The following is a 57,226-nucleotide window of genomic DNA, read 5'->3' on the forward strand; positions in this document are numbered from 1 at the left end:
GTCTCCGACAGCGCTGGCACCGACACCATCACTTCGACCATCACCAGATCGCTCGCGTCCTATACGACGATCGACAACCTCACCCTGCTCGGCTCCGGCAACATCAACGGTACAGGCAATACGCTCGCCAATGTCATCACCGGCAATGCTGGCAACAATGTCCTCGACGGCGGAACTGGCAAGGATACGCTGAACGGCGGCGCCGGCAACGACACATATGTGCTCGGCGCCGAGAGCGACACTGTCTCCGACAGCGCTGGCACCGACACCATCACTTCGACCATCACCAGATCGCTCGCGTCCTATACGACGATCGAAAACCTCACCCTGCTCCGCTCCGGCAACATCAACGGTACAGGCAATACGCTCGCCAACGTCATCACTGGCAATGCCGCATCCAACACAATATCGAGCGGTTCCGGTGACGATAAACTGTATGGTGGCTTCGGCAATGACTTTCTTATAGGCGGCACCGGCCGGGATACGTTCGTCTTTGATAGCAAACTTAGTTCGAAGAATATCGACACGATCGACGATTTTACCGTGAAGAACGATACGATCCGGCTGGACGCGACTTTGTTTTCGGGAATTGGCAAGGCCGGCGGATTATCGCCAGACGCGTTCTACGCTGGCGCCAAATCTCACGACGCATCTGACCGGATCATCTACGACACAATGACGGGTAAGCTGTGGTACGATGCCGACGGCATGGGGCAAGGAGCGGCTCTGCATTTCGCAGTGCTCGGGAAAGGCTTGGCGATCACGTCAGGGAACTTCGACGTCATTGCCTAAGTCGGCGGTAACCCATCAGAATGATTTGGCGGGCGCCGACCCGCCGCAATCGTCGCGGTTCCGAACCGTTGTTGTCGAACTGGCCCGTTCAGTGCCATCGAGCCGCTACGTCAAATCAAAAATGATGACATGTGCTCCGTACCTATTACCTAGCGGCAGCTCCAGTTCGTCGACGCGGCGTTGCACATCTTGCTCCACGTTGATCCAGATTGGCTCGTGCTTGGCACGGGTTACATGCCCCTCCGGATATCCCTGACCGGTCCCAATCGCAGGCTTCGATCTTCGACGCCGCTCACCACCTCAACGATTTCCGCGTCACAATCGGTAATTGATGAAGGGGTTGCTGCAGCAGGCCGCAAGTTGCCCCCTAGGTCGGCAAGTAGGTCACGCAAAAGACAATCGGGCAAAACGACGAGTCGACGGCTATTGACTGCTGAAGCGGCCAGTTGCGTTCTGCGATGTTTGTAAACAGAGCCGAGACCTCATTGCACAGTCGCCAAAGTCGGGTGGCCTTTGTTGCAACTACGATTTACGCGGAACCTACCAAAGACGGCTTCCTAGGACGCATCAACCAAACGCATAACGCCGCTTGGGAAGTCCATCTAGAGCCGAAAAGGTTACTATTACAGTCCACTTGTTAATGCATTGCTGTAATGCTAATCCATAGGAATATTTTAATGGTGGGTATATGCGATGTACATGATCTCCCGCATTTTAAAGCCTATAGCAGTCGCATTAATCATGTTTCTCTCATTGCATTATCTGGGGCTGTCAGTCGTCCACTCCATGTTGATGTGTTTAATTCCATTGGCTCTTGGATGGCTGAACATACTGACTGAATTGGGTTACTTGCTGGCAGCGATCTGCATGATTGCGGCAATCGGTTGGGCCGTCGTTCCCACGGGTATAAAATCGGCAGTTAGCCAAAATATTCAGGTTGTCATTGACGATTTCAATAATCGTGATGCCGCCACCCCAACGGAAGGAACCTGAATTGTTTGGTCGCGTCCTGGTCAGACAGCCCTGCTTCAGCCCGTACAAGGATTTTGACTCGGAACGGCGAAAGCAATGTTGATCGCTCTGGCGATGACAGCCGAACGGAAGCGCAGCTAAACTCGCTGCTCGACGCCTCAACAGGCCTGCTACCTAGCGGGCGTATTGGACCCACGATTTGTGCCGGGTGCAAGAGGATCCAGGGATCAGGTCAAGACGGATCCTGTCGCCGCAATTGACGATCAAAACAATTGATTTTCCCTCTCTTAGCCGACAGCCGTATTTCCGCCCTTTTTTGTGCGTTGCAATATAACTTCTTTCAAATGTGCTCACTTGGCAATTTCCGGGTTGAGCGATTGTTCGGCGGAGAGGGGTCTTGCGCATGCATAGAGATGATCTAGACGATGAGGAACGGTTCCTCATCGTGACGAAGTACGGCCCTTCCCTTGTCATATTCGGGTGCCTCTTTGCTTTGGGCGTGCCGATGGCCGTCTCAATTGCTGTCGCCCTGTTTTTTGCTCTGCTTGGGTACTTCGCTTTGTTCAAGCATTTGCGAGCGACGATTGCCGCACTGGTAGTCGTTGCCACGATCGCTTGGTTCGTCGCACCTAGTGACCTCAAGCAACTTATCAGAACTCCGTACGGCGAAGCACATCATCAGGCGGAACTTACGCCAAAAGATCTAAGCTAAGCTTCTAAGTGACATCAACCGACCTGGACACTCTGTCGTCCGGCGTACCATTTTCCTTTGGTAGCCAGTTCTATTGAGAACCTCTGGATGGCCGCCCGCTCGGTTGCCACTCGACTGCGTCTGAGGGCCGGCAACGAGCCCGCGCAACGTCACTATCGATCGACTTCCGCGCTACCTGTTGACATTGGATCGAGCGGTTTAAGCCCCGTGTCCGGTTAGCAGCCGTCCATAGCGGCTGTCTTTCCTGGTACGTCTGCTTCGGCTGAACGACGGCGCCGGTCCCGCCCCGTCCCGCAGCGAGCAATTGGCTTTACTCAGTATTACTACTTGGCCCGCAACCCCAATTCCACAGGGCGACGCTACCGATCCCCCAAGGCAGGAGGTGGCAGATGACTCGGGGTAAATCGGATAAGATCATTGCCATTGAAACGAGTGGCAAGACGACAAGATGCGTATCAACAGCACGAAGGCGGCCGCGACCACCTTGATTCCCGCATGGCCAGGATCTCGCGACGCTGCATACAGATAGGCAGTCGTTACCCGCACTAGGGCCCCTCGGCGCGATCTAACGGACGCCTCGTCGCTACGCGTCAGTCGGACCCGTTTTCCGCTCAGCAGTTGCTGGATGCGGAGCCTACAACACATCTGAACGCAACGTTTGCGCTTATCCATGACGTTCAGAACGAGACTTCCGACATTGAGCAACCTTACCTTCAGATAAAGTCCGATCTCCAGCAACGTGGAGTCTTATCATGATCTGTGGAACGTGTATTATGTCGCCGTTTCCCGAATTGAAATTACAACGCAACACTGCACTGATTTACACCTTACACCAAAAGCTGCAGGGCACCAGATTTAGCATTCATCAAGTTACTCTTCGATTCATAGAAACCAGACGTAGATAATATACTATCGCAATACAACAGCTTACATTGATTAAGACTACATTCATCAAAACATGGTAATATTCGAATAATCTTTCGTTACTTTATTTTCTAACGTCCTAGGAGGTAGAGAGATCATGTTTGGAGACGATTTCGAGGATGAAGTTCGAGTCAACTACCGAAAATTTGCACCATCTATCGTGATATTGGCATGCCTTCTCATCATTGAGGCTCCAATCCTCATCACGATTGCAGTGCCTGTCTTTTTCGGCGTGTTGGGCTGGTTTTATATTGCTGACTCCTGGCGGATGAAGATTTCGTATCTTCTGATCATAGCCACCATAGTCTGGTCAGTACTGCCGTCAGATCTGAAACAGTCGCTCATATCCCGGCACGGCGTAGCCGTTTCTGCGGAGAATGTCCCGCAATCCTAGACACATAGGTTTTGGGCAAGACTGCGCAGAGACGCTTTCCGCATCTTTCGAAAAAGGCTGATCGCGAGAAGTGGTTGTACGGCACCGTCTTGCCTGCAAGCTGTCTAGCCGGGTAGTGCCAGTAGACCGGCCATACCGAGTAAAACCGCGGCCTCGAACTTTGCAATGTCGGCATTCAGTCCAAGACAGTCGAAAGACTGTTCTGGTCAACGTTGCTTTTGTGATGAGAACCGATATTTCCCGCTGGGAAAGCTCCGAGACACCCCAACCTCCCACTCTACATCGAGAGGGGGCCTCTTGAGGAATGTCCAATTTTTTTGCATTTTGACCAAATCTCGTTTTGTCGCTGCCGAGGCGGGATAAAACTTGATTCAAACACACCATCCTAGGACCGGCTCGGCTAAACTGGGCGCGTCCAGCTTCGCCGCTAGACAAGCCATCTGAACGACTGCAATCGAAGGACTGCATAACGGTCGGAGATGCGACGCATTTTCGTCGGTCGCAGCTTTTCGGGTTGACGAGCTATTGGATGGCTCCCCCATGCTACATTGCATCGACTGCCCCAAGCCGATGCCAGCCCCATTGCGGTCCATGATGGTACATCATCAGTCGTGAGAAGTTCGAAGGTTTGACCGCTGTTTCGAGCTCGCCCCATAACCAGATCATTCGTCTCTGGTCGTGTTTCCATGTGGCCTAGAACCAAATCTTCGTCAGGGACTGGGGTGGTCGACTGGAGCTCAACAGTCTCAGACCACGGCAACGTCAAATTGCTCAGGCAAAGGTTGGTTCTTCCAACTGATCGATCTCGGAGAATCGCATAGGTTGTATTTTGCATCTGGCGATGGCGAAATTTTCATGCAACAACTCTTGCGACTGTATCTGGGGAGGCAAATATGAATGAGGCACTATCATCGATCGAGGATGTAAAAATCATTTTCGACGTCGGGGCAAACGTAGGAACTACCGTAAAGCGCTGGCGGGTCGCATTCCCCGCAGCAAAGATATTCGCTTTCGAACCGATCTCGACGACATTCCGCATGCTGCGTGAAAAGACACGGACCATGGCGGGGGTTCGGTGCTTTCGAGTCGCCCTGAGCGATACCGGCGGCGAAGGCATAATGCGTGCCGTGCCAGGCGGCGTTTGCAATCGCCTGCTTACTGACACTGACGCTCGGCCGTCGCATGTGCAAAATGTGCTCATTACGACGGGAGATGCATTCTGCTCAGAGAACCACATCGAGCAGATCGATTTTCTAAAAATTGACGCTGAAGGCAATGACCTTAAAGTGCTGCATGGCTTCCGAAACATGCTGACGGAGCGCCGGGTACGGTTTGTTCAGGTGGAAACCGGTGTGAATTTCGACAATCATACGCATGTCAATCTGGTCGAGTTTCTGAAGTTCTTTCATGAAATGGGATATGGACTCGTTGAGCTTTACGACCCCGTCCGACGCAACCCACCAAAGAAGATGAGGCAGCGGGGAATGTACTTTGCCAACGCACTTTTTGCGGCAGAAGATCTCAGCGATAGAGAACAGAAGCTTGCGAACAAGGAGGCTCGGCTCGTGCGACGGGCGGCCAGGGCTGAAGTCGTGAACGCCCGTCAATTAGTAGGACCACGTTGGGCTCAAACGTGGTTCACCAGGTTGCTTTCGGGTATCCAGGAGATCTTTCGGACCTCACCCATTCGGGCAAAATCCCGAAATGCTCTGCACTAACAAGAACGAGCACGACTATAAAAACGATAACAATAACGTAGACCCTCTGCCTCGACGGCCGTCGCCTAACCATGAGCGCCATACGTATGAGAAGACGTGTAAAGCTTTCCATGCGATAAGATAGCGCGGCGCTTATCCAATCTCAACTGACGGGTTTGGTGCCTATCCGATCGTTCTTTGGCGGGTCGCAATGGCCTGATTTCGAAAAACTCCTTTCGGGCATGCTGCCACTCTTCCCAGCACTTTTCCGGATAGATGCGGTTTCAGGTGACGTCCCGACGTGAGTTCGAGCGGCTGGCACGAACCGACCCATCGACCCTGACCGATCTGGACCGCGCAGCGCGCTTCCTCTACCTGCAACGTCTCGCGTTTGGCGGAAAGGTCTCCGGGCAGAGCTTCGGCGTCACGATGCTTGGTGGGCGATTCAACCTTCTTAAGCTCGCACCACAGTTGGAGGATATCCACGAGCGCATGGCAGGCGTCGTTATCGAGAACTTGTCCTGGCAGAAGCTCATCACGCGTTACGATCGGCCAGGCACTCTGTTTTATCTCGACCCGCCGTACTGGGGCAATGAGGATGACTATGGAAAGGCGGTGTTCAGCCGGGAACAGTTCGCTGAAATGGCCACCGTGCTGACCTCGATTAAAGGTCGCTTCATATTGTCTTTAAACGCAGTTCAAGAGGTCTTCGAGACCTTCTCCATGTTCAAGATCGAGCAGGTAGACTGCAGCTACTCGGTAGGCGGTGGCAGTAAGGCCAAGGCGGTGAAGGAGGTGATCATTCATTCCGTTGATTGACCAGGCCTGTAGTGGGGACAGTGTCGCCCGCAATCATTGGTAATCCTCCCACGGAAGCGTAGTTTCTCCCCCACTTAGTTCCCGCACCGCTTCCCGAACACGCTCCGCCGGCACCGCCGCAAAAAAAGGGGCATTCGGTACCTCATTTTTTCCCACTTGAGCTTCGAGTCTTTGGGTAACGATACCGACAATGTGTCCTTCTGGAGTTAATAGGGGACCGCCGCTGTTGCCGGGTCTGGCAACAGCGGTGAATAAATCTACCTTGACGTTCGAACACGTAGGAACGCTCAGCGCTGCTATTTCACCTCGGTGATAAGTCGCCCGAGCTTCTGCTGCATAGGGTATCGGTGGAAACCCACAGATGAGAACATCCTCCAATAGTCGCGCCGGACGAAATGCCATATCGGCAAGTGGTGGAGGCGCCGGCGCTGCTAAATAGATGATAGCGACGTCTTCGCTAGGATGTGGAACGGTCTTTTGGACACGCGTTTCGTGACCGTTAACGGTCAACACTTCATCTACTTGCATGTCTTCAACGACATGCGCGCAGGTCAAAATCTCGGTGGTTGAGATCTGGATACCGGTGCCGCCAAGCTTTCTATCATCAGCGCCCGTTCCAACAACGTGGACCAGAATGCGTTGGGCTTGGTCAGCGATGAAAGGGAGACCCAAAGCACGGCCCAGAAATAAGGTCCCCAACCTCTGTTTGTTTGTTAATTCAAACCGGTTGGAGTAAATTGCGTAATAATCTGACCCACCTACCCGTTCCAGGAAACCCGCTAGCTCGAGCTGCTTCGCGAGCAGACATATGCAATTCGATAAGTGAAGCGCAGGTGTGCCGTCGGTCCCGATCGTTTTTAGGAAATCGAGGATACTCAGCGGCGTAACCACACCAGGTGTCTCAGGCAGCCCTAGTGCCTCTCGATGCTCTGCATTGAACATCGGGCCAAAAAAATTCAGCATCGCGATCGAATAAACGCGTTGTTCGGCAGGAGTGAACGGCGTTAAACGGCTGTATCTGCTCATAGAGGCCTCGGGTGAGTGTGGTCACGAAATCGTTTGGGTATTAGACACTCTCCTACAAGTGTCCTAAATCGAATTCGAGGAGGCTTCTCAACGTCGTCAGAGCTTCCTGAAAATTCCGGAACCTCGTGTCAAAATTCCGGAATTTCGCGTCCGGCTACAAACTTGTTGTCTGTCACCGGTATCCGGAATATGTGGGAATCTCCGGTATTAGCTGGGAATGAATGGTAACGCATTGGTATCGCTTGTTTTAACCGCTATCAGTCAAACATGAAACCAGTGCAGCCCTTGACAGGTAGGAACGGGAATTTTGCCGCGAACAGGCGCACAACGAGAATTTCGATCACCGTCTTCAAAGACCCTTCGAAACACTCCGCAAACTATCGTCGAATCCTTTGAAACCCGCAAACGCAGTGTGTTCCAAGGTCGGCGGCCGGAGCCTGTGCGCTACACCGTTACGGACCTCAAACCCAAAAACCAAAATAGATTCCCACATCAAGGTGGAAATCTCATAATCAGGCGCAAAGCCTTATTAAACTTCACTTTCCACACTATTCACGTGGCGAGGGATTCCCACACCTATATCGTAGTCAACGGCTTAAGTAGGCGGTAAATTCATAAATGCGGTTTGCGCGAGAGTAGTGCCGAGAACGGTCGGGGCGGCTCGACAATTGCGCGCACATCCGAGATCGGATCGGGTCTTAGCATATGCCTACGTCGGCCTCAGTACGGCTAACGTCAATCAAAACCGTATCCTGAACAAGCCTTCCATAAGAAACCAAAACGTTACGGCAATAAAAAACACTCCCTTCGAGACATCGAAAGAGTAGTCCCCTGGAAACACGCCGGAAAGTGGGAACGAGTTCCCCCACATAATCACAAGTGGAGCAATTACCAGGAGCCACTTTGTCTCTGTACGGGACTCTTCTTCATTCATATTTTTTTTGATTGGACGAACCTCCACCTTTACCAACTTGAGATGGAAATAGCCGACCATAGCAACCGACAGCAGGCCGAAAGCGGCAAACGCAGCGCCGAAGCCAAGAACGCGAGAGCATAGCATCAATGCCTCTAACGTTAGCATTGTCGCAAGAAATCGATTCTTTAGTCCTGGTATAAACACTTAACTTCCAAAACGTTCCAGTTTACCAGTATCGAGAGCGAAGGACGGTCCATTGCGCAATACGGAAGGCTATCCTTGTCATCGCAATGCGAACGAAAGAGACGTGCTAAACTCTGAATAGTTCGATGGACAGTCATTGTGGCACTATCATCGACAGGACGAATAACGGCAATAGGACCTTTGCTTGAGACATCTCGCTTTCACTGAGTGAAGCCCGAGATCATTCGGGTTTGACTATATGCCGACGCGGCTTCAGCAGACTGACGCCTTTTAGAATTGAAGTACGTACGTACTCCGCAACTAAACCAAGCCCTGCCCTAGTTAACGGGTTCAAAAAGACTGCTCGAGCCCGATTAAGTCCTACTTGGACGGCCGCTGGGAGGATTACAGCCTGCGACGTAAAATCGTCTCGCAAAAGTGAATCGCGGATCTTCAAGTATCAGTTTTAAGTAATTCAGTTGAACACTATCGCACTTTAGGACCCCACCACGAGCCGCAATCTGCTCAGCGCAAGCCTCGCAGCCTGCCACGATAGCATGATAGAGTGGGCTTGCGCCAGAATCCAAGCCATTTGGATCGACGCCTGCATCAAGAAGACTGAAAACTATATCTGGTCGCATCGCATGTATTGCAACTGCTATAGCTGTGTCGCTATCTTTGCTGGAACATGAAGGCTTAGATGCTTCTGTTATAACTTCGCTCGGAATGTATCTTTCTCCGAGTGTAAGAGCCTGAAAAAAAGATTGACACTCCGGCGCGCCCGACAAGGCATGCGCTGACGCAGTCATTGACTGAAAAAGAAAATACATAAACATATCAGTTTCTGTGACCTGCAAAGTTGAGAGCTCGTGCGCAGTCATATTACATCGATTCTTCGAGGAGCGGCGGCTTGGAGTGCAGCTGCTAGCATAGATGTCATGCCGCGATATCAGCGATCTCTCCGAACTGACAGAGCACGCGAGGGCTGCTCATGTCACCGCTCTCCATGTCCACCAACACGGAGTATGCTGCGACACCGACAAACCGAGACGACATGGCTGCGGCGATCCGCTCCGCAGCTGCTGAATTTGACGCTTGCCGCATTTCGCCTGGTGCGAGATTTCCCCTTACTTTTTTGAACGGCAAGACGATGAACTTCTCGGAAAGTGACATTCGCAACTCCTATGGTCAGCTACAATGTTCCTATTTTGTTCTAAGTTGCGGAGGAGTCAATCAGCATTTGGGATCAAGTTGCTGGCAATTGTCTAGATGTCCGTTTCCGGCAGTACAGCACGGGTCTACACGCAGTTTTAACTGTGGATAGCATGTGGGTCACGGGGCTCGAATAAGCTTAATTTCTTGCCACGGTATGAACGTGGCGCGCGTGTCCTGGTCGATGAAAACGAATACTCCCCCGCTTGAGCGGAGGATGATAGACGCTATTTGGGCACGTTGTGGGACAGCAAACTCAATCTCAACCTTCCCAAGCACATCGGGTAGATTTTGCACCCACGCAACACCAGCTAAAAACCCTCCCGCAAGCGACGAAAAACTGATGACAGTTGCAAGTAGTTTCGGTTTTCGCACGGAAATGACGAATGCGACAAGGGACAAAATCAAAGCCATTAGAAAGCAGTATGTGACACCACTTCGAGGACCGAAGTAAAAGGATACAAACAAATTAGACAACAATATGATGAAACAAAGTAAAAGAGCTTTACCTCGGTTAGCCTCCAAAGCAGTTTTTGCTTTGAGAAACAATCCAATCACGGTCATCCCTTTTCTATTCTCCCTTGGAAATAGTTCGTAATGAGATAGTGACAGGAACGACAACCAAAGCAGACGTAGAATGATGCCGATACATGAAGCGAATAAAAGAGTTGGTCCTACTATCTCCTTAGCATCAAGAAGCGCGATAAACTCCCAGCCTAATTTTTTCGTGAAGCCGGCAACAAAGGCAACCCCCACGAGAGAAAAGGTGATTACCACCCGGAGCCAAGGCCAAAGGTTGGTCGCTTCGGATACAACTGTCGAGCTGAGGATACGGCCTTCTTGGGGTTCTTGCACCATCTAGCTACCGAAGTGGCATTGGGGCATGCCCCGTAAACATAATTCGACCACCGACACGAAGCTCGTCAATGCGATCAGCCGTGAATTCCTCAGAGGGATATCCCGCCGCGATGTTGTCCGAGGTGAGGTAAAGCTTGCCGTCCATCGACCATCGAGCGCGCTTAACCAGCGCACGATCCATGACGTTGAAGTGATATATCCGACCGTCGTCGACCTCGGTTTTCGAAGCATCCGCGATCAGCAGAGCGCCATCAGGGATTGTCGGCCACATCGAGTCGCCGCGCGCCTCGACGATGTAGCAATATTCGGGGTTAGCTCCGAGGTTTCGAAGAAAGTCCCGCCCGAATGCCACCTCACCGATTGGCATCTCATTCACTGGCACCAAGCCTCGCCCTGCTGACGCTCGCGCGTCGAAGCGAGGCAGGCGAACGATATTCTCGTGGTCTAACAGCAGATTTCCGGTAGCGACGATTTCCTCCTCCTCACCCATCAACCAACCGACTGAGACACCCGTAGCGCGGGCAATCTCTATCAGCGTCGACGCCTTCGGCTCGCTCTTCGCCGCCACATAATCAGACAGGGTCCGGCGACTAACTCCAGTCAGCGCAGGCTCCAGCTTGTCTAGTCCGCCAATGAAGCCAGCGGCTTCACGTATCCTTGCACCAAGGTCAGTCATAAGTTTAAGCAGATTTCTGCCTCGCTAGCAGATTTCTGCTTGCGACATGGCAGAATACTGCTATTCTCTCCATAAATACGGACCAAATCACCAATGAAAAGGGAGACCGGCCAGGGCCTCCCTCCTCACACTCAGGATCCACTATGCACCGGCCCCAGCAGGCGGACAAGAAGACCCGTAACCCGATCGACAAGATTAGCGAAATGGCGACCGTTAAGAGCAAACTGCTCGTTGCCGGCCTTACGCTTCTTGATATCGACCGCTCCTATCAGTTGCCGCGCGGGACCGCCGGAACGACGCTCCGCGAGCCCAACGCGGCGGGGGAAAGGGCGATTGCTGCAGCTCTCGGTACAAAGCCACATCTGCTGTGGCGCTCGCGTTACCACGGCTCCGGTCTGCGGAAATCTCCTCAACCCCGCGAGAACTATGAGCGGCCCGCAACGATGGCACAACGCCAAAACGGAGCGGCAGCATAGACATGCGCAACCCATTCATCCCATCCCAATCTCGCGTCTGCGACATGGCAAATCTCGTCATGGTTTTTGCAGTCGTCGTCGCCGGCCTCGTCGCTGCAAGCGCGAGCCTCATCATGCAGGTGATGCAATGATCGACCGCTTTGACCTCAAGGCGCTCTACGAAGCGCACCTCCATGCCTGCGTTGCTGCGGTCCGCGAAGGTTTCCCCCATCTCGCCATTCGCGAGATCCTCGACCCGCCGCATGAATGGTTCGACGCGGCTCTCGCCCGTCAGGTCGCCATGCACCTGATGATCGTCGAACTGAAATGGCCGAAACGCCGTGTCGTTGAGACAGAAGACCGCTCACGCGAGGCGATCAACCGCGCGCTGCGCACCATCAACACCCGCATGGAAAGCCCGAGATTTGAAGCCCACTACCGCGCGATGGCGCGGCGTGCGCACGCGCTCATCTCCTTCCAGACCACAGCAGAAGAAGCAGTCGCCTAATGGCCGAGTTCAAACGCATTCTTATTTCCGAAATCGTCATCCCCGAACGCCTACGTGCGGTCGAGGAAGAGCAGGCTTTGGCGATTGCGCAAAGCATCGTCGAACACGGTTTGATTAATCCCATCACCGTTCGAGCAACGCCAAATGCCAAGGGCGGAAAGTTCACTTTGGTCGCAGGTGCGCACCGCATGCGAGCTGAACAGATCAACGACGAGAGCGAGATCGACGCCATGATCGTCGTAGGCGACAAGGCCGAGGCGCTACTCATTGAGATCACCGAGAACCTCTTCAGGAACGACCTGTCGGTTCTCGACAGGGCCGTCTTCGTCCAGACCTATCGCGAGGTTTGGGAGAAAGAGCACGGCACGATCGGCGCAGGCCGGCCGGGAAATCGCGCAAACCTTGCGCAATTGTTTGCTGACGAGTCCGACGCCGGAAGCTTCTCGAAGCATGTAGCAGATCGCATGGGTCTGTCGCGCCGCGCCGTTGAGTATCTCAACAAGATTGCGACGAACTTGCACCCTGATGTTCGCTCAGCAGTCCGCGGCACCGCTGTCGCCGACAACCAGTCTGCCCTTCTAAAAATCGCCAAGATGGAGCCTCTGAAACAGCGCCAGACGGCAGTTGCTTTCCGTACGGAGCCGGATCTCAAGAAGGCGCTGGCCTTGGTTGATCCACCGGCACAGCTCTCCAAGAAGCAGATCGAGCAAGCGACCCTCCTCTCCCGGCTCGTCACTGCCTGGGAAGACGCCAGCGAAGAAACGCGCTCGCAGTTCCTTGAGCACATCGGCCTGACAGAAGAAACAGACCCGCTGATGGCGGAGATCAAGAGCGAGGCGAACGATGAGTAATCATCCGAGCCAGCTCGATCTCTTCCTTGAACCCCTCTTCCCGGTGCGCCAAGCCGCCGTGTCCATCGACATCGAGCGTTTCCGTTCCAAGCTCAAGCGCGCCATGGCCAAGGCCATCCGCGAGTGCCCGCATAGTCGCGAAGTCATCGCCGCTCGCATGGCGCAGTACCTTGGTCTGCCCAACCTCTCGAAAATGACGATCGACGCCTACACGGCCGAGAGCAAAGCAACGCACGACATCAGCCTTGTGCGTTTCAAGGCTTTTGTCCGCGCGACCGGAGCGGTCTGGCTTTGGGATTTCGTCGTCTCCGAGGATGGCCTGATCATGCTCGAAGGCGACGAGGCACGCCTCGCCGAAATCGCCCGGCTTCAGCAGGAACAGCGTGCCCTCGCCAAAGACCTGAAGACGCTCCTCTCGGTTCCGATCAACATCAAACGACGCGGACGCTAGCGTGAAGCAGTTCTACTCCATTGCCGAACTGGCCTCCGCGAACCTTCCGGATTTGCCGCGCACGGAAAAGAGCCTGGACAACCTTGCTCGCAGCTCCTGGCGTGCGGATCCGAACATGGCTCGTCGCGTACCGACCTCGAACGTGCGGCAAGGTTCCTCTACCTCCAGCGGTTGGCCTTCGGAGGGAAAGTGGCCGGACAGAACTTCGGCGTGACGATGCAGGGAGGCCGGTTCAACCTCATGAAGCTTGGTCCGCAGCTCGAAGACATCCACGAGCGCATGGCGGGCGTGGTAATCGAAAACTTGCCCTGGCAGAAGCTCATCGCGCGTTATGATCGGCCGGGCACGCTGTTCTATCTCGATCCGCCTTACTGGGGGAACGAAGATGACTACGGGAGGGCTGTTTTCAGCCGCGAGCAGTTCGAACAGATGGCCGCGGTTCTCGGCTCGATGAAAGGGCGGTTCATTTTGTCTTTGAACGCGGTTCAAGGCGTCTTCGAAACGTTCTCGAAATTTCAGTTCGAAGAGGTGGACTGTACGTACACAGTCGCCGGATGTGGCCATAGTAAAGGAGCCAAAGAGGTGCTTATATTCTCAGGACTAAGAGGGGTCGCCGATGAAAAAAGAAGTGCATGAAATTCTGAGACTAGGGCAGAGCGGCGCGGAACTTACGCTAGCTCCAGGAGATACCTTTGTTGTCACTGGTCCCAACGGTGTTGGGAAGTCCGCCTTCCTAGCGCACGTACCAAGCGACTTTAGCGTCGAGCGCTTTTTCGGTAGTCGCGCGATCTCGTTCACGAGTGATGAAACCTCTGAGGTGGGGCAAACCGTTCAAACGCTAATGGCCAACATTGCCGGCTCAACTAACAGGTACTTGAACCACTGGGGCGAGCAACATCTCAAATCCGTTGTCAAACGGCTGATGCAGAAAGAGTCGCAAGCTGCACAAGATATCGTCAAAAAGTTGAATGGTGGCGCGACGTATCTGGAGGTTAGGGAGAAAGTCCTGCTTCCTTTAAATCAACTCAATTCGGTATTTGAAGCTGGCCGGCTTCCGGTTCATCTGTACGTGGACGAAAGTGGCGAGTTGTGCGCAAAGCGTGGCAACGCTTCGTTCGGTATAAACCGCATGTCCGACGGAGAACGAGCAGCGCTTCTTGTGGTAGCAGCAATCCTTGTTAGGCCGAAAAACTCTTTCATCCTGATTGATGAACCGGAGCGTCATCTGAACCCTAGCATTTCTGGGCCCCTAATAGCAGCCGCTGTTCGGGCTAGGCCCGACGTGGGTTTCCTTTTTGCTACGCACGACCTGTCGTTAATCGAATGGCTCAAGCCGGAAAAGATAATTCACATTCAGGACAGCGAAATGATGTTCGGAAGCGTGAACGATCAACGGCGGTATACGTACGCGATCCTAGGTCAAGGAGAGGATCTTCCTGAGACACTTCGGTATGCGCTTTTGGGCAGCAGGAAAGCCCTACTCATAGTGGAGGGAACTGCTTCGTCAGAAGACCGAGCGTTATACTCGCACGTCTATCCCAACTGGAACGTCATTCCCAGAGAGGGATCAGGTTCTGTTCAGGCAGGCGTTGCAGCCCTCCGTGAGAACGGAGATTACCATTGGCTTCGCGTAGCGGGATTGATCGATGGGGACGGACGAAGCCTCGATGAACGACAAGTCTTGGAGCGTAAACAGGTCTTCAGTTTGCCGGTTCCTACGATAGAGAACATCTTCTTCATGAAGGAGATCCTCTTCGAAATGGCAAGCGCCGTGCAGGAGTTATTTGGCTTACCCACTGCTCAAGAGAGATTGGATTTAGTTGAGAAGGAGCTGCGAAACCTTCTACTGGAAGAAAAAGACGAGATGATCGCACGGCGAGTTGCCTGGGCCGCCAATCGAGCGTTGGAAAGTAAGAAAGTCTCAGTTGACGAAATCAGAGCGAATAAAAAGACGATTGACCCGATTGATCTCCTGGAGCTCAAATCAACAATTAAATCTGAATATGATTTGGCAACACTGAAGGGAGATGTGTACGAAGCCCTTGGCATCATGCCGATCAAAAACACAAAAATTCCTGGAAGGCTTGCGAAGTCGATGGGCTACGGGAGCGCTAAAAGTTACTACCAGGCGATACTAACGCAGATACAGAACAAAACTGAGCGAGGTGCTCGCATCATCACGCTCATACAAGCTAGCCTACCGCCGCTGCCAGCTATTTCATTTTGAAAGACAGCGACCGAATCGCTCGGATTCTGAACCCAAAGCCAAAACTGAATTTCCGGAACCTTGTGACAAAATTCCGGAAATTCGCGTCCGGCTACAGCGGCCGACAAAAACAATGGTGGGCCCGGAGAGACTCGAACTCCCAACCAAGCGGTTATGAGCCGCCGGCTCTAACCATTGAGCTACAGGCCCTGCCCTTTGAAGGCATGACGACTGGCGCAATGGTTCGCCGGTCGCAAGGGTCCGTCTAGCTCAAATTGTGAACGCTCACAAGGCCTCGCCGCAATAGGTTCACAATCACACGTCACCTAGAGGGTGTTCGGCTTTCAACTCAAGCATTTGGCCGGGATCGTCGAGGTCGGACAATCAGTATCAAAGGAGACACAATGCGCCGTTTGCCCACCGCCCCTTCTCTCGCGCCGGCTTTCCTAGCCCTTGCCCTCGGCACGGCCTTCCTCCCGCTGTCGCCGTTTTCGGCAACGGTCGCCTCTGCGCAGGAAGCCCGCACGCCGCGCGAACCGATCATCAGCGTGTCCGGTGAGGGCAAGGCCGCGGTCGCGCCCGATATGGCGATCCTGTCGCTTGCCGTCGTGAGGCAGGCAAAGACCGCCGATGCGGCCGTCTCCGCCAACAACACGGCAATGAGCGAAGTGCTCGCCGCCATCAAGGCTGAAGGCATTGCCGATCGCGACGTCCAGACCAGCAGCTTTGCGATCTACCCGCAATATCGCCAGGTAGCCCCGAAGGACGGCATCGAGCCGCCGCAGGAAATCATCGGTTACGAAGTGTCCAACACGCTGACGCTTAAGGTGCGCGATCTCGAAAAGCTCGGCGGTCTGATCGACAAGACGGTCAAGCTCGGTGTCAACCAGGGCGGACAGATCGAGTTCACGAATACCAATACCGACGAAGTGATGACGCAGGCGCGCAAGGCAGCCGTTGCCGAAGCGCTCGCCAAGGCAAAGACTCTGACGGAAGCTGCCGGCGTCAAGCTTGGCCGCATCATGGAGATCAGCGAGAATTCGGCACCGCCCATGGCCCCGCCGATGATGCGCATGACAATGGCAAAGGATTCCGGCAACGGCGTCCCGGTGGCGGCCGGCGAGACCAGCTACACGGTCAACGTCAACGTCGTGTTCTCCATCGATCCCTGATCGGATCGCTTCAACGACAGAACCCCGCCCGGCGAATGCCGGACGGGGCTGAAGATAGACTGGGACGCTTGAGATCCGTTAGCGACGGATGAGCGGGCAGCCCCGCACATTGGCAAACACGACCCGGTCGCGTCCGCGGCGGTCGACGCCGACGACGGTCACGCTGCGGCGGGAGATGTCGACGACGCGGGTCCGGCGCAGACCCATCGCTTCGGCGCGACGTTCAGCCAGGCGCGGCGAGCAGCCGACGGGACGCATGTGGCGCGGGCGCTCATAGCGCGGCGGGTGATGCGGACGCCAGTCGCGCTCACGGTACTGTACGAATTCCGGGCCGGCGGCGGCGGCGATTGGCGCGGACGCCGAAATCCCTGTCAGGGCGATCAAGGCTGCAAGGCCGGCCTTCGCCATCAGGCGTGTGATTGTAGTCATCTTCTGCTTCTCCTGAACCTGTCACCGGTTGTCCGGCTGTCTCGCGCCGGCCTTTCGGGCCAACGGTCGATGCAACTCTATCCAACCCAGCTGAATGCCTGCAAAACCGATCATTCAGTATGTGTTCATTTGCAAAACAACGATCATCACGACGAAAGATGCAGGACGATTTCGCGCCGGTGCGGGCTGTTCCGGTGTTCGAAGAGATAGATCCCTTGCCAGGTGCCGAGCGCCAGCCTGCCGCCGGTTATCGGAATGCCGATCGAGACTGCCGTCAGTGCCGCCTTGATATGTGCCGGCATGTCATCTGGTCCTTCCATCGTATGGCTGACCCAGCCCATCGAAGGATCGTCCGAGGGGGGAACGAGGCGGGAAAAGAACGCATTCAGATCGCGCTTCACGTCCGGATCGGCATTTTCCTGAATGATCAGCGAACAGGACGTGTGGCGAACAAAGACAGTCAGCAGGCCCTCGTCGCGCCCGGCCTGGCGCACGAAGCGTTCGGCTTCATCCGTGAACTCGTATAGCCCTTGGCCTCTGGTCGAAATCTGGATCGCGGTCTGCGGCATCGAAATTCTCTTGTCTGCTTGAAGATCAAAACTCGGGAAAACCGCGCTTGCGCCATTCCGAGCGCGGCACGAGGCCACCCACATTCATCGAAAACGAAATTATTTTCGTGGCATCGGCATCGACTTCGCAGCGGAAGCTGACATCATGCCAATGCCCTTTGGCGCGAAAGCCGATATTGCGCGCCTCGAGAACCGTCCCATTGGGCAGCTTCGGTGCGGGCAAGACATCGGGATTGTAGGCGGGCGAGCCGTTCTGCAATTGCGCACTGAGTTCGGACGAGCACAGCTGTCCTGCCCGAACGCCGCGCGGAATACCGGACATCGCGACGGTCGCCAGCGTCTCGCCGGTATCGCGCGCGGAAAACAACGTTCTGACGGGCTTGAGATCGCCGGCCGCATCGGATGGTTTCGGCGGCGCCGGCTTTTGCGTCGGCACGGGTGCGGAGGAAGGCGGCCCTGTAAAGAGCCCGGCCGTCATCGCATCAGGAGACGCACCGCCGGCAGGTCCGGGCATTCCCGACGGATCGGAGCCTGGAACACTGAGCTGCGGTGGCGTCATATTGCTCGGTACCGGTGTCTCTTGTGGCGCGCCCTCGCCCTGTCCGTCGGTACCCGCCGTCTGTGCAGGCTCCTCAGGCGCTGGCGGATCGGCATCGGTCGCAGCGGGCGCTGGCGTATCCTCCGCAGCATTGCCGTCAAGCGCCTGGCGCGGACCGCTATCCTTTTCGCCAAACTGGAACACAGGCCGCAGTGCGGACATCGGCGGCGCTGACGCCTGCTTCTCCTCCTCGGCCGGTGTCGGGCTTGCAGGCGGCGGCGGCGGTGCCGGCTGCTCGGCCTTCTGCGGTGCCTCGGGCTCTTTCGCTTCTTCCGGCGCCTTTTCTTCGGGCGGCTTTTCTTGAGGCTGGGGCTCTTCGGGCTTTGGTTCTTCCGGCTTGGTAGGTTGAGGGTCCGGCGGCTTCGTCTCCTCCGGCTTTTCGTCCTGCGCAGGGGAAGGCGGCGGAGCAGCCTCGGGTGCCGAAGCCTTGCTCGCCGAAATCACGGGGTCCTCGAGCGGATCTTCCTGAGGCTTCTGCTCGGGCGGCTTTTCCGGTGGCGGCTCTTCGGCCTTCGCCTCTTCCTTGAGGTTCAGCTCGTCGGGCTTCTTGGCCTCTTCGGCTGGCTCCTGCTTTTCCTCTTCCGGCGGCGGAACAATCTCCACCTGAACGGTCTCCTCCTCGGGAACCGCGTCGGTCGGCAGCGGCAATTGGACGAGAAGCGCGCCCGCGATGATCAGATGCAGAGCGACTGACGCACCCAGCGCCGTTGCGATCACCTTCTTATGCGGGGCGGGAGACATATCCGGCATGGCTCCCATGTAGGATGGTTCGCGGGCATGATCGAGTCCGGCCCGATCACAACATCAATAAAAAAGCCCGGCACGTCATAACGGCCGGGCTTTTGATGGGTCTGGTCCAGCGATCAGCTGTCGAGGAACGAGCGAAGCTTGCGGCTCCGGCTCGGGTGCTTCAGCTTGCGCAGCGCCTTCGCCTCGATCTGGCGGATACGTTCGCGGGTAACCGAGAACTGCTGGCCGACTTCTTCGAGCGTGTGGTCGGTGTTCATGCCGATGCCGAAGCGCATGCGAAGAACACGTTCTTCACGCGGCGTCAGCGATGCGAGAACCCGCGTCGTCGTTTCACGAAGGTTCGCCTGGATGGCGGCATCGATCGGCAACAGCGCATTCTTGTCCTCGATGAAGTCACCCAGATGCGAATCCTCTTCGTCACCCACAGGGGTTTCGAGCGAGATCGGCTCCTTGGCAATCTTCAGGACCTTGCGGACCTTTTCGAGCGGCATGGCCAGCTTTTCGGCCAGCTCTTCCGGGGTCGGCTCGCGGCCGATCTCGTGCAGCATCTGGCGCGATGTCCGGACGATCTTGTTGATCGTCTCGATCATGTGCACCGGAATACGGATCGTGCGGGCCTGGTCGGCGATCGAGCGGGTGATCGCCTGCCTGATCCACCAGGTCGCATAGGTCGAGAACTTGTAACCGCGACGGTATTCGAACTTGTCGACGGCCTTCATCAGGCCGATATTGCCTTCCTGGATAAGATCCAGGAACTGCAGGCCGCGGTTGGTGTATTTCTTGGCGATCGAAATCACGAGACGAAGGTTCGCCTCGACCATTTCCTTCTTGGCGATCCGCGCTTCGCGCTCGCCCTTCTGCACCATCGACACGATCCGGCGGAATTCGGTGATCGAAATACCGGTTTCGGTCGCGAGACTCTGGATCTCCTGACGGATATCGCGAATGGCGTTGAACTCCGCCTTGGCAAAATCCTTCCAGCCGCGTGCCGACAGATTGGCGATCGACTTCATCCAGTTCGGATCAAGCTCGGCACCCTGATACTGTTCCAGGAACGAGTCCCGCTTGACGCCGTAGGATTCAGCCAGACGAAGAAGACGACCTTCGTTCTGCATCAGGCGCTTCGAAATGTCGTAGAGCTGTTCGACAAGGCTTTCGACGCGGTTCTGGTTCAGCGACAGCGACTTCACTGCCGTGATCAGTTCGTCTTTCAGTTCCTTGTAGCGGCGCTCCTGAGCGGAAGACAGCGTGCCGGAGGCGGCAAGCCGCTGCTCGACCTGCTGGTCCTGAAGCTTGCGCAGCTTCTTGTAGGTATCCGCAATCGTGTCGAGCGTTTCCATGACCTGCGGGCGCAGTTCCGCTTCCATGGCGGCAAGCGAAAGGTTCGACTCGTCGTCGTCCTCTTCCTCTTCTTCCAAGCCCTGGTCACCGCCGACAGCGGTGATGTCGTCATCGTTGGCAGCAGAGAAACGAGCCTTGCGGGTCTTTTCCTTTTCCTCGGCAGCCTTGCGGTCCGCCTCGATCTTTTCCGGGCTCTGGAACTGTGGCGCAGCCTTCGCCTCGGGACCCGAATAGGTCGTCTCGAGATCGATGATCTCGCGCAGCAGCGTCGTGCCTTCGTTCAGTTCGTCGCGCCAGATGATCAGCGCCTGGAACGTCAGCGGGCTTTCGCACAGACCGGCGATCATCGTCTCGCGGCCAGCCTCGATGCGCTTGGCGATCGCGATTTCGCCTTCACGCGACAGAAGCTCGACCGAGCCCATTTCGCGCAGATACATGCGGACCGGATCGTCGGTACGATCGGTGGGTTCTTTCTTCTTCGCCGTGGCAAGAGCGGTGCTGGACGTCGGGGCAAGTTCGCCGCCTTCGCTCTCTTCGCTCTCGTTGGAGTCCTCCTCCTCGGTGGTGGCCTCCTCGGCTTCTTCATCTTCAACGACGTTGATGCCCATGTCGGACAACATCGCCATCGTGTCTTCGATCTGTTCTGAAGTGACCTCTTCGGACGGAAGGACCGAGTTGAGCTCGTCCATCGTCACGTAGCCGCGCTTCTTCGCGGCTTTGATCATCTTCTTGACCGCGTCGTCAGAAAGATCGAGAAGCGGACCGTCGACCGAGCCTTCGCGCTCGGTATCGGCTTCTTCGTTTTCTTTGACTTTAGTTGCCATGTATGTCGTCGCTTTCCCTGAACGCCACTGCGCAGCGCTTCGTGGCCTGCGGCGGAGGGCAAAAGCCACACCAGCCGCGAATCAATATCCAACTCGTAACGGAATGACCTTTAACTCCCGATTACCATCGGCGACCGCTACTCGCGGGGACCGCCAGAACGAAGATGCCGAACATCGCCGCGGCGCTAGACCCACTCCACCAATATTGCCCGAAATGGTGATTCCCACAAAATAACGCTTCGTCAAGTTCTTCCAAAGCTTGTGCCCAGGAAAAGTGGAAATTACCTTACGACCATGTCCCCGTTGGCGGTACTCCCGTCATATTGAAGCCATATGTAAGCGGTGCACAATGAAAGACAAGAGCCCGCCGCCCGGTAAAAACCCTTGGCTCTACCCGAAATGCGCGGGATTGACGCCATTTTCCGATGCGTCGCAACAATACAGTGATCAATCAAGAGCTGTATAGACCACTCCACTCGCGCAGTTAATCCATCAGGCGACCAATTCAACACGGTTTAGTATCTGCGCAGCTCTCCTTCATCCGTGACTGACGGCAGCGCCCTTGACGCGTCCTGACAGGACACCGAAGCCGTCGATGATCGCTTCCTGGTTTTCAAGCCTGGAAATTTCATTCTGTACCTCCAGAAGTGCACGCAGCAGGATCTCGGCACGCTCGGCCTCGTCCTCGGTCATCTCCGCGAGTTCACGCTCCAGCTCGATCTTCTGCCAGCGGAGCTCCTTGTTTCTGGAATGCAGTGCCCGGGTCTGACGGTAGGCTTGCAGCGAATCCTGCGGATCGGCCTCTTCCGTCGCCGTCCACAGTCGCGCATTGCGGATCTGCTGGTTCATCGACTTCAACAGTTCCTCAAAGCCATTCTCGCCGAGTTCCCGTTTCAGGTCCTGCACCGTCAAACCGGCACCGGCCTGCCCGACAATGGTCAGCACGCAAGACCACATCCGCTTCAGATCGCGGTTCTCGAATTCGATCGAGGCGATCTCGTCATACTCGTTGAGCAGAAGCTGCGGATGATGGACGATGGTCAGCGCCAGCACGCTTTCGCGCAGGGCCGGAAGGTCGAGATGTCCTCGCACCAGCCCCGATCGCGTCAGGCGGTCGGAAATGCCCATTCCGCGACCCTGCTGCTGGAAAGACGATCCACCCCTTCCGCCGGCTGCACCGCCTCTGCCGGCCCCGCCGCCTTCGCGCTGCTGGTAGCTTTGACGACGATCGCCACCGCCGCCATTGCGCTGCGGCTGGAACAAGCCGTTGAGACGATCGCGCACATTCTGCTGGTAGTGCCGGCGCACGCTTTCGTCGGCAATCACGGAAACGATCTGCTTGAGGCGCGCCTCGAGCTCCGCCCGCTTTTCCGGGGTCTCGAAGGCGGCACCATTGGTTTCCCGCTGCCAGACCATCTCCGCCAGCGGACGCGCCTGCGCGATCACGCCATCGAACGGCGCTCTTCCCTCGTGCTTGACGAGATCGTCCGGATCCTTGCCGTCTGGAAGCAGCGCGAACCGGACCGAGCGGCCGGGCTTGATGGAGGGAAGCGCCAGATCCGCAGCACGGTTCGCGGCACGGATACCGGCACCATCGCCATCAAAGCACAGGACCGGTTCCGGCGTCATCCGCCAGAGCAGCTCCAGCTGGTTTTCGGTCAATGCCGTACCGAGCGGCGCAACGGCATTTTCGACGCCCACCTGGCTGAGCGCGATCACATCCATATAGCCTTCCACGGCAATGATCGTGCCCGGCTCCTTGGATCCCGTCCCTGGCTGCGCTGCCCGCCTGGCGCGGGTGAAATTGTAGAGCACCTGGCCCTTGTGGAAGAGTTCGGTATCCGGCGAGTTCATGTATTTCGCCGGCGCATCCGGCGCCATCGCGCGTCCACCAAAGGCAATCACCTTGTCGCGCGACGACAGGATCGGGAACATGATGCGGTCGCGGAAATAGTCGTAGGATACGGCAATCCCCTCGCCGTGACGCACCAGCCCGCAGGCCTCGATCTGCTCCTTGGCCACACCCTTGCCGGCCAGGAACTCCTTGAGCGCATTGCGGCTGTCCAGCGCATAGCCGAGCCGGAAATTCTCGATCGTGCGAGCCGTCAGTCCGCGGTCGCGAAGATAGGCGCGTGCCTTGGCGCCGGTTGGGCTCTGCAACTGGTCCTGAAAGAAGCGCGTCGCCATTTCCATGACGTCGAGAAGCGACATCCGCTCCCGTTCACGCTTTTCCGCCTGCGGATCGGGTTGCGGCATGGCGATACCAGCCATATCGGCAACCTGCTGGACGGCTTCTGGAAAGTTCAGCCCCTCCAGATCCGTCATGAAGCGGAAATGATCGCCCGATACGCCACAGCCGAAGCAGTGATAACGACCCTTGCGGTCTTCGCAGTGAAAGCTCGGGCTTTTCTCGCCATGGAATGGGCAGCAGGCCCAGAAATCGCCGCGCGCAGCATTGGTCTTCCTGCGATCCCAGGTGACACGACGGCCGATCACCGTCGAAATCGGCACCCGATCCCGGATCTCATCAAGAAAACTGTTTGAAAAGCGCATGTCTACCTCGCGGGCCAGAGACCATATTAAGGCTCAGTGCGCAGGAATGCCAGCCCGGCCGCAAATCATGCCCGCTATTCACAGGCCGCCGCTCCGTGACCACCGACCCGATCAACCCACAGAAATTAACGAATTGTAACTTGCGATACGCAGGTTCCCTGCATAGCGTTGAATCCGACAAGACGTGCCGTCAGTCGCCTCGACAGGCGGGTACGGCATCTGAGATTGCTCTTCAGGACGGCTGCCTGCAATGACTGCGGTCGATCGTCCTCTCCTACCGGTGGCATGTCCGCGGTCGGCCGATGGGAGGCGTAGAAGAGCAAAAGGCGGGAACTCCATGAAGGACTTCCCGCCTTTCTCGTTTTATGCGTAGCGGCTAGACCTCAGCTCAGCTGCGCCTTGATCGTGCCGGACGCCTTGGCGAAATCCATCTGGCCGGCATAGCGTTCGCGCAGAATGGCCATCACCTTGCCCATGTCCTTCATTCCAGCAGCACCGATCTCGGCGATGACGGAAGCGACGATCTCGCTCGCCTTCTCGTCGGAAATCTGTTCCGGCATGAAGGATTTGATGACGGCGATCTCTTCGCGTTCCTGTGCTGCAAGTTCCGGGCGGGCGTTGTCTTCGTAGATCTTCGCCGACTCCTCGCGCTGCTTCACCATCTTCTGCAGGATCTGCAGGATTTCGTCGTCAGTGGCAGCGTCCTTGCCGGTGCCGCGATTGGCGATGTCACGGTCCTTGATGGCGGTCTGGATCAGCCGCACGGTCGAAAGCCTGCGGGTTTCCTTCGCCTTCATCGCTTCCTTCATCGCTTCGGAAAGCTTCTCGCGCAACATGGCCTGTCTCCTTGAACGTCACTCGATCCGCAGCGGACCGATCTTTTGCGACGTCATAGAACAAGCGTGAACGGCGATCAAACGTTTTGCCGACACGGCAAAACTCACCGATTGCCGGCCTTTGCGCCCAGCTTTCTCATAAACGGCAATTGACCCGCTGTTCTGCCTTGTTTATGTCGAGGACCTGCACAACAATTGGATAGTGGGCCGCAAGCGGGTTTCCGCGCGCCCTTTTCTGCGACGAGAGATGACCTCGACACCCTGTTTTCCGTTTCGGGAAACGGGCCGCTGGGGCAGAAGGATGGATATGACCGCGACCACCCCTTGGACCACGAAAAAACCCACCGCCGTTCTCGTGCTTGCCGACGGAACCGTGATTGAAGGAACCGGCATTGGCGCGACCGGCAAGGTCACCGCCGAAGTGGTGTTCAACACCGCCCTCACCGGCTACCAGGAAATTTTGACCGATCCGTCCTATCTCAGCCAGATCGTCACCTTCACCTTCCCGCATATCGGCAATATCGGCACCAATGACGAGGACATCGAAGACCTGACACCCGCCGCACGCCGCGGCGCCGTCGGCACGATCTTCAAGGCCGATATCACCCAACCGTCGAACTACCGCTCGGCAAAGGATCTCGACGCCTGGCTGAAGAGCCGCGGCGTCATTGGCCTCTCTGGTATCGACACACGCGCGCTGACCGCCTGGATCCGCCAGAACGGTGCCCCGAACGCCGTGATCGCCCATGATCCGAACGGCAATTTCGACATCGAAGCGCTAAAGGCGGAAGCCAAGGCCTGGAGTGGTCTCGAAGGTCTCGACCTCGCCAAGGAAGCGACCTCCGGCCAGTCGTCGCAGTGGACCGAAAAGCCCTGGGTCTGGAACGAAGGTTCCGAGGAACTGAAGGCCGAGGATGCCAAGTATCACATCGTCTGCATCGACTACGGCGTGAAGCGCAACATCCTGCGCCTGTTCACCGGCCTCGACTGCAAGGTCACGGTTGTCCCGGCCCAGACCTCGTCGGAAGACATTCTGGCCCTGAAGCCGGACGGCATCTTCCTGTCGAACGGCCCGGGCGATCCGGCAGCCACCGGCGCCTACGCTGTCCCCGTCATTAAGGACATCGTCAAGACCGACATCCCGACCTTCGGCATCTGCCTGGGCCACCAGATCCTCGGCCTCGCACTCGGCGCCACGACCGAAAAGATGCACCAGGGTCATCACGGCGCCAACCACCCGGTCAAGGATCACACGACCGGCAAGGTGGAGATCGTGTCGATGAACCACGGCTTCGCGGTCGACTCGAAGTCGCTGCCGCAGGGTGTTGAGGAGACTCACATTTCGCTGTTCGACGGCACCAATTGCGGCCTGCGTCTATCGGGCAAGCCGGTCTTCTCCGTCCAGCATCACCCGGAAGCATCGCCGGGCCCCCAGGACAGCCACTACCTGTTCCGCCGCTTCATCAACATGGTGCGCGAGAACAAGGGAGAAGCAGCGCTCGCCGAGCGCTAAAACCTTCTCAAGTCACGGTTTCAACCAGATGGCCCGCTGCCCTCAGCGGGCCATTTGCTTATGGCGCTGCAAAAGAATCCAGAACCGTCCGCACAGGAAGAGAGCTGCGGCGGCAAGGCCGATCACGAAACCGAACCAGACACCCTCGCCGCGATAGCCGAGCGGAAATGCGAACACCCAGGCGCAGACGAAGCCGATCGGCCAGTAGGCGATCAGCGCCAGCAGCATCGGCACTTTCGTATCCTTCAATCCGCGCAAAAGCCCGGCCCCTACGGCCTGCAGCCCGTCGACCAGCTGGAAGATGCCGGCAATGACAATCAGCGGTGTGGCGAGCGCGAGCACCGCAGCGGCGTCCGGCTGGCTGGTGTCGAGGAAAAGCCCCGCCAGCGCGCCCGGCATCACGGCGTAAAGGACACCGCCGATCGCCGTGAAGATGATGCTGACGATCAGCACGGCCCCGCCGGCCCTTCGAACACCGACCATGTCGCCACGACCGTTAGCAAGACCGACCCGAACCGTTGCGACCTGCGCCAGACCCAGCGGCACCATGAAGGCGATCGAGGCAAGCTGCAGCGCAATCCCATGGGCGGCAAGCTCGAGCTTGCCGATACTGCCCATCATCAGCGAAGCCGCCGCAAACAGGCTCGTTTCGGCAAGGATCGTGAAGCTGATCGGCAGTCCGAGCAGGAAGACTTCCCGAACCATCGACCAGTCAGGCTTCCAGAAGCGCACGAAGAGTTCGTAAGCGCGCATGGCGGGCTGCGCCTGCACATAGGCAATCGCGATCAGGAAGCCGACCAGGTTGGCGGACACAGCAGCGATCGCCGCGCCATGAAGACCCAGCTGCGGCGCTCCGTAATGGCCGAAGATCAGCAGATAGGCGACGATCGCGTTCATGATGAACATGCCGATCGTGATGTAGAGAACGATCCCGCCCTTCTCCAGCCCGGTCACGAAGCTGCGCAATGCCATCAGGCCGAGCGCCGGGAACATGCCCCACTGCGCAATGCGCAGATAGCTCTGGGCATTGGCCGCGACATCGGGCGCCTGACCGAGGCCGAGCAGCATCGGTTCGCTGAACCAGAGCAGCGGCGCGACAACCGTGCAATAGGCAATCACCACCCACAGCCCCATGCGCACCGACCGGCGCACGCCGATCCGGTCACCGTGGCCGAGCGCCTGCGCAACCAGCGGCACGACGGCGCTGGTGAACCCGGTGCCAAAGATGAACACGACGAAAAACAGCTGCGTGGCAATGACCACGGAGGCAAGTTCGGTCGTCCCAAGCCAGCCGACCAGAATGACGTCGGTCGTATGGATCGCCATCTGCGCAAGCTGGGCTCCCACCAGCGGGATGCCGAGCGCAAACGTGCCGCGCAGATGCGACGACCAGGAACGATCCGTAATGACGGCGTCATGCGGCGCAGATGCACCGGCAGTGTTCGGCAAGCCCGACATCGATAAATCCTACAAATGGAAAAAGCCGCTTCCAGAAACGGTCAGCGGCACGGTACCCTGCCTATAAAGAAGGCATCGGGGTTCATCAAGGCTCGGCACCGATCCAGCAAAAATTGTAGGGCGAAGTTCACCAACGTTGATGGGTGACGTGACAGGTCTGACGGACCGATCGATAGGAGGATGGTGCGGCCAGGAACTTGGCCTTGTCCATCGCCGCCGGCTGGTGCCGAATGCAGCCCGGCATAGGTCCCGGCTTTGCGGAGCCGAGCATGCCGAAATCGGGAGGGTGCGGGCGATCGGTTTCGCCGCCCACACGATATTTCGAAGATTGATCTCTCAGTCACGGCTCTGCTGCTCGGCGGAGCAGCAGAGATCACTGCTCAGACATTGCCCGAGAACGTGTCGCAGGCCTTCATGTCGCCGGTGTCGAAGCCCTGCTTGAACCAGCGCATACGCTGCTGCGAGGTGCCGTGGTTGAAGCTTTCCGGGACGACATAACCCTGACTGCGCTTCTGCAGCGTGTCGTCGCCGATCTGCTGGGCGGCGTTCAAAGCCTCCTCCAGATCGCCGCTTTCGAGAAAGCCCTTCTGCTGGGTCCGCTTGCCCCACACGCCGGCAAAGCAGTCCGCCTGAAGCTCGACGCGAACCGACATGCGGTTGGCCTCGGTCTCGCTCATATTCTGCCGCGCCTGGTTGAATTTCGGCAATACGCCGAGCAGGTTCTGGACGTGATGCCCGACTTCATGCGCGACCACATAGGCCTCGGCAAAATCACCTCCGGCCCCAAGCCGCTGGCTGAGTTCCTTGAAGAACTCCGTATCCAGATAAACCTTGCGGTCACCCGGGCAGTAGAACGGGCCGCTTGCCGACGACGCAAAACCGCAGGCAGACCGAACCTGACCGCCGAAGAGAACCAGCGTCGGCTCCTCGTAACGAGCGCCGTTGCTCTGGAAGATTTCGTTCCAGGTGTCTTCGGTATCAGCAAGGACGGTGCGGACGAAACCGGTCATCTCGTCTTCAGCCGGCGTACGCGGCGCCTGCTGCGTGGTGCTGGTGCCCGTATCCATGCCGGTATCGCCGCCCGAAAGAAGCGTCAGCGGATTGATGCCCGTGACCCAGCAGATGATCAGCACGACGACGATGCCGCCGATGCTCAATCCACCACCGCCACGTCCGCCGCCACCGATCGGGATGCGGAAACCGCCACCGCGGCCACCCATCGAGGCACCCCGTTGATCCTCGACATTGTCGGATTGCCGACGCCCTTTCCATTCCATATCGCACCCCAGGTTCTAATAAGTTCGGTCGGAAATGATCCTTGACGACGATATAGAACAGGCCCGCCAAATATCCATGTCGGGATGTCAGGCTGTTGGCTCAGGCGACCCTGAGCTGCGCCTTGCTGGGCAGGAACACGGTGAGAAGGCCAAGCGCCGGCAGGAAGGCGCAGATGGAATAGACAAAACTGATGCCCCTGTGGTCGGCGATGATCCCGAGCACGGCGGCGGCGATGCCACCCATGCCGAAAGCGAGCCCGAAGAAGATGCCGGCGATCATTCCCACCCGGCCAGGGACCAGCTCCTGCGCCATGACGATGATGGCCGGGAACGACGACGCCATCACCAGCCCAACGATACCCGACAGCACGATCGTCATCGGCAAATTCGCAAACGGCATCGCCAGCGTGAACGGCAGCACGCCGAGAATGGAGATCCAGATCACCACCTTGGAGCCGAACCGGTCGCCGATCGGACCGCCGATCAACGTGCCCAGCGCCGTCGCGCCCAGAAACACGAACAGCATGATCTGCGACGACTGCACGGTGACGCCAAAGCGCTCGATAACGAAGAACGTGTAATAGCTGCCGATCGCCGCCATGTAGATGTTCTTCGAAAACGTCAGGATCGCCAGCACGACCAGCGCCACCATCACCGTGCGCCGCGGCAGGCTGTGGATGCCAAGGCTCTTCTTGCGCCCCTTGTTGGCCAGCATGTGCGCCTTGTACCAGCGCGCGACCCAGGAGAGGATCACGATGCCGAGGAGCGCGATTGCCGAAAACCAGGCAACACTGCCCTGCCCCATCGGCACGATAATGAAGGCCGCCAGCAGCGGCCCGATCGCCTGTCCGAAATTGCCGCCCACCTGAAAGGTCGCCTGCGCAAAACCATAGCGCCCGCCGGACGCAAGCCGCGCCACCCGCGACGATTCCGGATGAAACACCGCCGACCCGATGCCGATCAGCGCAGCCGCCACCACAAGCATCAGATAGACATGCGAACCGGCGAGCAGGAACAGCCCCACAAACGTCGCCCCCATACCGATCGGCAGCGAGTACGGAAACGGCTTCTTATCGGTGATGATGCCGATCACCGGCTGCAGCAGCGATGCGGTGCACTGGAAGGCCAGCGTCAGAATGCCGATCTGCCAGAAGTCGAGATTGTAGTCGGCCTTGAGCATCGGATAGATCGCCGAGATCATCGACTGCATGATGTCGTTGAGCATATGGCAGAAGCTGACCGCAAAAATGATCGGCATCACCGTTTTGTCGGCGGGAGCGGGTGCGGCGGCCGCGGGTTCAATCGCGGCATTTGAAGTAGCATCGGCCATGGTTTCCTCCGCGCAAGCGGTCGTCATCATGGAGGGCCGTTGCTGCTTATATTATTGTTTGCGCAATCTACTGGTGCGGTTGCAACCTGTCCATGTCACTAAACCCCGTTGCGGTACGCCTCGAAACGCGCGGGCAAATCTACCCGGCAGCCATGTCGATTCCTGTCGATATGCTCAATTATGGGGTTCCGTTCCCCGGCACATTTCCCTATAAGCCGCGTCTAGCCAGAAAAAACATGCGCACGCCACCCGACCGGAGCTTCACGCCCCGTGCCGGTTTTTCGCGCAGAAAAAAGTGGATAGAGATCATGCCGAAGCGCCAAGACATCAAATCGATCCTCATCATCGGGGCGGGCCCGATCGTCATCGGCCAGGCATGCGAATTCGACTATTCCGGCACCCAGGCCTGCAAGGCGCTGCGCGAAGAAGGTTACCGGGTCATTCTGGTCAACTCCAACCCGGCAACGATCATGACCGACCCGGGCCTGGCCGACGCCACCTATATCGAGCCGATCACCCCGGAAGTGGTGGCCAAGATCATCGCCAAGGAACGCCCTGACGCGCTTTTGCCAACCATGGGCGGCCAGACGGCCTTGAACACCGCACTGTCGCTGAAGAGAATGGGCGTGCTCGACCGCTACAATGTCGAGATGATCGGCGCCAAGCCCGCCGCCATCGACATGGCCGAAGACCGCGCCCTCTTCCGCGAAGCCATGAGCCGCATCGGCCTCGAAACACCGAAGTCGATGCTGGCCAATGCCACCGACATCAAGGATGCCGACCGCAAGACGCACGAAGCCGAGCGCAACAAGGTCAAGGCCGAACTGTCCGGCGCCGAGCTCGACAAGGCGCTCGACGCGCTCGAAAACCAGTGGAACCTCGGCGAAACCGACCGCAAGCAGCGCTATATCAGCCACGCGATGGCGATTGCGGCACAGGCTATCGACGTCGTCGGCCTACCCGCCATCATCCGCCCGTCCTTTACCATGGGCGGCACCGGCGGCGGCATTGCCTACAATCGCTCGGAATTCTTCGAGATCATCGGCGGCGGCCTCGATGCCTCGCCGACCACCGAAGTGCTGATCGAGGAATCGGTTCTCGGCTGGAAGGAATACGAGATGGAAGTGGTCCGCGACACCGCGGATAACTGCATCATCATCTGCTCGATCGAAAACATCGACCCGATGGGCGTCCACACCGGCGACTCGATCACCGTCGCACCGGCCCTGACGCTGACCGACAAAGAATACCAGATCATGCGCAACGCATCGATCGCGGTCCTGCGCGAGATCGGTGTCGAGACCGGCGGTTCCAACGTCCAGTTCGCGGTCAACCCGGCCGATGGTCGTCTTGTCGTCATCGAAATGAACCCGCGCGTATCGCGGTCTTCGGCGCTCGCCTCCAAGGCGACAGGCTTCCCGATCGCCAAGGTCGCGGCAAAGCTTGCGGTCGGATACACGCTCGACGAACTCGACAACGACATCACCGGCGGCGCGACCCCTGCCTCGTTCGAACCGTCGATCGACTACGTCGTCACCAAGATCCCGCGCTTTGCCTTTGAGAAATTCCCGGGCGCCTCGCCGGTGCTGACCACCGCCATGAAGTCGGTCGGTGAAGTCATGGCGATCGGCCGTACCTTTGCCGAATCGCTGCAGAAGGCGCTCCGCGGTCTTGAAACCGGCCTGACCGGTCTCGACGAGATCGAGATCCCCGGCATGGAAGAGGGCGAAGGCTCCAAGAATGCCATCCGCGCCGCGATCGGCACGCCAACGCCGGACCGTCTGCGCCAGGTCGCCCAGGCTCTCCGTCTCGGTCTCTCCGAAGCCGAAGTGCATGAAGCCTGCAAGATCGACCCGTGGTTCATCGCCCAGTTCAAGGCGATCGTCGACATGGAAGCCCGCGTTCGCGAACACGGCCTGCCTGCTGACGCCGAGAACCTGCGCATGCTGAAGGCCATGGGCTTCTCAGACGCCCGCCTCGCCAGCCTGACCAAGAAACGCCCGAAGGAAGTCGCGGAACTGCGCAACGCGCTCAACGTGCGGCCGGTCTTCAAGCGCATCGATACCTGCGCTGCCGAATTCGCGTCGCCGACCGCCTACATGTACTCGACCTACGAGACGCCGTTCGTCGGCGAACTGCGCTCGGAAGCCGAAGTCTCGACCGCCAAGAAGGTCGTCATCCTCGGCGGCGGTCCGAACCGCATCGGCCAGGGCATCGAGTTCGACTATTGCTGCTGCCACGCCGCCTTCGCCCTGAAGGATGCCGGCTACGAAGCGATCATGATCAACTGCAACCCCGAGACCGTATCGACCGACTACGACACGTCCGACCGCCTCTATTTCGAGCCGCTGACGGCCGAAGACGTGATCGAGATCCTCCGCGCGGAACAGGAAAAGGGTGAAGTGGTCGGCGTCATCGTGCAGTTCGGCGGCCAGACACCGCTGAAACTCGCAGAAGCGCTCGAAAAGAACGGCATACCGATCCTCGGAACGGCGCCCGACATGATCGACTTGGCCGAAGACCGCGACCGCTTCCAGAAGCTTCTTATGAAGCTTGACCTGACGCAGCCGAACAACGGCATTGCCTACTCGGTCGAACAGGCCCGCCTGGTAGCGTCGGAAATCGGCTTCCCGCTGGTCGTTCGCCCATCCTACGTTCTCGGCGGCCGCGCCATGCAGATCCTGCATTCGGAAAGCCAGCTGCAGAGCTACCTGCTCGATACGGTGCCGGAACTGGTGCCTGAGGATATCAAGCAGCGCTACCCGAACGACAAGACCGGCCAGATCAACACGCTGCTCGGCAAGAACCCGCTTCTGTTCGACAGCTACCTCTCCAACGCCATCGAAGTCGATGTCGACTGCCTCTGCGACGGCACCGACGTCTATGTCGCCGGTATCATGGAGCATATCGAGGAAGCCGGCATTCACTCGGGCGACAGCGCCTGCTCGCTGCCACCGCGCACGCTGTCCAACGAGATGATCGACGAGCTGGAACGCCAGGCAACGTCGATGGCCAAGGCGCTTAACGTCGTCGGCCTGATGAACGTCCAGTTCGCCATCAAGGACGGCACCGTCTACGTGCTCGAAGTCAATCCGCGTGCCTCGCGCACGGTGCCCTTCGTGGCCAAGACCATCGGCGCGCCGATCGCAAAGATCGCCGCCCGTGCCATGGCCGGCGAAAAGCTCGACGCGATCTTTGCGGCCTACGGCACCAAGCCCGATCCGCGCAACCTGAAGCATATCGCGGTCAAGGAAGCGGTCTTCCCGTTTGCCCGCTTCCCCGGCGTCGACATCCTGCTCGGACCGGAAATGCGTTCGACCGGCGAAGTGATGGGTCTCGATACGGACTTCGCGCTCGCCTTTGCCAAGAGCCAGCTCGGTGCAAGCGTCGAACTGCCCCGCGACGGTGCGGTCTTCGTGTCGGTCCGCGACGACGACAAGCCACGCGTGCTGCCGGCCATCCGCATGCTGAAGGAAATAGGCTTCAAGGTCATCGCCACCGGCGGTACCGCCCGCTTCCTCGCCGAAAACGGCATCGAGTCGACCAAGATCAACAAGGTCTTGGAAGGACGCCCGCATATCGAGGATGCCATCCGCAACCGCCAAGTCCAGCTCGTCATCAATACGACGGATTCAAACAAGGCGATCTCGGACTCGAAATCGCTGCGCCGTGCAACGTTGATGCAGAAGGTGCCGTATTACACGACGATATCAGGTGCCGAATCCGCTGCGATGGCGATCAAGGCGCTGAAGGCCGGCAATCTCGAAGTGCGTACGCTGCAAAGCTACTTCGCGTAACACTCTCCAACGGGCGCCTCTGGCGCCCGTTTTCTTTGCTGGCCCCGCGGTTGCCCGATCCTGAGACGTGCGGTAAATCCGCAAGCCGATATCTGGGAGAGGAACGATGCAGACGCCGTCGCAACATCCGGGCCACGAGCCTGCCGGTCGCCGGGAATGGATCGGTGCCTGCGTCCTGTCGATCGCCTGCCTGATCTACTCGATGGACTTGTCCATCCTGTTTCTCGCCGTCCCCGCGATCGTTGTGGATCTCGATCCGTCGGCGTCCGAACTGCTCTGGATCAACGATATCTACGGCTTCATGGTCGCCGGTTTTCTCGTCACCATGGGCACGCTCGGAGACCGGATCGGCCGCCGCCGCGTGCTGCTGATCGGCGCATTCGCCTTCGGGATCGCCTCGGCACTTGCCGCCTTCTCATCGACAGCGCAGCAACTCATCGCCGCCCGTGCGCTTCTCGGCATTGCCGGCGCGACGATCGCGCCCTCGACCCTGTCGCTGATCGTCAACCTCTTCAAGAACGAAGCCGAGCGAAACCGGGCGATCGGCATCTGGGGAACAGCTTTCGCACTGGGCGGACTAATTGGCCCGCTCCTCGGCGGCTTTCTCCTGCAGTATTTTCACTGGGGCTCGGTGTTTCTCATCAACATTCCGATCATGCTGGTGCTTCTGGTCGTCGCCCCGTTCCTATTGCCGGAATACAAGAGCCCGGAAAGTGCCAAGCTCGATCTCGTCAGCGTCGTCCTGTCGCTCGCGACCGTGCTGCCGGTGATCTACGGCTTCAAGCACATGGCGGCAGATGGGTTCCAGAGCCAGCATCTGATCCCGATCGCGGTCGGCGTTGCGTTCGGCGTCCTGTTCATCCGCCGTCAGAAGCGCCTGACGCAGCCTCTGATCGACCTCAAGCTGTTTGCCATCCCCGCCTTCACCGCCTCGCTTCTCGTCAATCTCGCGGGCATGTTCTTCGTCTTTGGGGTGTTTCTCTACCAGAACCTCTTCCTGCAGTTCGTGCTCGGCCTGTCCCCGCTCGAAGCCGCCCTCTGGTCGATCCCGTCATCGATCGTCTTCACGGTCATGTCGCTGCAGGCCTACCGTTTTACCAACCGGTTCGGTCCGGTGAACACCGTCCTCATCGGTCTCGTCATCAACGCGGCCGGCATGTTGTCCATGTCGATCGCTGCCTACTCGGAGAGCCTCTACGGCGTCCTCGGCTCGACCATGATCATCGCGATCGGCTTCGTGCCCGTCGTTCTGACGACGACTGGCCTGATCGTTGGCACGGCGCCACCGGAACGCTCCGGCTCGGCCTCGGCGATTTCCGAAACCAGCGCCGAATTCGGCGGCGCCCTCGGTGTCGCCCTTCTCGGCAGCTTCGGCACACTGGTATATCGCATTCTAATGGATGGCGCGGATGTTACCGGCCTCGACCCTGCCCAGGCAGCGACGGTCAGGGCGACCATCGGCGGCGCCGTCGAGACGGCCCGCGGGCTCGGCGGAAGCGCTCTTCAGGCAGGCGAAGGCCCGGTCTGGCTGGAGGCCGCCCGGCAATCCTTCTCGACGGGTTTTGCCAGCTGCTGCCTCCTCGCCTCACTGGTCCTGCTTATCCTCGCAGCGACTGCTCGCACGATCTACGCCCGCGCCCATATCGACGAAAGCGCGATCGGCTCGGGACACTGAGCTGTCAGATATAAACGAGCCTTGTCCTGTTGAAGCAGAGCCGCAAGGTGCGGAAGACGTAGAACACAAGACCGATCCCGAGCGTCACGATGGAGATCAGGATCCAGATCAGGATGTGACCTATCATCTCCGCCAGGTTGAGTTCACATTCGAGCCGGGCGATCCGCTGGCCGTCCCGGCCGATCAGGTAGGTCTTGTTGATGATGCTCTTGTAGAAGTAGTAAACCGCGAAGAACGCACCGATCCCAAGTGTCAACACACTGATGATCACCCAGAGTATGATATACCCGACCGCCTCCATTAGCGAATATTCGCACCGAAGCGTGGATCCGAAAGGTTGCGTCTTGAATGGCGGTGTGACCGCAACGTCTGTATTCGACATATTCCCCAGCTATAGTCTTGAGAGACCCCGCCGAATACAGCTTTCATTTCAAGACGAAGTCAATTGAAACCTGGGCCTACCAATGAACCTGATGCCTCGCTTACGAAACCAGGCGTCCGATCGCTACGATATCCTCTTTGAACCGCGCTACCTCCTCCGCCTTTCGCCCCTGATCGGCAATGCGAAGCAGGTAGGACGGATGCACGGTGACAAACAGCATCCGACCGTTCTGCATGGCAATCGGCCTGCCCCGGACGTCCTCCAGCTTGTGGCGCATCTCGGTCAGTGAAAACAGCGCGGTCGCACCCATCGCGACGACCAGCTTGGGCTGCACCAGATCGAGTTCTTGGACGAGCCACCAGCGACACTGCTGCACCTCGCCCATATTTGGCTTCTGGTGAATGCGCCGCTTGCCGCGTGGCTCGTATTTGAAATGCTTCACCGCATTGGTGATGTAGAATTGCGTCCGGTCGATCCCGGCCGCGCTCACCGCCTCGTTGAACACTTTGCCCGCCGGCCCGACGAAGGGACGCCCGGCCAGATCCTCCTGATCGCCCGGCTGCTCGCCGACGATCATCACCTTGGCATTGACAGGCCCCTCGCCGAAAACCGTCTGGGTCGCCATGCAATGGAGGTCGCAGCGGGTGCAGCGACGTGCTTCATCCCGCAAGGCCTCGATTGTACCGGCGGTCGGCCCTTCTGGCGTGGGCACCCGTGCTGCGGCTTCCTGGATGCGATGGTGGAACGCCAGGGGTTCACTCGCCGCCTTGCGTCCCATCTCGATCACACTTGCCTCGGCGCTGGCGATCATGCCCGGAATAAGCTCGGCCTCGGGCAGGTTCTTCCAGTACTTCTTCGGCATTTCCGACATCATCATCTTCACCTTCAGCCGCGCGGGGTTGAAGATATTGGCATAGTACGTCCGCCACAGATCGTCCGTGTCGTCGCGAAGGTCTGGCTTTTCGGCGGGCTCATCGCTGGTCCGCAGGGTCTCGCCATCCCAGGACGCCGAACCCCTGGGCGTCACGATCAGCCAGTCCATGTCGTTGAAACGACGCTGGAAAAACGGGGCCACACGGTCGATGATAAAATGATCAGGCTCGAACCAGGACACAAAGCGCCGGCGTCCGGCAACACCCTCCGGCAGTGGAATTTCCTTGAAACGGACGAAGGCGGTCATCTTGTGATAGTCGCGGCCGATCGACTTCGACATCCGGTTTGCCGCCACCACATCTGGATCGGTCGCCATACCCAGAAAATTGCGCCCGTGCGCCATGCGAAACAGCATCCGGTAGAGAAGCGAGAACCGCGTCGGATCGGAATGGCAGATGACCGAGGCGGCAAGCTTCAGAAAGGCTGGAGGAACACCCTGCGTCACCGGCTTGTTGACAGGCGCAGGCAACTGGTTGCCGTCCAGCCCGAACAATCCGTCCGTGTCGTCTATCGTGCGCCACTCGACGCGATCAGGTGCGATGCCGGCCGCCAGATAGGCACGCGCAGCATCGCGCCACTCGGTCAGATCGCCTCTCCCCCGCAACAAGACTCGGTACATCATAGAAGCGACAGCTGCTCCGGCTTTGGCTGGAACATGGATCGCAGATCGGCCCGGTCGGCAAGCTTGCGCGGTGTCCACCCTTCGCAGGTGATAAAGGGCTGTACCTTCTTCAGAGACACGCTCAGCCGCTTTAAATCCTCCAGCCGCAGCTTGCGAAACCTGCGCGACGACAGGATCGCTCCGACGGTCTTGGTCCCGAAACCCGGCACCCGCAGCAGCGTCTCCTTGTCCGCCCTGTTCACATCGACCGGAAACTTGTCGCGGTTGCCGAGCGCCCACGCAAGCTTCGGATCAAGGTCTAGATCCAGCATGCCGTTTTCCGTGGACGCCGTAATCTCGCCGATCTCGAACCCGTAGAACCGGTAAAGCCAGTCCGCCTGATAGAGCCGATGCTCGCGCATCAACGGCGGCTTGATCAGCGGCAGTGTCTTCGACGAGTCCGGGATCGGACTGAAGGCGGAGTAATAGACGCGTTTCAGGCTGTAGCTGCCATAAAGTCTGGCGCTCGTCCCAAGAATGGTCGCGTCGTTGGCGCCGTCTGCCCCGACGATCATCTGCGTGCTCTGGCCGGCAGGCGCGAACCGCTTGCGACGCTTGGTCTGCAGCGTCGGATCGCGCATTTCCTCGATCTTCAGGCGCAGATCGCCCATCGAGCGACGAATATTGGCGGGCCGCTTTTCCGGCGCAAACTGGCTGATCCCGGCATCGGTCGGCAGTTCGATGTTGATCGACAGACGGTCGGCATAAAGCCCCGCCTCCTCGATCAGCTGCTGCGACGCTTCCGGGATCGTCTTCAAATGGATGTAGCCGCGAAAATTATGAACGGTCCGCAATTCCCGCGCGATCCGTACCATGTCGCCCATCGTGTGATCGGACGAGCGGATAATCCCCGACGACAGGAACAGACCCTCGATATAATTGCGCCGATAGAATTCCAGCGTCAGCCAGATAACCTCTTCGGGCGTGAACCGGGCGCGCTCGACATTGCTGGAGGAACGATTGATGCAGTAGGCGCAATCGTAGATGCAGAAATTCGTCATAAGGATTTTCAGAAGCGAGATGCAACGGCCATCCGGGGCATAGGCATGGCAGATGCCGGACCCTTCGGTCGAACCCAAACCGCCGGATACCGACGAATCTCTCTTCGATGTCCCGCTGGAGGCGCAGGAGGCGTCGTACTTGGCAGCGTCCGACAGGATCGCCAACCGTTCTTTCAGCGACTTCTTCATTAGTGCGTTCTCTATATGTTCTTTATGACTGCGTCAACCCGTTGACAAATCGAGGGACGTTTGATTCATTCAACTCCAGCTGGCGCATCTGACACCGTTTCGATTTTCCTAGCGGGAGCAGTCGAAATTCTGTTATGATGCCCTAAATTCAGATGCTGCAGATGGTTCCGAAGTTACCGCTCCGGAACCTGTTTCTTTTTGTGTCCGCGGCATCCGCGGACATGCGCCTTAAGGACAAGAAAATGGTTGAAAAGGTACCGATGACGCCGAAGGGGTTTACCCAGTTGCAGGAAGAACTGCGCTGGCGCCAGCAGGAGGAGCGTCCCCGCATCATCGAAGCGATTGCGGAAGCGCGCGCCCATGGTGACCTTTCGGAAAACGCCGAATACCACGCGGCCAAGGAAGCCCAGAGCCACAATGAGGGCCGCATCGGCGAGCTGGAAGATTTTACGGCCCGCGCCGAAGTGATCGACCTCTCCAAGATGTCCGGTTCCACGATCAAGTTCGGCGCAACCGTCAAGCTGATCGATGAAGATACCGAAGAGGAAAAGACCTATCAGATCGTCGGCGATCAGGAAGCCGACGTGAAGGCTGGCCGCATCTCGATCTCTTCACCCATCGCCCGTGCCATGATCGGCAAGGAAAAGGGTGACAGTATCGAAGTCGTCGCCCCTGGCGGCTCCAAGGCCTACGAGATCCTCGCCATCTCCTGGGGCTGATCGCTCGTGAAAAGGTCTGGCGAAGTCGCCACGGAGATGGGCAGCGGTAGCGCTCCCGGCTCCGTGGTCGATATATCCGATATCGAAGTGATCGCGCCGAACTTCAAGAAGCGGCTCTCCGGCGTGACGTCCACGATCGTCCAGCTGATTCCGGTGCAAAGGGCAAAGGGTCAGAAGATCGCGGTCCTTGGGCCAGGCCTGCCCTCCCACCTTCCCCACATCCGCTATGCCGACCTTCCCGCGCTGTGGTCACCGCCATCAGGGCGGCGCGCCCGTGTCTGGCATGCCCGCCGCAATATCGAAATGCTGCCCGGCCTCTTCATGCGCGATGTGCTGCGGATGCCGCTGAAGCTCTTGTTTACCTCCGCCGCGCAACGAACCCATTCCGCCTGGACGGGTTTTCTGATCAGCAAGATGGATGCGGTCGTCGCGACGTCTGCACGATCGGGTTCATACCTGAGAGTGCCCTATAAGGTGGTGCACCACGGCGTCGATCTCGATCTCTTTCGTCCCTCCGGCCCATCCGACCCTTCCTCCCCGGCAGATGGTTTCGGCAAGCATCTGATCGGATGCTTCGGGCGCGTTCGGCATCAGAAGGGCACAGACCTTTTCGTGCGCGCCCTGATCGAACTGTTGCCGTCCTATCCCGAATGGACGGGCGTCGTCTGCGGGCGTGTCACGCCGGACAACAAGGTTTTCGGCGATGCGTTGAAAGCCGATGTCGCCATGAGCGGTCTGACAGATCGCATCCTGTTCATGGGCGAAGTGGACGACATCAAGCCTTGGTACCGTCGCCTGTCTCTGTATGTGGCACCGTCCCGCAATGAAGGCTTCGGACTGACGCCGCTCGAGGCGATGGCATCGGGAACCGCAGTCGTTGCAAGCGATGCCGGCGCCTATTCCGAAATGATCGTCGAGGGCGAGACCGGATCGGTTGTTCCGGCCGGCGATTACACGGCGCTTCGCGATGCGCTGCGCACCTATTTCGAAAACCCTGCACTGGCCCGCCAGCAGGGCTGGAGCGGTCGCGAGCATGTTCGCGTCGCCTTCGCTATCGAAAAGGAAGCCAACAGTCTGGCGGAAATCTACGAAACGCTTTTAGAGACTAGACCATGAAAACTTCAGAGGCATTCGGTGCCACGCAACCGGTCCGGCTCTGCCCGCATCTGCATGGAGGACGCTTCGAATGACGGAACTTTCTGCCGGGATGGCGCAGCACAGACCGACGACGAGCGGACTTTTGAGCGAGGGAGACTGGCAGCAGTTTTTCGCCGGCTATTCCCACATCGTCCTTGTCGCCAACAGTGACGAGCAGAACTTCAACGAGATCCACGCCGCCTATCCGGAAACGACGCTGTTCGTCTTTTTCAACTACGTCAGCAAGGTGCTGAAAGCGCCGTTCACGCGCAATTCGCTGCTGGTGGCACGCACCAGCCGCGTCGGGTCCGAACTGATCTACGACAACGCTCTCGACAAGGTGCTGGCCCTGCTGCCGGGCCCCGGCTTTACCGGCGTCATGAGCATGCGCGCCGCCACGATGGAACAGGTGACGGAACCGGCCGAGTTCGGCGGCGTCGCAGCAGGTGCCATCGACCTTTGCAGCTACCTCGAAGATTTCTACCCGCGCGACCATACCGCCAGTTCAGGCTTCGCCCTTTCGGTCTGGCTCTGCGAAAAGGTGCCGCAGGCGAAGGTCGTGCTTTGCGGTTTCTCGGGACGCCGCAGCCGCAAGTGGCAGATGTTCCACATCCACGACTGGACGTTCGAACAGTCAGTGCTGCAACTGCTCGCCAACAGCGACAAGCTCGAAATGGCAGGAAGAACAGCTTTCAATCCCTACAAGGCGCTGTCGCGCCACTTCCCCGATATCGACAACAGCAACTTCGTGTTCGCGGCGATCCAGGTCCTTTCCGAACGGCTGGAAAACAGCAACCGCAACCTCGGCAAGCTGATCACGATCACCATGCCGCTTCGCGTCATCTACAATCTCGCTAGAGGTCTGCGGATCAGGTCCAAGAAGGACAGGCTGGTCAAGCAGCGCAAAAAGCAGCGAGCGAAGAATGGCGAGCCATCCTGAACTGGGACAGCTTAAGCGCCTGCTCTACCACCACCCGCTGCGATCGCGGTGGTGGAGCGCTCGTAACCGGCTGAATGCCGTGTCGTTCTCCTGCAGGCGGTCGTAGATCGCCTTCGCGATCTCGCCGGCAATTCCCTGCTTGAAAAAGGGATCGAGCCGCCAGCGCATGTTTCGCAGCGTGTCGTCGGTCCCCACCTTGAACAGATACATCCCGTTGAACCTGTGCATCGGCGCACCTTGCGTCTGTTCGATCGCCTCTTGCGAGACAGGACGCTCGTCGCCGCCATGGATAAAGCGGTCGGTCTCGTAGACCTTGATCGTGTTGGCAAGCGAGGAGCCGATCATGGCGATCGCCCTTGCCGTCATGTCCTCGTCGAGATCGGCGATGCTGTCGCTCGCGGAGATCAGCCAACGCAGATCGAGATGCGCGGTGAGGAACGGCGCTTCATTCTGCCACAGCGTCTTGAACTGCTGGTACGTCTCCCGGACATTATATTCGCGCCGCATCAGGACGATAAGCTGTGCATGATAGAACAGCAGTTCCGGCTGGCCTTTGAACTCCAGTCTCAGGTTCGCCATGTGATCGTCGAGCGACTTCTGCTTGCCCGACCGGTGCTCGCGATCCGAGACCTCGATCAGCCGCTGCTTCATGCCCGCGTAATCCTGGTCGAGCTTGGCGTATTTCGCAGCTCCCCAGCGCTTGCGGTAGCGGTTGAAGGACAGCAGTGCCTCAAGCTTACTCTTCTTGCGTACCACGCACGTTCTCCAAGTCTTGCTGCCGTAGCCTCGGCAGTCCTGTCTACACCGGTAACCTCGTCAGCCCGCCGCCCGCAGGTGTTCGATAAGCCGGTGCGGCAGATGGGTGTGAAATTTCGTTATCATCACGTCAGTCAGCGCCCGGCGAAGCTCGATGTTGAGTTCGTCCTGGCTCTGGATACATCCGAACGGCGTCGACCCCTGTTCGATCATGGCGAGCACAGGTGCGACCGCCCGCTTCTGCCGCGGCTTGATATAGGCCGTGCGGTGTTCGGGTAACGGGGTCGCGCCAAAGCGCTCCATCTCGAGATGATTGGCAAGCGCAACCGGCGAATGCTGGGCGATGTTGCGAAAGCGATGGGAGAGCTGCTGGCGAAGCACGTCGGGATGCGCTGCATAGTAATCGGCAAGCGTTGAGCGTCTGACCGCGTGAAAGTAATGGCCGACCTGCAGAAACCGGTTCTTCGCACCCGCCAGCTCTGCCCCCTTCTCCTGCGCGACGGTAAAGCTCGGAACAGCGTTGGACGCTTCCGCCCGCTGCCGCTTGAACCACCGCAGGCACTGCTTGAGGCGGGATCGCAATCCGCTTTTCACGCGCCCGTAAATCATCGGCTTGCCGTCGCGAAAGAACGCGGAGGCAGATGTCGGAGCGTTCAGAAAGAAGTCGTCATTGCTGTAGACGAAATTCTCGCAAAGCCCCGGAATATTCCAGACCGCAGCCTCGATCGACAGCGAGTTGAACGTCGGCAGCACGGCCGGAAGCCCGTCGAAGACCACGTTGTGATCAACGATGGCGATGAAATCTTCCGTGCAGAAACCCGCCTGCGCAAAACTGTCGACGAATTCCGGCTTCTGCCCGTCCGTGACGATGTGAATTTTGGTGATGAACGGCGCGTATTTCAGCACGGAGGCGATGAGATAGTAGATCTCGCCGTTATCGGCAAACCGCGTCGGGCTGGATGCCACCGCGTGCGAACTCGACGCAACGTCATCGTATTGCAGGCGCTTCGCGCGATGATCCGGGTCCGAACCATCAACCCAGGTGATCACAAGCTCGATGTCGTGGCTGGACATGCTCTGGTTCCTGCTCCCTGCCCCTCGGACGATCTCGATCGAGACGACCCTAGATCTGCACGACCGGCGCATCCTTGACCTGCCGGATCGTCAGCATGGTGCGAACCGTATCGACATTGTCGACCGCGGTCAGATCCTCGATGACGAAATCCTGGAAGACGGTGAGGTTCTCGGCCACGCATTGCAGCAGGAAATCGGTCTCGCCGGAGACCATCCAGGCCTGACGCACCAAAGTCCGCGTTTCCATATCCGCCGCGAAGGCCTTCAGCTTGCTGTCCGACTGCTGCTTCAGTCCCACCATGCAGAAGGCGACAAGATCGTATCCGAGCAGCGACGCCTGCAGCATGGCGCGATAACCCTTGATGATGCCGTTCTCTTCCAGCTTGCGAACGCGCCGCAGACAGGGCGGCGCCGATATGCCGACCCGTTCGGACAGCTCGACATTGGTCATGCGTCCGTCCTTCTGCAATTCGCGAAGGATCTTCAGGTCGATGGTATCGAGTTCGACTTTCACGACCATGTGTAGTGCCTGCCTTCAAAATTGACGGGAGCACGCAGGCTCCCGGGTATCCATCTCGGTGTCGCGAAGACATACAATAACATCGTTCCGACGCAAGAAAATTTCGCGCGCCGGTCCAGTTGTTGTCAACCGAGGTGCACGTGGAGACACATCCAATCGCAGTTGACCTGCCGTTTCTGCCGGGCGGTTCCAACTGTCTTGTTGTTATCGCAAGGCTGCCCTTGCAATGTTGCATGGATGGCCCTTACATGACGTGTCAAAAGCGGCAGACCGAATAATGGCTTCCTATATGAGGAAGCGGCGCCAGGCGCCCGACACGGTCTTGGAAAGGAAACGTCATCATGTCCGCCCGTCATACAGAGGTTCTGATCATCGGTTCCGGCCCCGCCGGCTATACAGCTGCGGTGTACGCAGCGCGTGCGATGCTGAAGCCGGTCTTGATTGCAGGCATGGAACAGGGTGGTCAGCTGATGATCACCACCGACGTTGAAAACTATCCGGGCTTTGCCGATCCGATCCAGGGCCCCTGGCTGATGGAACAGATGCTGCAGCAGGCGGTCCACGTGGGCACGGAGATCGTCAACGATCTCGTGACCGAGGTCGAGATGAATCATCGCCCCTTCACGGTCCGCACCGATTCCGGCACCGTCTGGACTGCCGATACGATCATCATCGCGACCGGTGCGAAGGCCAAATGGCTTGGCATCGAAAGCGAGCAGCAGTTCCAGGGTTTTGGCGTCTCCGCCTGCGCCACATGCGACGGCTTCTTCTATCGCAACAAGGATGTGATCGTGGTCGGCGGCGGCAACTCCGCAGTCGAGGAAGCGCTCTATCTCTCCAATATCGCGAAGACCGTGACGGTCGTCCACCGGCGTGATTCGTTCCGTTCGGAAAAGATCCTGTCCGAGCGCCTGTTCCAGCGCCCCAACGTCAAGGTCATGTGGAACACCGAAATTGCCGAGGTCACCGGCAAGCCGGCCCGCGCGCCGCTGCCGCCATCGGTCGAGGGTGTGCGCCTGCGTGACACCAGGACCGGCACGATCTCCGACCAGCCGATCGACGGCGTGTTCGTGGCAATCGGCCATGCGCCCGCGACCGAACTCTTCAGGGACAAGCTGAAGATGAAGAACGGCGGCTATCTCTGGACGGCGCCTGATTCAACAATGACCGACGTTCCCGGCGTGTTTGCCGCGGGCGACGTCACCGACGACACCTTCCGACAGGCGATCACCGCCGCCGGCATGGGCTGCATGGCAGCGCTCGAAGCCGAACGTTACCTCGCCGGCATTCAGCCGGTTGCCATTGCTGCGGAGTAAGCATGGGCGTACCTCTCGACTGGGACAAGCTGCGCATCTTCCACGCTGCGGCGGAGGCGGGATCCTTCACCCATGCAGCAGACAAGCTGCATCTGTCCCAGTCGGCAATCAGCCGGCAGGTCAGCGCGCTGGAACAGGACGTCGGCGTCAAACTGTTCCACCGCCACGCCCGCGGCCTTATCCTCACCGAACAGGGAGAGCTTCTTTATCGCACCGCGCATGACGTGCTTCTGAAGCTCGAGACCGTGAAGATGCAGCTGACCGAGACGACGGAAAAGCCGTCGGGCAAGCTGCGCGTCACGACGACGGTCGGCCTTGGCCAGGGCTGGCTCACCGACAAGGTGCAGGAGTTCCTGCAGCTTTATCCGGAAATGTCGATCCAGCTCATCCTCGATAACGAGGAAGTCGACGTCAACATGCGCCATGCGGACTGCGCCATCCGCCTTCGCCAGCCGCAGCAGTCGGACCTGATCCAGCGCAAGCTGTTCACCGTGCACATGCACGTCTATGCAGCCCCCTCCTATATCAACCGCTATGGCGAACCGCAGTCGGTCGAGGACCTCGACACCCACCGCATCATTTCCTTCGGCGAGCCTGCCCCGAATTACCTTCTCGACGTCAACTGGCTTGAATCCGCCGGCCGTTCTTCGGACAATACCCGCACGCCCCACCTGCAGATCAACAGCCAGACCTCGATCAAACGAGCCTGCCTGCTTGGTATCGGCATCGCTTGCCTGCCCGACTATATCGTCGGCCGCGACCCTGGGTTGATCCAGCTGACGCTGAGCGCCGACATCCCTTCATTCGACACTTACTTCTGCTACCCGGATGAAATGAAGAACGCTGCAAAGCTCAAGGTCTTCCGCGATTTTATCGTCGCCAAGGCGCGTAACTGGAATTTCTGATCGCTGTCGAAGACGTTTCGCTCAGAATGGGCACCGGGATTCTCGCAGCGATTTCATACACGACTCAGTGACTAGAGTAAGCTGTGCAGAACGTGCATGGCAGTCCTGCGCAAAAAAGCGTTGCCGCTTGCCCAAAAAACCATCATATCGCACTCAGCTGATGCATATGGTGGCTTTCCTCCCAGTTCCACCGCAGCAGCTGTTCCCCTCTGGAGGTTGTTTTTAACCTTCATAATTATAAGGGCCCTGGAGTGATCCGGTGGCCCTCTTTTTTTGCCGTGCGGTTTGCCGGCCCGCCGCAGTTCTCGGCTGCCTGCCAGAGTAATTGGACCGAAACGGTCAATATTTCGGCCACCCCCCTTGCTCTCACAAATCGCTGCGCCCATATAGGGATCAGCCGGAGCAATTGATGACGTCCCCGTTATCAGCGCCGGCTGTTCCCCTCTGGAGGTTTTAGACCTTCACACCTGACGGGCCTCGGAGCAATCTGGAGGCCCTTTTTTTTGCCTTCCTCAAAAAAATGGGAACGTCATTCCTTTAAATCGTCTTCAGACGATCTATATATCGGTTAGAGACGATATGGAAAGACGATGGATCGCACCGAGATACTGAAAGCACTGTCCCATCCGACGAGGATTGAGTTCCTCGAATGGATGAAGCAGCCCGAGCAGCATTTTTCCGACCAGGATCATCCGCTCGAAATGGGCATCTGTGCCAAGCAGTTCGAAAGACGATGTGGTCTGTCGCAATCGACCGTCTCTGCGCATCTTTCGACCCTCGAAAAAGCCGGCCTCGTGAAAACGAGCCGGGTTGGTCAATGGGCGTTCTACAGCCGCGACGAGGAGAAGATCGCAGACTTCGTGACCAATCTTCGCTCCGCTCTCTGAATGCCACCCCTTAACTCAATCACTCCCAAAGCAGCATGGAAGGATATTCCTGTGACCTCACTCTTTGAACCGGTAAAGTTCGGCGACATCGAACTGAAGAACCGCGTCGTCATGGCGCCGCTCACCCGCAACCGTTCGCCGAAGGCGATCCCCAACGATCTCAACATCGCCTATTACGAACAGCGCGCCTCGGCGGGCCTCATCATCACCGAGGGCACCCCGGTCAGCCAGCAGGGACAGGGCTATGCCGACGTTCCGGGCCTTTACCTCGCTCCGGCCATCGACGGCTGGAAGAAGGTGACGGAAGCCGTTCACAAGAAGGGCGGCAAGATCGTTACCCAGATCTGGCACGTCGGTCGCGTTTCGCATACCTCGCTGCAGCCGAATGAAGGCGCACCCGTCGCGCCTTCCGCACTGGGCGCCAAGGGCAAGACCTACATCATCAACCCGGATGGCAGCGGCGCGTTTGCCGATACATCGGAGCCGCGCGCTCTCGAACTTTCCGAGATCCCGGGCGTCGTTGCCGATTTTGCTGCCGGTGCAAAGGCTGCGATCGAGGCCGGCTTTGACGGCGTCGAAATCCACGGCGCCAATGGCTACCTCATCGACCAGTTCCTGAAGACTGGCGCCAACCTCCGCGAAGACGAATACGGTGGCTCCGTCGAGAACCGCGCCCGGTTCGCGCTCGAAGTCGTTGACGCCGTTGCTGCAGCCATCGGCAGCGGTCGCGTCGGCATTCGCCTGTCGCCTGTTACGCCTGCCAACAACATCACCGAAGATGCGCCGCAGACGGTCTTCGACTATCTGGTCAAGGAACTGGCGACCCGCAACCTGTCCTTCATCCACGTCATCGAGGGTGCGACCGGTGGTGACCGCGACTATGTCCAGGGCGGCAAGCCGTTCGATTACCAGGAACTGAAGGATACCTACCGCAACGCCGGCGGCACTGGCGCCTGGGTGGTCAACAATGGCTATGAAAAGGATACGGCTGAAAAGGCTGTGGCCAGCGGCTATGCGGATGGCGTCGCCTTCGGCAAGCTGTTCATTGCCAACCCGGATCTGGTCGAGCGTTTCAAGACAAACGCGCCGCTCAACGAGCCGGACAAGAACACATTCTACGGCGGCGGCGCAAAGGGTTATACCGACTACCCGTCGCTTGAATCAGCAGAAGCCTAAGCTTTAGGCTCTACTTCCTGAAATCGGCCATGCCTGGCACAAACCCCGGGCATGGCCTTCTTTTTGGTCGCAGCGAATGCTTAGCGCGCGTCCGCCTGATCGCCATCCACAACTTCGGCTTCGGGACGGTCACCGCCGTCGCTGTGCTCGGTGTGCCAGACGCCCTTTGCGTCCTGCCAGCTGATCTCTTCGGGCTCACCACCCACCTGCTGTTCGGCAGCCACAATCCGGGCCGCCTGCAGCGCGTCGTTGTGGTTCGGGAATGTTTCGGAATAAACGTCGCCCAGTCGATAGGCCCAGCCGCCATCATGTGGCACGATTGTGTAAACGACCTTGGTCATAGATCCTCCTGTATGTTTTTCGTGGCTGCCCGACCGGTCTCGGTCCAGAAGGCCGCGTAGAGCAAAAAAGCCGGAATACGCCGCGAAGTTCCTTCCACTGGCGAGGATAATGGCACCAAAGACCGATTATCGCAAACCGTCCTCTGTGCAGGTCGACCGACAACCCTAGTTTCTCCGAGATCGTTTCCAGGAGCTTCCAGTGCAAATCGCGACCCACCTCCGGCAGGAGAAATTCCTGCTGATCGCCCTCGTTGTCGCCATTCTCGGCTTCTTCATCGAACACTCAATTCTGGAGGCCGGAAAGACGGTGTCGCTGATCGCAGCAGCGCTCTTCGTCGGCGTGATCGTGCTTGCATCGACACGTGTCGCGCATCATGCGGAGGTTTTGGCGCACAAGGTTGGCGACCCCTATGGCACGATGATCCTCACCCTGTCCGCGGTGGCGGTCGAGGTCCTGATCCTCGCCATCATGATGGGTTCGAATTCCTCACCGACGCTGGTGCGCGACACGATCTATTCGGCGGTGATGCTGGATATCAACGGCATTCTTGGCCTCGCGGCCCTGCTCGGTGGCCTGCGCCATGGCGAGCAACCCTATAACGACGATTCAAGCCGCACCTACACTGTCATGATCATGACGGCGGTAGGCATTTCGATGATCGTGCCGGAATTCGTACCGCGTGAAAGCTGGCACTACTATTCCGCCTTTACCATCTGCGCGATGATCGCGCTCTACGGCGTCTTTCTCAAGATGCAGGTCGGGCCGCACAGCTACTTCTTCAGCTACACCTATCCGCGGACCCAGAAGGCGGCAGCCGCCGGGACAGCGTCCGCGCCTCAGGAGGAGGCCGCCGAGGATTCCGCGGCCGTATCGATCGGCATAATTCTTCTGGGCGTTCTGATCATCGGCTTCCTGGCGGAATTCATGTCGGTCTTCATGGGCGAAGGCCTGGAAGGCTCCGGCGCGCCGATCGCGCTGACCGCTGTCGTTGTCGCCGCCATCTCCGCCGCGCCGGAAATCCTGACCGCCATGCGGGCGGCGCTCAAGAACCGCATGCAGTCCGTCGTCAACATCGCCATGGGCGCGTCGCTCTCGACGGTCATTCTCACCGTCCCGGTCATGGAAGGCATCGCGCTCTATACCGGCCAGCCCTTCATCATGGCGATGACGCCGGTCCAGACGGTGATGGTGGCAATCACGCTCGTGGTTGCGGCGATCAACCTCAACGACGGCCAGACGAACGCAATCGAGGGCATGACCCATTTTGTGCTGTTTGCGACCTTCATCATGCTGACGATGATCGGATTGTGACATCTGCAATAAAGAAGAGTTGAACACCCTGTGTTCGGTCTTCGGGACTGGCCGCCCTAGATGGGACAATGTCTGGCGAGCGATCGCCACTGAAAGGCATCAAGACAAAGTCCGGAGGTGACCCATGAAACGCACGAACATCTTCCTTGCAGGCACGGCCCTGGCTCTCGCACTGGTCGGCGCTCCCGCGATGGCGCAGACCGGTGGCAAACCGGTTCAAACAGGCGCTCCAAATGCGAAGGATCAAAAGCCTGCCTTCACCGGTCAGACCCGCGCAGCGCAGCCGGCGGAAATGCCTAAGATCACCACCGAAGTCGTTGCCGAAGGGCTTCCGCACATCTGGTCTATGGAATTTCTCCCCGATGGCCGCATGCTGGTGACCGCCAAGGAAGGCGCGATGCATATCATCAAGGACGGCAAGCCCGGCCCTGCGATCGAAGGCGTTCCGAAAGTCCTGTCCGCTGGCCAGGGCGGTCTTCTCGACGTGGCGCTCGCACCGGACTACGAAACATCCGGAATGATCTTCTTCTCCTTCTCAGAAGAGCGTGAAGACGGCAACGGCACATCCGTCGCCTCCGCCAAGCTCGTCGCCAACGACGATGGCGGCGGCAAGCTGGAAAACGTCAAGGTGATCTTCCAGCAGATGCCAAGCTATGACGGCAACAAGCATTTCGGCTCGCGCCTCACCTTTGGCCCCAACAACGAGCTCTATGTCACGGTCGGCGAGCGGTCCGATCCGGAGCCGCGTGTCCAGGCACAGGATCTCAAAAGCGGTCTTGGAAAAGTCTTCCGCATCGACATGGACGGCAAGGCCCTGCCCGACAATCCATTCGTTGATCAGGCCGAAGCGCGACCGGAAATCTGGTCCTACGGCCACCGCAATCTCCAGTCAGCAGCGCTCGATGGCAACGGCCGCCTCTGGACGGTCGAACATGGCCCCAAGGGCGGCGACGAGTTGAACCGACCGGAAGCCGGCAAGAACTACGGCTGGCCGGAGGTTACCTACGGCGTCGAATATAGCGGCGGCAAGGTGGGCGACGGCATCACCGAGAAGGCTCAGACCGAACAGCCCGTCTATTACTGGGATCCGGTCATCGGCCCCTCCGGCATGGCCTTCTACGATGGCGATGCGATCCCCGAATGGAAGGGCGCATTCCTGGTCGGCGGCTTGGTAACCCAGGGCGTGGTGGTCCTGCATATGGATGGCGACAAGGTGAGTCACGAAGAACACGTTCCGCTCAAGGCCCGCATCCGCGACGTCAAGGTCGGCCCCGATGGCGCCGTCTACGCCGTCACCGAAACCCGCTCCGGCTCCTCGACGATCGTCAAGCTAACCAAGGCTTAAACGCAGGATCCTCGAAAAGGGGCTCGGTCGGGGCTATAGCCGTGGCCCGCCCCGACCTTCCCTCCACTGGACCACCACTCACGAAAAAGCCCGGCGCTTGGCCGGGCTCTCCCATCAAACTCGTGTCTCGAAACTTAGTTGCAGGCTGCGCAGAAGCGCTGGATGCGCTTGCAGGCTTCTTCGAGAATGTCTTCCGACGTCGCGTAGGAGATGCGGAAGTTCGGGCCGAGACCGAAGGCCGATCCGTGAACCACGGCGACACCTTCCGATTCCAGGAGCTCGGACACGAAATCCTCGTCCGTTTCGATGACTTTGCCGGTCGGAGCCGTCTTGCCGATCAGGCCGGCGCAGGACGGATAGACGTAGAATGCGCCTTCAGGCTTCGGGCAAACGATGCCGGATGCCTGGTTAAGCATCGACACGACGAGATCGCGGCGGCCTTCGAAGATCGCCTTGTTCTTGGTCACGAAATCCTGCGGACCGTTGAGCGCCTCGACAGCCGCCCACTGTGCGATAGACGATGCGCCCGAGGTCTGCTGGCCTTGGATCATGTCCATGGCCTTGATCAGTTCGATCGGACCGGCAGCATAGCCGATGCGCCAGCCGGTCATCGCATAGGCCTTGGAAACACCGTTCATCGTCAGCGTCCGGTCGTAGAGCTTCGGCTCCACTTCGACCGGCGTCGCGAACTTGAAGTCGCCGAAGGTCAGGTGCTCGTACATGTCGTCGGTCAGGATCCAAACATGGGGATGCTTCAGCAGCACGTCGGTCAGCGACTTCAATTCATCCGCGCTATAGGCAGCGCCCGTCGGGTTCGACGGCGAGTTGAAGATGAACCACTTGGTCTTCGGCGTGATCACGCTTTCCAGCTCTTCGGCCGTCAGCTTGAAGTTGTTTTCCTGCTTGGTCGAAATCGTGACCGGCGTGCCGCCGCAGATCGAGACCATTTCCGGGTAGGAAACCCAGTAAGGTGCTGGGATGATAACTTCATCCCCTGCATTCATCGTCGCCATGAAGGCATTGAACAGAATCTGCTTTCCGCCCGTGCCGACGATCGTCTGCTCGACCTTGTAGTCGAGGTTGTTTTCGCGCTTGAACTTGTCGACGATCGCCTTGCGCAGCTCCGGAATACCCGAAACCGGCGTGTACTTGGTTTCACCGCGGTTGATCGCGTCGATCGCCGCCTGCTTGACATTGTCTGGCGTGTCGAAGTCAGGCTCACCGGCACCGAGACCGATAATATCACGCCCTTTCGCCTTCAGTTCGCGAGCTTTCTGGGAAACAGCGATCGTCGCTGAAGGCTTTACACGGGAAAGGGCGTCGGCAAGAAAGGCCATGTCGTTTCGGTCCTGGGCTGATTGAACACTACGGCGGGGTGCGCTCATTCGCCGCCGAGCGGCCGCCTCAAGCTGTATGGAGAATGAACCGACGCCTTTCAAGAAAAAAGCATGAATGAATGCGATCAATGTCGCTGATTAAAACCTTCGGACGCGTATTTACGACCGCGTAACCCGTCTCGCCTACAATCTGCAAAATTGCGCAGGAGACGGTACGGGTATGGCATCGAGAAGCATTTTCGCCAACCTGGTTCGCGGCGACGACGGGGCATGGTCGACCGCGTACGGGCCTTTCATTCTCAGATCCGCGCTTCAGCCCATTTTCAGAACGTCGAAACCCGGCAATCGGCTGGCCATCGAAGCCTTTGTCGGGCTCGTGCGCGCCTATCGTGGCGAAGAGCCCGTTCCCCCACACGAATTCTTCAGCCTCGTTGATCCCGCCGAAGTTGCCGATATCGACAGCATGGTCCGGACGATCCATATTCTCAACACCGGCCGGCTCGACAGACGCCAGGCGAAGATCTTCGTCAAGTTCCAGCCGGGTCTGGTGCGCACGCCCGAAGACATGCGCCACGAAGTCGAACGCATCAAACTTGCGAGCCACGAAGCCGGACTTGCCGTCAACCGGATCGTCTGCGAAATCCGCCAGACCGCCGAGACCAACGCCGCCGTCATCGCCGACTTCACCAGCCACATGCGCGCCATCGGCTTCCAGGTGGCGATCGATGATTACGGTGCGGGCGAGTCCGATCTGGCGCTTCTCAAGCGGGTGAAGCCTGACTACGTCAAATTCGAACCCGGCTGGGTCCGCGACTTTCTCGACAATCCGGCTGGTGCCGCACTCCTGCGCGTCGTCCTGCAGCAGATGCTGGATGACGGGATCGAACCGATCATCGAAGGACTGGAGGAAATGTGGCAGGTGGAGGTGTGCGAGGAATTCGGCGCGTCTCTCGTGCAGGGATATGCGCTCGCACGGCCTGAACTCGCCCCGACAACGTTCGACAGGACATTCCCGGAACACGGCCTGCCGCGCATCGGCGGCGACCTCGACATGAGCCCCTCGCCTGCATCCGCCATTCGCGTCTCTGCCGCCGCCCCGTTTCCGTCGGCCACCCCTCTCAAGCGGATGAAAACCTTCGGCCGCAGACATCAGGGCAGCTAGCCGTCCGTACTTTCACCGGTTCGCAGTGGAACTTCCCGCAGAGAGTGTAGACGTTGAGAAACGGCTACAAACATGACGCGAACAGGCATAAAGCCGATCGGGCGAAGCATCGCCAGCGATCCGTTGCCCATCCAACTTCCTTCGGACCATGCGCAAAGCCCGCATTTGCAGCGCTTTTGGCCAAATGAGGCAGGCTGGAACGGGCCTGCCTTTCAAAAAACTTTTTCTTGCCAATTTTTGATAAACACAGCACTCTGTCCATGTTCGGGCAATTTACGAGCATGGGAAGACCTATAATGACGCGCTCCGAAGGCGCCAAGACTTCGGGCGGGAACTGGGGGCTTGGTTTTATACCTTATCTGCCAGTCGCCGCGGTAAACACAGGGACCCTTTCTTAAAGCTGCCTGCCGCCGCCCGTGAGGGCACACTCTGATGCTGTCCGCCGCTGAACACGGACAGAAGGAAAAGGACCTGCTGCATGGCCGAGACTGGCACTGTGAAATTCTTCAATACGGACAAGGGATTCGGCTTTATCAAACCAGACAACGGTGGCGCCGATATCTTCGTTCATATCTCCGCCGTACAGGCTTCCGGCCTGTCCGGGCTGACTGAAAACCAGAAAGTAAGCTTCGACACGGAACCGGATCGTCGCGGAAAAGGCCCCAAGGCGGTCAATCTGCAGATCTCCGGTTGAGCTTCAAAAGCTCGCTCATTCCAGTTGGAGCCCGGCAGTGATGCCGGGTTTTTTTATGCCCGTGCTACCGGTTGCCTGTTACAGGCCCTTCAGGAATGGATTGCTGCGGCGCTCGTCGCCGATCCGGCTTCCCGGTCCGTGACCGCAGAGAAAACCTACCTCGTCTCCCAGCGGCAGAACCTTGGTGCGGATCGAGTCCATCAGGGTCGCGTGATCGCCTCCGGGTAGATCAGTCCGTCCGACCGACCCGGCAAACAGGACGTCACCAAGATGTGCGAAGGCGTTGTCTCTATTATAGAAGATGACGTGACCGGGCGAATGTCCCGGACAATGAAAAACTTCGAACACATGCTCGCCGAACGAGACTGTTTCGCCTTCGTCAAGAAACCGATCAGGCACGACGTTGCGGACGTCGCCGTCGACACCGAACATCTGAGCCTGCTTTCCAAGATTTTCGAGAAGGGGAAGGTCGTCGCGGTGGGGTCCGACGACAGGAATGCCGAGCACCTCGCGAAGTTCATCGGCACCTCCGGCATGATCGATATGCCCGTGGGTCAGCCAGATCTCGGAAAGGGTAATGCCACTTTTTTGCACGAGGTCCAGAATAACCCCGATGTCACCGCCTGGGTCGACAATGACGCCTGTCTTTGTATCGTCGTCAAAGAAGACGGTACAGTTTTGTTGAAATGGCGTCACCGGAATGACGCTTGCCTGCAATCCACCCATAGTGCCTGTCCTGCCCTGAACGTTGTCGTTCTTCATAGCCGGAAGGCGTGCCGATGACAGCCTCTAAATCAGTTGATAGCGGCGGCCAGATACGTGCCTTCGGCAGCAACCGGCGGGGCCAGCGAAACAGTCGCCAGCAGAAATGCCGAGACGACGACTTTCAGCGCAATCACCGTGATGAAGACCGGGCGCAGCGGATGAGCTTCGGCCTTGGTCTGGTTCAGCTCGATCGGCGGCATTGCGGAATAAGTATGCGCGTTCATTGAATAATCTCCAGTCGTTCGCTGGGAATAATGGCGCTTGGGGATAAAGGTTCCGCCGGATAAGTCATGCGCGCAAAAGAAAGTGCGTGTTCTCCCTGAAAGCAACACAACCGGTCGAATTTTGACCGCCAGAGCGATTTATCACGGGCGACAGCGCAAAAGGATTACGTTAAACAGCTTCACACGATGAAGACGTAGCGAGCGAAAGGAAACGGCGTGCCGCCTGCAGCGACGGGAAAAGCCGTCAAGAAAGTCCCGCCACAGATGCCCGTGGTCGACGAGGGCCAGATCGATTTCGAAGCGATCGAGCTGTTCTTCTTTGCCTATCGCGACTTCGTGTCCGATCCGGACGCCATTTTGGCGAAGATCGGCATGGGGCGCGCCCATCACCGGGTGGTCTATTTCGTCTGCCGCCAGCCGGGGATGATGGTGACGGATCTTCTTGACCTGCTGCAGATCACCAAGCAGAGCCTCGCCCGCGTCCTGAAGCAGCTGATCGAGACCGGCTACATCAGGCAGATGGCCGGGGCCAAGGATCGCAGACAGCGCCGCCTCTATCCGACCCTTGCCGGCCGCGAACTGGCGCTGGCCCTGTGCGAGCCGCAATCCAAGCGTATCGCACGCGCCATGGAAGACTTCACCCCCGGGATGCGGGAAAGCGTAACCCTTTTCCTTCAACGGATGCGTGGACGTGACCCGAACCTCGTGATTTCTGATATCGACATCAGTCAGGATATCTGACCGGGACAGACAGATGACCAATACACCGCTTTTGGACGACGCCCCTCACCTTCTCGTTGTCGACGACGACACCCGCATCCGCGATCTCCTCAACCGCTATCTGGTGGAGCAGGGTTTCCGCATTACCGTGGCGGGAGATGCCGCCGAAGCGCGGCGCAAGTTGGAAGGACTGCATTTCGACCTCATCATTCTCGACGTGATGATGCCGGGCGAAACGGGTCTGTCGCTCACCCAGTCGCTTTATGAAAAGAAGACCACCCCGGTCATCCTGCTGACGGCACGTGTCGAGGCAGAATCGCGCATCGCCGGTCTCGAGGCAGGTGCCGACGATTACCTGTCAAAACCCTTCGATCCGCGCGAACTGGTCCTGCGCATCAACAACATCCTGCGCCGCAGCAGCTCGGCCGATGCACCGAAGATCGAGCAGATCATGTTTGGTCCGTTCACCTTCTCGATCCCGCGCAAGGAACTGCGCAAGGCGGCCGAGACGATCCGCCTGACCGACCGCGAACAGGAAATCATGATGCTGTTTGCCTTGCGCGCCGGCGAAACGATCCCCCGCCACGAACTGATCGGGGACGATACGGATGTCGGCGAGCGCACAATCGACGTGCAGATCAACCGGCTGCGTCGTAAGATCGAAGAAGACCCCGCCAACCCGGTCTATCTCCAGACCGTGCGTGGCATCGGGTACAGGCTGAGTATCGACTGATGCACAAGAGACCGACGACAGGACGATAACGGGCGGCGAATGGCAATTTTCAACACGCTGAAGCGAGAGACCAGCCGGTTTACCCTCCCCGGTTGGCGTCCGTTCACGCGCTGGCTGCGTCGCTGGCTGCCGACGGGCCTCTACACCCGTTCGCTGCTGATCGTCATTCTCCCAATGCTCCTGCTCCAGACAGTCGTCGCCGCGGTGTTCATGGAACGCCACT

At 58.4% G+C, this 57,226-nt stretch carries 52 protein-coding genes, 1 tRNA gene and 2 pseudogenes (1 of these 55 cut by a window edge); 31 read left to right on the forward strand and 24 right to left on the reverse strand.

Going from position 1 to position 57,226, the window contains the following annotated elements; genetic code table 11:
• The 6 genes and pseudogenes from IFT66_RS07060 to IFT66_RS07085 form a co-directional block, all read left to right on the forward strand.
• A pseudogene (locus IFT66_RS07060) lies at window positions 1-792 on the forward strand (calcium-binding protein); the annotation flags it as partial.
• A gap of 699 nt (window positions 793-1,491) precedes the next feature.
• Window positions 1,492-1,785, forward strand: coding sequence for a hypothetical protein (locus IFT66_RS07065; protein WP_162237993.1), 294 nt, complete (start codon window positions 1,492-1,494; stop codon window positions 1,783-1,785).
• 376 nt (window positions 1,786-2,161) lie between these two features.
• Window positions 2,162-2,476, forward strand: coding sequence for a hypothetical protein (locus tag IFT66_RS07070; protein WP_192077171.1), 315 nt, complete (start codon window positions 2,162-2,164; stop codon window positions 2,474-2,476).
• Window positions 2,477-3,497: 1,021 nt separating this feature from the next.
• A complete protein-coding gene (locus IFT66_RS07075; RefSeq protein ID WP_156461858.1) occupies window positions 3,498-3,794 on the forward strand; it encodes a hypothetical protein in 297 nt (98 codons plus the stop codon).
• An 893-nt stretch (window positions 3,795-4,687) separates the two neighbouring features.
• Window positions 4,688-5,512 carry an FkbM family methyltransferase gene (locus IFT66_RS07080; protein WP_192077172.1) on the forward strand — a complete coding sequence of 275 codons (825 nt, stop codon included), beginning with the start codon at window positions 4,688-4,690 and terminating at the stop codon, window positions 5,510-5,512.
• A 255-nt stretch (window positions 5,513-5,767) separates the two neighbouring features.
• Window positions 5,768-6,310, forward strand: a pseudogene (locus IFT66_RS07085) (DNA adenine methylase); the annotation flags it as partial.
• Window positions 6,311-6,343: 33 nt separating this feature from the next.
• Here the strand turns inward: IFT66_RS07085 and IFT66_RS07090 are convergent.
• From IFT66_RS07090 to IFT66_RS07105, 4 genes are all read right to left on the reverse strand, one after another.
• Window positions 6,344-7,336 (reverse strand): S1 family peptidase, encoded by a 993-nt coding sequence (locus IFT66_RS07090; protein ID WP_192077174.1) that lies wholly within the window; start codon window positions 7,334-7,336, stop codon window positions 6,344-6,346.
• 2,035 nt (window positions 7,337-9,371) lie between these two features.
• Entirely contained in the window at window positions 9,372-9,608 is a 237-nt protein-coding gene (locus IFT66_RS07095; protein WP_192077175.1) for a hypothetical protein, read from the reverse strand.
• Between the two features lie 159 nt (window positions 9,609-9,767).
• Window positions 9,768-10,505 carry a hypothetical protein gene (locus IFT66_RS07100; protein WP_192077176.1) on the reverse strand — a complete coding sequence of 246 codons (738 nt, stop codon included), beginning with the start codon at window positions 10,503-10,505 and terminating at the stop codon, window positions 9,768-9,770.
• Between the two features lie 4 nt (window positions 10,506-10,509).
• Window positions 10,510-11,181: an XRE family transcriptional regulator gene (locus IFT66_RS07105; RefSeq protein WP_192077177.1), complete on the reverse strand. Its 672-nt coding sequence runs from the start codon at window positions 11,179-11,181 to the stop codon at window positions 10,510-10,512.
• Window positions 11,182-11,324: 143 nt separating this feature from the next.
• Here IFT66_RS07105 and IFT66_RS07110 point away from each other — a divergent pair, with 143 nt between their 5' ends.
• The 7 genes from IFT66_RS07110 to IFT66_RS07135 all read left to right on the forward strand — a co-directional run bounded on the left by IFT66_RS07110 (window position 11,325) and on the right by IFT66_RS07135 (window position 15,673).
• Complete coding sequence (locus IFT66_RS07110) at window positions 11,325-11,657, forward strand: helix-turn-helix domain-containing protein (protein WP_192077178.1); 333 nt, start codon at window positions 11,325-11,327, stop codon at window positions 11,655-11,657.
• Window positions 11,658-11,659: 2 nt separating this feature from the next.
• Window positions 11,660-11,788 carry a hypothetical protein gene (locus IFT66_RS23715; RefSeq protein WP_274604807.1) on the forward strand — a complete coding sequence of 43 codons (129 nt, stop codon included), beginning with the start codon at window positions 11,660-11,662 and terminating at the stop codon, window positions 11,786-11,788.
• On the forward strand, window positions 11,785-12,144 hold the full coding sequence (locus tag IFT66_RS07115) for a hypothetical protein (protein ID WP_192077179.1): 360 nt from the start codon (window positions 11,785-11,787) through the stop codon (window positions 12,142-12,144). The genes IFT66_RS23715 and IFT66_RS07115 overlap by 4 nt, the downstream gene beginning before the upstream one ends.
• Complete coding sequence (locus IFT66_RS07120; protein WP_192077180.1) at window positions 12,144-12,995, forward strand: ParB N-terminal domain-containing protein; 852 nt, start codon at window positions 12,144-12,146, stop codon at window positions 12,993-12,995. The genes IFT66_RS07115 and IFT66_RS07120 overlap by 1 nt, the downstream gene beginning before the upstream one ends.
• Window positions 12,988-13,446: a hypothetical protein gene (locus tag IFT66_RS07125; protein WP_192077181.1), complete on the forward strand. Its 459-nt coding sequence runs from the start codon at window positions 12,988-12,990 to the stop codon at window positions 13,444-13,446. The genes IFT66_RS07120 and IFT66_RS07125 overlap by 8 nt, the downstream gene beginning before the upstream one ends.
• A gap of 96 nt (window positions 13,447-13,542) precedes the next feature.
• Window positions 13,543-14,082 (forward strand): DNA adenine methylase, encoded by a 540-nt coding sequence (locus IFT66_RS07130; RefSeq protein WP_192077917.1) that lies wholly within the window; start codon window positions 13,543-13,545, stop codon window positions 14,080-14,082.
• Window positions 14,063-15,673, forward strand: coding sequence for an AAA family ATPase (locus tag IFT66_RS07135; RefSeq protein ID WP_192077182.1), 1,611 nt, complete (start codon window positions 14,063-14,065; stop codon window positions 15,671-15,673). Before IFT66_RS07130 ends, IFT66_RS07135 begins: the two co-directional genes overlap by 20 nt.
• A gap of 113 nt (window positions 15,674-15,786) precedes the next feature.
• On the opposite strand, the gene IFT66_RS07140 is transcribed toward IFT66_RS07135, so the two are convergent.
• Window positions 15,787-15,862 (reverse strand) — tRNA-Ile (locus tag IFT66_RS07140).
• Between the two features lie 194 nt (window positions 15,863-16,056).
• Between IFT66_RS07140 and IFT66_RS07145 the strand changes: the two genes are divergently transcribed.
• Window positions 16,057-16,824: an SIMPL domain-containing protein gene (locus IFT66_RS07145; RefSeq protein WP_062455912.1), complete on the forward strand. Its 768-nt coding sequence runs from the start codon at window positions 16,057-16,059 to the stop codon at window positions 16,822-16,824.
• 78 nt (window positions 16,825-16,902) lie between these two features.
• Here IFT66_RS07145 and IFT66_RS07150 read toward each other — a convergent pair whose 3' ends face one another.
• From IFT66_RS07150 to IFT66_RS07175, 6 genes are all read right to left on the reverse strand, one after another.
• Window positions 16,903-17,244, reverse strand: a complete 342-nt coding sequence (locus tag IFT66_RS07150) for a hypothetical protein (RefSeq protein WP_092661070.1) — start codon at window positions 17,242-17,244, stop codon at window positions 16,903-16,905.
• 155 nt (window positions 17,245-17,399) lie between these two features.
• Window positions 17,400-17,822: a secondary thiamine-phosphate synthase enzyme YjbQ gene (locus IFT66_RS07155; RefSeq protein ID WP_192077183.1), complete on the reverse strand. Its 423-nt coding sequence runs from the start codon at window positions 17,820-17,822 to the stop codon at window positions 17,400-17,402.
• A 25-nt stretch (window positions 17,823-17,847) separates the two neighbouring features.
• On the reverse strand, window positions 17,848-19,170 hold the full coding sequence (locus tag IFT66_RS07160) for a DUF930 domain-containing protein (RefSeq protein ID WP_192077184.1): 1,323 nt from the start codon (window positions 19,168-19,170) through the stop codon (window positions 17,848-17,850).
• Between the two features lie 113 nt (window positions 19,171-19,283).
• Window positions 19,284-21,335, reverse strand: coding sequence for an RNA polymerase sigma factor RpoD (gene rpoD / locus IFT66_RS07165; protein ID WP_062455900.1), 2,052 nt, complete (start codon window positions 21,333-21,335; stop codon window positions 19,284-19,286).
• 537 nt (window positions 21,336-21,872) lie between these two features.
• Complete coding sequence (gene dnaG / locus IFT66_RS07170; protein ID WP_192077185.1) at window positions 21,873-23,888, reverse strand: DNA primase; 2,016 nt, start codon at window positions 23,886-23,888, stop codon at window positions 21,873-21,875.
• 383 nt (window positions 23,889-24,271) lie between these two features.
• A complete protein-coding gene (locus IFT66_RS07175; protein ID WP_062455897.1) occupies window positions 24,272-24,724 on the reverse strand; it encodes a GatB/YqeY domain-containing protein in 453 nt (150 codons plus the stop codon).
• 307 nt (window positions 24,725-25,031) lie between these two features.
• On the opposite strand from IFT66_RS07175, the gene carA reads away from it, so the two are divergent.
• Window positions 25,032-26,237: a glutamine-hydrolyzing carbamoyl-phosphate synthase small subunit gene (gene carA / locus IFT66_RS07180; protein WP_192077186.1), complete on the forward strand. Its 1,206-nt coding sequence runs from the start codon at window positions 25,032-25,034 to the stop codon at window positions 26,235-26,237.
• A 42-nt stretch (window positions 26,238-26,279) separates the two neighbouring features.
• Here the strand turns inward: carA and IFT66_RS07185 are convergent, their stop codons facing one another.
• The 3 genes from IFT66_RS07185 to IFT66_RS07195 all read right to left on the reverse strand — a co-directional run bounded on the left by IFT66_RS07185 (window position 26,280) and on the right by IFT66_RS07195 (window position 30,302).
• Window positions 26,280-27,695 (reverse strand): MATE family efflux transporter, encoded by a 1,416-nt coding sequence (locus IFT66_RS07185; RefSeq protein WP_082476280.1) that lies wholly within the window; start codon window positions 27,693-27,695, stop codon window positions 26,280-26,282.
• A 380-nt stretch (window positions 27,696-28,075) separates the two neighbouring features.
• Window positions 28,076-28,972 carry a KPN_02809 family neutral zinc metallopeptidase gene (gene ypfJ, locus IFT66_RS07190; protein ID WP_062576881.1) on the reverse strand — a complete coding sequence of 299 codons (897 nt, stop codon included), beginning with the start codon at window positions 28,970-28,972 and terminating at the stop codon, window positions 28,076-28,078.
• Window positions 28,973-29,072: 100 nt separating this feature from the next.
• Window positions 29,073-30,302, reverse strand: a complete 1,230-nt coding sequence (locus IFT66_RS07195) for an MFS transporter (RefSeq protein WP_192077187.1) — start codon at window positions 30,300-30,302, stop codon at window positions 29,073-29,075.
• A 308-nt stretch (window positions 30,303-30,610) separates the two neighbouring features.
• Between IFT66_RS07195 and carB the strand changes: the two genes are divergently transcribed.
• Together carB and IFT66_RS07205 are read left to right on the forward strand one after the other, a co-directional pair.
• Window positions 30,611-34,099: a carbamoyl-phosphate synthase large subunit gene (gene carB, locus IFT66_RS07200; RefSeq protein WP_062576875.1), complete on the forward strand. Its 3,489-nt coding sequence runs from the start codon at window positions 30,611-30,613 to the stop codon at window positions 34,097-34,099.
• 106 nt (window positions 34,100-34,205) lie between these two features.
• Entirely contained in the window at window positions 34,206-35,774 is a 1,569-nt protein-coding gene (locus IFT66_RS07205) for an MFS transporter (RefSeq protein ID WP_192077188.1), read from the forward strand.
• A 4-nt stretch (window positions 35,775-35,778) separates the two neighbouring features.
• Here the strand turns inward: IFT66_RS07205 and IFT66_RS07210 are convergent, their stop codons facing one another.
• From IFT66_RS07210 to IFT66_RS07220, 3 genes are all read right to left on the reverse strand, one after another.
• Window positions 35,779-36,156: a DUF6693 family protein gene (locus IFT66_RS07210; protein ID WP_062455881.1), complete on the reverse strand. Its 378-nt coding sequence runs from the start codon at window positions 36,154-36,156 to the stop codon at window positions 35,779-35,781.
• A gap of 100 nt (window positions 36,157-36,256) precedes the next feature.
• Complete coding sequence (locus IFT66_RS07215; RefSeq protein ID WP_192077918.1) at window positions 36,257-37,708, reverse strand: UdgX family uracil-DNA binding protein; 1,452 nt, start codon at window positions 37,706-37,708, stop codon at window positions 36,257-36,259.
• A complete protein-coding gene (locus IFT66_RS07220) occupies window positions 37,708-38,940 on the reverse strand; it encodes a putative DNA modification/repair radical SAM protein (RefSeq protein ID WP_062455876.1) in 1,233 nt (410 codons plus the stop codon). Before IFT66_RS07220 ends, IFT66_RS07215 begins: the two co-directional genes overlap by 1 nt.
• A gap of 242 nt (window positions 38,941-39,182) precedes the next feature.
• On the opposite strand from IFT66_RS07220, the gene greA reads away from it, so the two are divergent.
• From greA to IFT66_RS07235, 3 genes are all read left to right on the forward strand, one after another.
• Complete coding sequence (gene greA / locus IFT66_RS07225; protein WP_062457929.1) at window positions 39,183-39,659, forward strand: transcription elongation factor GreA; 477 nt, start codon at window positions 39,183-39,185, stop codon at window positions 39,657-39,659.
• 63 nt (window positions 39,660-39,722) lie between these two features.
• Window positions 39,723-40,775, forward strand: coding sequence for a glycosyltransferase (locus IFT66_RS07230; protein ID WP_192077919.1), 1,053 nt, complete (start codon window positions 39,723-39,725; stop codon window positions 40,773-40,775).
• Window positions 40,776-40,845: 70 nt separating this feature from the next.
• Entirely contained in the window at window positions 40,846-41,736 is an 891-nt protein-coding gene (locus tag IFT66_RS07235; RefSeq protein WP_192077189.1) for a 3-deoxy-manno-octulosonate cytidylyltransferase, read from the forward strand.
• Window positions 41,737-41,760: 24 nt separating this feature from the next.
• Here IFT66_RS07235 and IFT66_RS07240 read toward each other — a convergent pair whose 3' ends face one another.
• The 3 genes from IFT66_RS07240 to IFT66_RS07250 are packed head-to-tail and all read right to left on the reverse strand — an operon-like array spanning window position 41,761 to window position 44,086.
• Window positions 41,761-42,492, reverse strand: a complete 732-nt coding sequence (locus IFT66_RS07240) for a hypothetical protein (RefSeq protein ID WP_192077190.1) — start codon at window positions 42,490-42,492, stop codon at window positions 41,761-41,763.
• A gap of 60 nt (window positions 42,493-42,552) precedes the next feature.
• Window positions 42,553-43,566: a Stealth CR1 domain-containing protein gene (locus IFT66_RS07245; RefSeq protein ID WP_192077920.1), complete on the reverse strand. Its 1,014-nt coding sequence runs from the start codon at window positions 43,564-43,566 to the stop codon at window positions 42,553-42,555.
• Between the two features lie 49 nt (window positions 43,567-43,615).
• Window positions 43,616-44,086 carry an Lrp/AsnC family transcriptional regulator gene (locus tag IFT66_RS07250; protein ID WP_062455864.1) on the reverse strand — a complete coding sequence of 157 codons (471 nt, stop codon included), beginning with the start codon at window positions 44,084-44,086 and terminating at the stop codon, window positions 43,616-43,618.
• Window positions 44,087-44,427: 341 nt separating this feature from the next.
• On the opposite strand from IFT66_RS07250, the gene trxB reads away from it, so the two are divergent.
• The 4 genes from trxB to IFT66_RS07270 all read left to right on the forward strand — a co-directional run bounded on the left by trxB (window position 44,428) and on the right by IFT66_RS07270 (window position 48,370).
• Window positions 44,428-45,402, forward strand: a complete 975-nt coding sequence (gene trxB / locus IFT66_RS07255) for a thioredoxin-disulfide reductase (RefSeq protein WP_062455861.1) — start codon at window positions 44,428-44,430, stop codon at window positions 45,400-45,402.
• Between the two features lie 2 nt (window positions 45,403-45,404).
• Window positions 45,405-46,307, forward strand: a complete 903-nt coding sequence (locus tag IFT66_RS07260; protein ID WP_062455858.1) for a LysR family transcriptional regulator VtlR — start codon at window positions 45,405-45,407, stop codon at window positions 46,305-46,307.
• A gap of 590 nt (window positions 46,308-46,897) precedes the next feature.
• Window positions 46,898-47,194, forward strand: a complete 297-nt coding sequence (locus tag IFT66_RS07265) for an ArsR/SmtB family transcription factor (RefSeq protein WP_062455854.1) — start codon at window positions 46,898-46,900, stop codon at window positions 47,192-47,194.
• A gap of 51 nt (window positions 47,195-47,245) precedes the next feature.
• Window positions 47,246-48,370, forward strand: a complete 1,125-nt coding sequence (locus IFT66_RS07270; protein ID WP_062455851.1) for an alkene reductase — start codon at window positions 47,246-47,248, stop codon at window positions 48,368-48,370.
• A gap of 80 nt (window positions 48,371-48,450) precedes the next feature.
• Here IFT66_RS07270 and IFT66_RS07275 read toward each other — a convergent pair whose 3' ends face one another.
• Window positions 48,451-48,711 carry a DUF2188 domain-containing protein gene (locus IFT66_RS07275; RefSeq protein WP_062455848.1) on the reverse strand — a complete coding sequence of 87 codons (261 nt, stop codon included), beginning with the start codon at window positions 48,709-48,711 and terminating at the stop codon, window positions 48,451-48,453.
• A 199-nt stretch (window positions 48,712-48,910) separates the two neighbouring features.
• Between IFT66_RS07275 and IFT66_RS07280 the strand changes: the two genes are divergently transcribed.
• Together IFT66_RS07280 and IFT66_RS07285 are read left to right on the forward strand one after the other, a co-directional pair.
• Window positions 48,911-50,023, forward strand: coding sequence for a calcium:proton antiporter (locus IFT66_RS07280; protein ID WP_062455845.1), 1,113 nt, complete (start codon window positions 48,911-48,913; stop codon window positions 50,021-50,023).
• A 124-nt stretch (window positions 50,024-50,147) separates the two neighbouring features.
• A complete protein-coding gene (locus IFT66_RS07285; protein ID WP_192077191.1) occupies window positions 50,148-51,368 on the forward strand; it encodes a PQQ-dependent sugar dehydrogenase in 1,221 nt (406 codons plus the stop codon).
• A gap of 134 nt (window positions 51,369-51,502) precedes the next feature.
• On the opposite strand, the gene IFT66_RS07290 is transcribed toward IFT66_RS07285, so the two are convergent.
• The gene (locus IFT66_RS07290; protein WP_192077192.1) at window positions 51,503-52,705 is read right to left on the reverse strand and encodes a pyridoxal phosphate-dependent aminotransferase; all 1,203 of its coding nucleotides are present in this window, start codon (window positions 52,703-52,705) and stop codon (window positions 51,503-51,505) included.
• Between the two features lie 220 nt (window positions 52,706-52,925).
• On the opposite strand from IFT66_RS07290, the gene IFT66_RS07295 reads away from it, so the two are divergent.
• Window positions 52,926-53,867: an EAL domain-containing protein gene (locus tag IFT66_RS07295; RefSeq protein WP_062455836.1), complete on the forward strand. Its 942-nt coding sequence runs from the start codon at window positions 52,926-52,928 to the stop codon at window positions 53,865-53,867.
• Between the two features lie 478 nt (window positions 53,868-54,345).
• Window positions 54,346-54,561, forward strand: coding sequence for a cold-shock protein (locus IFT66_RS07300; protein WP_006725577.1), 216 nt, complete (start codon window positions 54,346-54,348; stop codon window positions 54,559-54,561).
• A 78-nt stretch (window positions 54,562-54,639) separates the two neighbouring features.
• Here IFT66_RS07300 and IFT66_RS07305 read toward each other — a convergent pair whose 3' ends face one another.
• A complete protein-coding gene (locus IFT66_RS07305) occupies window positions 54,640-55,287 on the reverse strand; it encodes an MBL fold metallo-hydrolase (protein WP_192077193.1) in 648 nt (215 codons plus the stop codon).
• A gap of 68 nt (window positions 55,288-55,355) precedes the next feature.
• On the reverse strand, window positions 55,356-55,550 hold the full coding sequence (locus tag IFT66_RS07310; protein ID WP_062455833.1) for a hypothetical protein: 195 nt from the start codon (window positions 55,548-55,550) through the stop codon (window positions 55,356-55,358).
• Window positions 55,551-55,766: 216 nt separating this feature from the next.
• Here IFT66_RS07310 and IFT66_RS07315 point away from each other — a divergent pair, with 216 nt between their 5' ends.
• The 3 genes in view from IFT66_RS07315 to IFT66_RS07325 are tightly spaced (at most 39 nt apart) and all read left to right on the forward strand, a layout consistent with a single transcriptional unit that may run on beyond the window.
• Entirely contained in the window at window positions 55,767-56,291 is a 525-nt protein-coding gene (locus IFT66_RS07315) for a MarR family winged helix-turn-helix transcriptional regulator (protein WP_062582974.1), read from the forward strand.
• Between the two features lie 13 nt (window positions 56,292-56,304).
• Entirely contained in the window at window positions 56,305-57,003 is a 699-nt protein-coding gene (locus IFT66_RS07320; protein WP_062455827.1) for a response regulator, read from the forward strand.
• A 39-nt stretch (window positions 57,004-57,042) separates the two neighbouring features.
• Window positions 57,043-57,226, forward strand: partial view of an ATP-binding protein gene (locus IFT66_RS07325; RefSeq protein WP_192077194.1) — the 5' portion only. It continues 1,196 nt past the right edge of the window; 184 of the gene's 1,380 nt are visible here — the first part of the coding sequence; the start codon lies at window positions 57,043-57,045; the stop codon falls past the right edge of the window.

Origin of the sequence: Rhizobium sp. CFBP 13726 (assembly GCF_014841925.1) — a bacterium.
In the GTDB taxonomy this organism is placed as follows: domain Bacteria; phylum Pseudomonadota; class Alphaproteobacteria; order Rhizobiales; family Rhizobiaceae; genus Neorhizobium; species Neorhizobium soli.

What these genes read in the sequence shown, in the direction of transcription:
- IFT66_RS07265 (WP_062455854.1), top strand. Translation starts at nt 46,898, where the DNA reads ATGGATCGCACCGAGATACTGAAAGCACTGTCCCATCCGACGAGGATT.
- IFT66_RS07080 (WP_192077172.1), top strand. Translation starts at nt 4,688, where the DNA reads ATGAATGAGGCACTATCATCGATCGAGGATGTAAAAATCATTTTCGAC.
- IFT66_RS07320 (WP_062455827.1), top strand. Translation starts at nt 56,305, where the DNA reads ATGACCAATACACCGCTTTTGGACGACGCCCCTCACCTTCTCGTTGTC.
- IFT66_RS07185 (WP_082476280.1), bottom strand. Translation starts at nt 27,695, where the DNA reads ATGTCGGGCTTGCCGAACACTGCCGGTGCATCTGCGCCGCATGACGCC.
- IFT66_RS07295 (WP_062455836.1), top strand. Translation starts at nt 52,926, where the DNA reads ATGGCATCGAGAAGCATTTTCGCCAACCTGGTTCGCGGCGACGACGGG.
- IFT66_RS07245 (WP_192077920.1), bottom strand. Translation starts at nt 43,566, where the DNA reads ATGTCCAGCCACGACATCGAGCTTGTGATCACCTGGGTTGATGGTTCG.
- IFT66_RS07105 (WP_192077177.1), bottom strand. Translation starts at nt 11,181, where the DNA reads ATGACTGACCTTGGTGCAAGGATACGTGAAGCCGCTGGCTTCATTGGC.
- carA (WP_192077186.1), top strand. Translation starts at nt 25,032, where the DNA reads ATGACCGCGACCACCCCTTGGACCACGAAAAAACCCACCGCCGTTCTC.
- IFT66_RS07095 (WP_192077175.1), bottom strand. Translation starts at nt 9,608, where the DNA reads ATGTCACTTTCCGAGAAGTTCATCGTCTTGCCGTTCAAAAAAGTAAGG.
- IFT66_RS07205 (WP_192077188.1), top strand. Translation starts at nt 34,206, where the DNA reads ATGCAGACGCCGTCGCAACATCCGGGCCACGAGCCTGCCGGTCGCCGG.
- IFT66_RS07195 (WP_192077187.1), bottom strand. Translation starts at nt 30,302, where the DNA reads ATGGCCGATGCTACTTCAAATGCCGCGATTGAACCCGCGGCCGCCGCA.
- IFT66_RS07155 (WP_192077183.1), bottom strand. Translation starts at nt 17,822, where the DNA reads ATGCCGCAGACCGCGATCCAGATTTCGACCAGAGGCCAAGGGCTATAC.
- IFT66_RS07215 (WP_192077918.1), bottom strand. Translation starts at nt 37,708, where the DNA reads ATGTACCGAGTCTTGTTGCGGGGGAGAGGCGATCTGACCGAGTGGCGC.
- dnaG (WP_192077185.1), bottom strand. Translation starts at nt 23,888, where the DNA reads ATGCGCTTTTCAAACAGTTTTCTTGATGAGATCCGGGATCGGGTGCCG.
- rpoD (WP_062455900.1), bottom strand. Translation starts at nt 21,335, where the DNA reads ATGGCAACTAAAGTCAAAGAAAACGAAGAAGCCGATACCGAGCGCGAA.
- IFT66_RS07275 (WP_062455848.1), bottom strand. Translation starts at nt 48,711, where the DNA reads ATGACCAAGGTCGTTTACACAATCGTGCCACATGATGGCGGCTGGGCC.
- IFT66_RS07100 (WP_192077176.1), bottom strand. Translation starts at nt 10,505, where the DNA reads ATGGTGCAAGAACCCCAAGAAGGCCGTATCCTCAGCTCGACAGTTGTA.
- IFT66_RS07285 (WP_192077191.1), top strand. Translation starts at nt 50,148, where the DNA reads ATGAAACGCACGAACATCTTCCTTGCAGGCACGGCCCTGGCTCTCGCA.
- IFT66_RS07125 (WP_192077181.1), top strand. Translation starts at nt 12,988, where the DNA reads ATGAGTAATCATCCGAGCCAGCTCGATCTCTTCCTTGAACCCCTCTTC.
- IFT66_RS07260 (WP_062455858.1), top strand. Translation starts at nt 45,405, where the DNA reads ATGGGCGTACCTCTCGACTGGGACAAGCTGCGCATCTTCCACGCTGCG.
- IFT66_RS07115 (WP_192077179.1), top strand. Translation starts at nt 11,785, where the DNA reads ATGATCGACCGCTTTGACCTCAAGGCGCTCTACGAAGCGCACCTCCAT.
- carB (WP_062576875.1), top strand. Translation starts at nt 30,611, where the DNA reads ATGCCGAAGCGCCAAGACATCAAATCGATCCTCATCATCGGGGCGGGC.
- IFT66_RS07210 (WP_062455881.1), bottom strand. Translation starts at nt 36,156, where the DNA reads ATGTCGAATACAGACGTTGCGGTCACACCGCCATTCAAGACGCAACCT.
- IFT66_RS07305 (WP_192077193.1), bottom strand. Translation starts at nt 55,287, where the DNA reads ATGGGTGGATTGCAGGCAAGCGTCATTCCGGTGACGCCATTTCAACAA.
- IFT66_RS07065 (WP_162237993.1), top strand. Translation starts at nt 1,492, where the DNA reads ATGATCTCCCGCATTTTAAAGCCTATAGCAGTCGCATTAATCATGTTT.
- IFT66_RS07075 (WP_156461858.1), top strand. Translation starts at nt 3,498, where the DNA reads ATGTTTGGAGACGATTTCGAGGATGAAGTTCGAGTCAACTACCGAAAA.
- ypfJ (WP_062576881.1), bottom strand. Translation starts at nt 28,972, where the DNA reads ATGGAATGGAAAGGGCGTCGGCAATCCGACAATGTCGAGGATCAACGG.
- IFT66_RS07145 (WP_062455912.1), top strand. Translation starts at nt 16,057, where the DNA reads ATGCGCCGTTTGCCCACCGCCCCTTCTCTCGCGCCGGCTTTCCTAGCC.
- IFT66_RS23715 (WP_274604807.1), top strand. Translation starts at nt 11,660, where the DNA reads ATGCGCAACCCATTCATCCCATCCCAATCTCGCGTCTGCGACATGGCA.
- IFT66_RS07300 (WP_006725577.1), top strand. Translation starts at nt 54,346, where the DNA reads ATGGCCGAGACTGGCACTGTGAAATTCTTCAATACGGACAAGGGATTC.
- IFT66_RS07235 (WP_192077189.1), top strand. Translation starts at nt 40,846, where the DNA reads ATGACGGAACTTTCTGCCGGGATGGCGCAGCACAGACCGACGACGAGC.
- IFT66_RS07135 (WP_192077182.1), top strand. Translation starts at nt 14,063, where the DNA reads ATGAAAAAAGAAGTGCATGAAATTCTGAGACTAGGGCAGAGCGGCGCG.
- IFT66_RS07290 (WP_192077192.1), bottom strand. Translation starts at nt 52,705, where the DNA reads ATGGCCTTTCTTGCCGACGCCCTTTCCCGTGTAAAGCCTTCAGCGACG.
- IFT66_RS07110 (WP_192077178.1), top strand. Translation starts at nt 11,325, where the DNA reads ATGCACCGGCCCCAGCAGGCGGACAAGAAGACCCGTAACCCGATCGAC.
- trxB (WP_062455861.1), top strand. Translation starts at nt 44,428, where the DNA reads ATGTCCGCCCGTCATACAGAGGTTCTGATCATCGGTTCCGGCCCCGCC.
- IFT66_RS07175 (WP_062455897.1), bottom strand. Translation starts at nt 24,724, where the DNA reads ATGTTGCGCGAGAAGCTTTCCGAAGCGATGAAGGAAGCGATGAAGGCG.
- IFT66_RS07090 (WP_192077174.1), bottom strand. Translation starts at nt 7,336, where the DNA reads ATGAGCAGATACAGCCGTTTAACGCCGTTCACTCCTGCCGAACAACGC.
- IFT66_RS07160 (WP_192077184.1), bottom strand. Translation starts at nt 19,170, where the DNA reads ATGCCGGATATGTCTCCCGCCCCGCATAAGAAGGTGATCGCAACGGCG.
- IFT66_RS07310 (WP_062455833.1), bottom strand. Translation starts at nt 55,550, where the DNA reads ATGAACGCGCATACTTATTCCGCAATGCCGCCGATCGAGCTGAACCAG.
- IFT66_RS07120 (WP_192077180.1), top strand. Translation starts at nt 12,144, where the DNA reads ATGGCCGAGTTCAAACGCATTCTTATTTCCGAAATCGTCATCCCCGAA.
- IFT66_RS07220 (WP_062455876.1), bottom strand. Translation starts at nt 38,940, where the DNA reads ATGAAGAAGTCGCTGAAAGAACGGTTGGCGATCCTGTCGGACGCTGCC.
- IFT66_RS07250 (WP_062455864.1), bottom strand. Translation starts at nt 44,086, where the DNA reads ATGGTCGTGAAAGTCGAACTCGATACCATCGACCTGAAGATCCTTCGC.
- greA (WP_062457929.1), top strand. Translation starts at nt 39,183, where the DNA reads ATGGTTGAAAAGGTACCGATGACGCCGAAGGGGTTTACCCAGTTGCAG.